Source organism: Mangrovibacter yixingensis, from assembly GCF_020523985.1.
Classification (GTDB): Bacteria; Pseudomonadota; Gammaproteobacteria; order Enterobacterales; family Enterobacteriaceae; genus Mangrovibacter; species Mangrovibacter yixingensis.
Window position 1 is genome coordinate 344784 of record NZ_JAIVKM010000001.1, and the last position, 57671, is coordinate 402454.

The window sequence follows — 57671 nt, forward strand, 5'->3', positions numbered from 1 at the left end:
ATGGAGAAACAGAATGCAGCAGAATAATATTAAAGCCCTGCGGCTTGCTCGTGGCTGGTCACAGGAACAACTTGCGGCATTATCGGCGCTGAGTGTTCGCACTATCCAGCGTATTGAGAGTGGTGAGCAGGCAAGTATTGAAACAATGAGTGCGTTAGCTGCGGTATTTGAGTGCCCGGTTGCTGAGTTAATGAACCCGGCAGATGAACAGCGCGAACCGGCAGAGGATGGAGCGGATCAGCGGGTTATGGCCGCCAATGCCAGGTTGGATGAAGAAAGCAGGTTTCTGCGTTCATTGTGCACCTGGGCGGTTATTTGTGGCGGTTTAGCGGTAATAAACCTGCTGACCAGTCACGACATATTGTGGTTTCTCTGGCCGTTAGGTATTTGGGGCGGATTGTTGATAGTGCGTGGATTCAGGCTATTTGTGCTGCACAATTGGCTGTCTCGCCGCAGGCAAATACGCCTGCAGCAGTTGTTACGTAAATAATATCCCAGTGTCAGGCGGGGATCGCCTGTGCCTCTGCCTGGTGTGCGGGTAGGGTATTATCCGGAACCTTAATTTCAGCACTGATACGCAGCCCGGCTTCGTCGAAGACCATACATTGCCGGGCTTCAAAATACGTTGTTATCTTCTGCCAAGGGCTGAAATGAATATCTGACGGAATAAGTACTTTGAAGTTGTCATGGCCATAACACTGGCCAAACAGCCAGGTATTGTTCCCCAGGCGTTCCACTACTTCGCACTGGAACTGAAGCTGGCAACCCGCCTGTTCACCCACCTGCAAATGCTCAGGGCGAATACCCAATGTGATGTTATCGCCTGGATGTAATTGCTGTGTATGCAATGCGAGTATCAGCGTTTGCTGCCCGGCAATGTCCACCACCAGTTCTCCCTCCTGCCAGTGCTTCACTGTTGCAGGCAGAAAATTCATTTTTGGCGACCCGATAAACCCTGCAACAAACCGGTTAACCGGGTTGTAGTAGAGGTGCATTGGTGAGCCAGTCTGTTCCACCTTGCCATAGTTCATGACCACAATTTTGTCTGCCAGCGTCATGGCCTCTACCTGGTCATGGGTGACATACACCATTGTGGTTTTCATTTCCTGATGCAACCGGGCGATATGCAGACGCATTTCAACCCGCAGTTCAGCATCCAGGTTAGATAAAGGTTCATCGAACATAAACACTTGTGGGTTACGCACAATTGCCCGGCCAATAGCGACACGCTGGCGCTGGCCGCCTGAAAGTTGTTTTGGTTTGCGTTCAAGCAGGTGGGTCAGTTGCAGTGTTTTTGCCACCATCTCTACCTGATGGCGGATCTCTGCTTTGGGAACTTTATTTACCTTCAGTCCATAACCCATATTTTCAGCAACGGTCATGTGAGGATACAGGGCATAGGACTGAAAGACCATTGCCACCCCACGGTGGGCCGGGGCAATATCATTGACAACCGTTGGCCCAATCATTATCTCGCCCTCACTAATATCCTCAAGGCCCGCGATCATGCGCAACAGCGTGGATTTACCACACCCTGACGGGCCGACAAATACCGCAAATTCTCCGTCTTCGATATCAAGTTGAATATTGTGCAGCGTGACGGTTTTGCCAAAGCGCTTGGTGACGTTTCTGAGCTGTATGCTGGACATCCACTTCTCCTGGCTTAATGAATGCAGCTAATGCTGTTTTATGGTTTTAATGTAGTACGTATAACACACCATGAAAGCAAGCAAGAGCAGGGTGGTTTTTTGAGATGCTGAAACTATATATCTCAGTTGTAGCAGGCAGTATGCTGCTGTTTCATTTCTGCAATCATGATCACAGAATAACCACTAAGAGATGGTTCACATTATTTTCAAAGAGTAACGTATAACATCATTGATGGTGAGCAGTATCATCATCAAAAAGAATTTAAATTATGGGAATGACTCAGTTACGAGAAAAAACAAAAAAGTTAGCAGAACATCTTAAATGTAATACCTTCACAAGAGGTCGATAATGAAAATTACGCTATGCTCCGCCCTGTTACTTTCCGCACTGGCAGGCAGCCAGTTCGTTGTATTTGAGGCATCCGCCGCCGCACAGCAGCTTACTGTTTGGGAAGATATTAAGAAATCAGACGGTATCAAAGTCGCTATCAGTGATTTTGAAAAGCAGTATCAGGTGAAAGTGAATGTCCTGGAGATGCCATTTGCTCAGCAACTGGAAAAATTACGCCTCGACGGGCCCGCAGGTATTGGTCCGGATGTCCTGGTCATTCCAAATGATCAGCTCGGTGGTGCGGTGGTGCAGGGGCTTCTGGCACCGCTAACGCTGGATAAATCAATACTTGCGGGTTTTACACCTTCATCGGTAGATGCTTTCCAGATGAATGGCACACAGTATGGTTTACCTAAAGCGGTTGAAACACTGGTACTGATCTATAACAAAGATCTCGTAAAAACCCCATTCAAGACACTGGATGAGTGGTTTAACTTCTCTCGCCAGCAACATGAACAGAACAAGATTGGCCTGCTGGCAAAATTCGATGAGCTCTATTATAGCTGGGGAGCAGTCAGCCCTATGGGCGGGTATATCTTTGGTAAAGACAGCAAGGGTAAGCTCAATCCCCTGGATATTGGGCTGAACACACCAGGTGCTGTGGATGCCGTCACTACGTTAAAAAAATTCTACAGTGAACAGTTATTTCCCAGTGGCATTGTTGGGGAAAACGGCCTCAATGCAATTGATTCCTTATTCACAGAGAAAAAAGCTGCGGCAGTTATTAATGGCCCCTGGGCGTTCCAGCCTTATGAAGCGGCTGGTGTGAATTACGGCGTGGCACCATTACCCCTGCTGGAAAATGGTAAACCGATGAGCGCGTTTCTGGGCGTGAAAGGTTATGTGGTCTCCACCTGGAGCAAAGATAAAACCCTTGCCGATAAATTCATCACCTTTATTAACCAGCCGAAATACGTGAAAACGCGTTATGAAGTGACGAAAGAGATCCCACCATTGCTGGCTGTTATGAATGATCCGGTGATTAAAAATGATGAGCGCGCCAGTGCTGTGGCTGAACAGTCAAAGTTTGCTGTCGCAATGCCGGGCATTCCTGAAATGGGTGAGGTTTGGGGGCCTGCGAATGCGGCACTGCAACTGAGTATGACGGGTAAGCAGTCGCCAAAAGATGCGCTCGATAGCGCAGTTAAACAAATCAAAATGCAAATAGAAGCCATGCAGGCCAGTAACCAGTAATTCCAGGTATTGTTTTGTTACGGGGGAGCGGGGCTTCCCCGTACAGCAGAAGGAGCCAGGTGTGATTATCAGTTCCAGTGAAAGTTTATCCGCATCAACCGGGCCAGGTCGTCATGCGTGGGCAGCGTTGTTGCTGGCCTGCCTGCCTGGATTCGGTCAGTTTTATAACCGCCAGTGGGCAAAAGGGCTTATTTTTCTGGTGCTACTCAGTAGTTTCCTGGGCGTGTTCCATGATTTTTTGGGGGAAGGTCTGTGGGGATTATGGACACTTGGTGAAGAGGTTCCCCGTGATAATTCTGTCTTCTTATTAGCGGAAGGAATATTAAGCCTGTTGATCATTGGCTTCGGGGTGGCGGTTTATCTGCTGTCATTACGTGATGCCTGGGTAAATGGCCGCCGGCGGGATAGCGGTATACCGTTACACAGTGTGCGCCGCCAGTACCAGATCCTGCTCAATGAAGGGTTCCCGTATTTAATGATAACACCAGGTTTTATCCTGTTAGTGTTTGTGGTTATCTTCCCGATTTTATTTGGTTTTGCTATCGCTTTTACCAATTACAACCTGTATCACACCCCACCTGCAAAACTGGTGGACTGGGTGGGAATTAAAAACTTTATCAATATTTTTACCCTGTCAATTTGGCGTAATACTTTTTTTGATGTGTTGCAGTGGACGGTAGTGTGGACCTTGCTGGCAACAACGCTGCAATGCAGCGTGGGTGTCATGCTGGCGATTTTGGTGAATCAAAAAGATCTGCGCTTTAAACCGGTGATTCGGACTATTTTCATTCTTCCGTGGGCTGTGCCCGGGTTTGTCACGATTCTGGTTTTTGCCGGGATGTTTAATGATTCTTTTGGTGTGATTAATAACTCTATTCTGTCTTTTCTGGGGATAAGCCCCAAAGCCTGGATGACAGATCCATTCTGGACTAAAACAGCATTGATCATGATGCAAACCTGGCTTGGCTTTCCATTTGTCTTTGCCATGACAACAGGTGTGCTGCAGGCAATTCCGGATGATTTATATGAAGCCGCCACCATGGATGGAGCCAGTACATTTACCAAATTACGCACCATTACTTTGCCTTTGGTTCTCTATTCCATTGCGCCCATTATTATTACTCAATACACATTTAACTTTAATAATTTCAACATCATTTACTTATTTAACAATGGTGGCCCGGCAGTGGCCGGCTCTAATGCGGGTGGTACAGATATTCTGGTTTCATGGATTTATAAGCTGACGATGTCATCTTCTCAGTACGCGATTGCTGCAACTATCACCATTCTTTTATCGATTTTTGTTGTGGGTGTTGCACTGTGGCAATTCCGTGCCACGAAATCATTCAAAAATGACGAAATGGCGTAAGGGGTATTCAGGGTGAAAACACAAAGTATTAAGCGTGAAAAATGGATACGCCTGTCATTATCCTGGCTGGTTGTAGCGGTGGTTTCGGTGATTATTATTTATCCGTTGATCTGGACTGTGGGGGCATCACTGAATGCCGGAAACAGCCTGCTCAGTACCTCTATTATTCCAGATAACCTTTCTTTTCAGCATTATCAGGACTTGTTTAATGGCCAGGTAAATTACCTGACATGGTACTGGAACTCAATGAAGATAAGCCTGATGACCATGGTGCTGACGTTAATCAGTGTCAGTTTTACGGCGTATGCTTTCTCACGTTTTCGTTTTAAAGGGCGCCAAAACGGGCTGATGCTGTTTTTGTTACTGCAAATGATCCCGCAGTTCTCGGCGTTGATTGCCATCTTCGTACTGTCACAACTGCTGGGGCTGATTAACAGCCACCTGGCGTTAGTACTGATCTACGTTGCTGGCATGATCCCGATGAATACCTGGCTGATGAAAGGTTACCTGGACGCGATACCGAAAGATTTGGATGAATCGGCCCGAATGGATGGTGCCAGTAATTTACGCATTTTCCTGGAAATTATTATGCCGTTATCAAAGCCAATTATTGCGGTGGTCGCGTTGTTCTCTTTTACTGGCCCATTGGGGGATTTTATCCTTTCCAGTACGATTTTACGCACACCGGATAAATACACTTTGCCTATTGGGTTATATAACCTGGTAGCACAAAAAATGGGGGCCAGTTACACCACATATGCGGCAGGAGCTGTGTTGATTGCATTGCCTGTTGCAATATTGTACCTGGCATTACAGAAGTATTTTGTTTCTGGCCTGACTTCAGGGAGTACCAAAGGGTAATTATTATGAAAAAGACCGTGCTTTCTTTTGTTATCTGGGGACTGGCTGCAGCAACCAGTTTACCGCTTTATGCCAGTGAAACCGTGGTGATTAAACCATTACGTAATGAGCCAACTGATTTTATTAAAGGTGCGGATGTTTCTACTTTATATGAAGTGGAGCATCAGGGTGCGAAGTTTTATAACGCACAGCATCAACAACAAGATGCGATGGCGATTTTAAAAGCCAATGGTTTTAACTATATTCGGCTGCGGTTATGGGTGGATCCGAAAGACAGCACTGGCCATCCTTATGGTGGTGGCGACAATGATTTGGCTACCACTCTTGCACTGGCAAAGCGCGCAAAAGCGCTGGGTATGAAGGTGTTGCTGGATTTTCATTATAGTGACTTCTGGACTGATCCGGGAAAACAGTTTAAGCCCAAAGCCTGGCAAGGAATGAACTACGACCAACTGGTTACAACTATTCATGATTATACCCGTGACACCATACAGCAGTTCCGGCAGGCCGGTGCACTACCGGATATGGTGCAAATCGGTAATGAAATTAATAGCGGTATATTGTGGCCGGAAGGCAAGAGTTGGGGAGAGGGTGGCGGCGAATTTGACCGGCTTGCCGGGCTATTAAAAGCAGCAATTAGTGGGATGAAATCCAGCCTCGGGCCGGACGACCATGTCAAAATTATGTTGCACCTGGCAGAAGGCACCAAAAATGACACATTCCGCTGGTGGTTTGATGAAATCATTAAACGAGATGTACCGTTTGATGTCATTGGCTTATCAATGTACACCTACTGGAATGGCCCGATTAGCGCGCTGCAATCCAATATGGATGATATTAGCAAGCGTTACCATAAAGATGTCATTGTAGTGGAAGCTGCATATGCATGGACTCTGGCAAATTGCGATAAAGCCGAGAACAGTTTTCAACAAAAAGAAGAAACGGCCGGAGGCTACCCGGCAACATTGCAGGGCCAGGCAGATTATTTACATGATTTAATGCAAAGTGTGATTGATGTACCGCAACAACGTGGCAAAGGCATATTTTATTGGGAGCCAGCCTGGATAACGCCTCCGGGAAATACATGGGCAACAGAGGCTGGGATGAAATATATCAATGACCACTGGAAATTGGGTAATGCGCGTGAAAACCAGGCGCTATTTAATTGCCAGGGCGAGGTGCTGCCATCAATAAAAGTTTTTAATTAAGTTTTCATTTCATTCTAAGGGTTTTTTATGAATAAGTTTCCACCTTTGAGTTCAAAGGTCGCTACCTTATTGCATGGTGCCGACTATAATCCGGAACAGTGGGATAATTACCCCGATATTCTGGAAAAAGATATTGCCATGATGCAACAGGCAAAGTGCAATATTATGTCGGTGGGTATTTTCAGTTGGGCGAAGCTTGAGCCAAAAGAAGGTGAATACCAGTTTGGCTGGCTGGATAATGTGCTGGATAAACTATATGCCAGTGGTATATCCGTTTTTCTTGCCACCCCCAGTGGTGCCCGGCCTGCCTGGTTATCACAGGCTTACCCTCAGGTATTGCGGGTGGGGCGCGACAGGGTGCCAGCTCTGCATGGTGGCCGCCATAACCACTGCCTGACTTCACCCGTATACCGTGAAAAAGTTCGTCAGTTAAATACCCGTCTGGCTGAGCGGTACAGTCACCACCCGGGCGTTATTGGCTGGCATGTTTCCAATGAATACGGTGGAGAATGCCATTGTCCTGCTTGCCAGGCACGCTTTCGTGAATGGCTGCAACAACGCTATTCGTCACTGGATGAGCTAAACCATGCCTGGTGGAGTACATTCTGGAGTCATACCTATACAGACTGGTCGCAGATCGAGTCTCCCGCACCCCAGGGCGAAGAGTCTGTTCATGGGCTGAACCTTGACTGGCGGCGGTTTACTACAGACCAGGTCGTTGATTTTTGCCGTAATGAAGTGGCACCGCTCAAAGCGGCTAATGCGGCATTGCCAGTCACGACTAACTTCATGGAATATTTCTACGACTACGATTACTGGAAACTGGCGCAGGCCATCGATTTCATTTCCTGGGATAGTTACCCCATGTGGCACCAGGATAAAGATGAGGCCACGCTGGCCTGTTATACCGCGATGTACCATGACCTGATGCGCACATTAAAACAGGGCAAGCCCTTTGTTTTAATGGAGTCAACACCCAGTGTGACTAACTGGCAGCCGACCAGTAAGCTCAAAAAACCGGGTATGCATATCCTTTCTTCACTGCAGGCTGTCGCTCATGGCGCGGATGCGGTGCAATATTTCCAGTGGCGTAAAAGCCGGGGTTCGGTAGAGAAATTCCATGGCGCCGTGGTGGATCACGTAGGGCATATTGATACCCGTGTTGGCCGTGAGGTCTGCAAACTGGGCGATATCCTTCAGCACCTTTCGCCGGTGGTTGGGTGCCGGGTTGAAGCACATGTTGCAATTATTTTCGACTGGGAAAGCCGTTGGGCAATGGATAACGCCCAGGGGCCTCGTAACCTGGGGCTTGAATATGAGAAGACGGTTGCAGAGCATTACCGTCCATTTTGGGAGCAGGGAATCAGTGTTGACGTGATCAATGCTGATGCTAATTTATCCCAGTATCAGTTAGTTATAGCTCCGATGCTCTACATGGTTCGTGATGGGTTTGCCAGCCGAGTGGAAGCCTTTGTTGAACAGGGTGGGCAATTTGTTGCTACGTACTGGAGTGGCATTGTTGACGAAAGTGACTTGTGCCATTTAGGCGGTTTCCCTGGCCCATTACGTAACGTGCTGGGGATTTGGGCTGAGGAGATTGACAGCCTGGCTGAAGGTGAAAGCAACCTGATTCAGGGGCTTGCCGGTAACGAGGCGGGCTTGCAGGGGCCGTATCGTGTTCGGCACTTGTGTGAGCTTATTAATACCGAAAGTGCCAGGCCACTGGCCTGTTATCGGGAAGATTTCTATGCAGGCAGGCCTGCGGTCACTGTGAATGCGTTTGGTCGGGGTAAAGCATGGTATATCGCATCGCGTAATGATCTGGCTTTCCAGCGTGATTTTTTCGGCAATATCATTGCTGAATCAGGCTTATGCGGGCCTCTGCCTGTGCCATTGCCGCCTGGTGTTACCGCACACCAACGCACAGACGGGGAACAGAATTACATCTTCCTGGAAAACTACAGCGACAAACAGCATAACCTCGTCCTGCCACACGGGTATACCGATATGCTGACCGGGTTGCCGGTTTCTGGCCCGGTAAACCTGACAGCATGGGATTGCCGGGTACTCTCCTGCGCATGTTAGTCATTGATTCCCGCTGGCCTTTTGGGGGCGGGAATATGCCCTTCTGATAGTGCCATCCTGCGCCCTGAATAGTGGGCGTGTTTTTATTTCTTTCCTGTAATTATCAGCATAAGGAACAGCCTATGGTAAGCCTGAAATCCTTTCTCCAGTATTTTCGCCATGAAGTGGAGTGTGCAATGAATGACACAGATAAAGCGCAGGCTGAACGTCTGGTCAGTGGCTTTGGTGGCCGGGATAATATCCGCCATATAGATGCCTGCCTGACACGCCTGCGGGTTACCGTGGCGCAGTTATCGCAGGTTGACTCACAGGCTCTGCAGAGCGAAGGCGCACTGGGTGTGATTATTATTGGTCACGAGGTTCATGCTATTTTCGGTACCCAGTCAGACAATTTGCGTCAACTTCTGGAAAAACATTTTTCACAGTTATGATGGTTGTTAAGCAATAATAAAAAAGCTGGTCAGGTACCAGCTTTTTTATTATTTGCCAAAAAAATAAGGCAATCAAAATAATGATTGCCCTAAAAAAACAATATGCAGTGGCTATGATGTCGGAGAAAATAACATCAAAAAAAGAGATATAATGATGATGAATCTGTCAGGTAATGCTTACCACCAGGCTTCCACCTGCACACCATAGTTCCAGGTATCGCTGGCTGTATTGTCGCGGAAGGTATCGCGTTTTTCGCCATCCGTCAGGTATGAAGCAAAAATACGCAACTCCGGGCGCGACATAAATTCAGGGCCATCCGCCAGTGCCAGAGCAATAGTGTATTTCTCGCCGCTTTGCTTGTAATTTGACCCATCGTTATATGTATCTTTTTGGTAAAAGGCACCCGCTTCACCAATCCCACGCACGTAGTTAGTGAATTGATACTGTGCACGGCCAACCAGCGAGACCATCCGGGTTTTATCTGTAGTGGCGGTAATATTGTTGGCTGAACCCCAGGTGAGCACATGGTTTATCGAGAAACGGTCAGTAATCGGAATCAGGCCCGTGTTGATAATACGGTAGCCCGTGGCGCTGCTGGTGTCATTCCACATGTCATACCAGCCACCACCCTGCGAAACCATATTCTGCGCCAGGCCTTTGTTAGCATACTGCACTACCAACTTATTGTATCCGCCGAACATATCCTGGCTGATTTCACCTGTCAGCATGACACCGTTATCTGCATCATATAACCCGCCATAGCTTTTCTGCTTGTTGGTTGGGTTAGGCATGGCGTAATCGATACCGACTTCCACCCAGGAACCCTGCCAAGGCTTTAAACCGGCATAACGTAAATCAAGGTAGTTGATGTTGACGTCATTATCATTGTCCACGCGGTAATCGACATCATTGGCATCACCCCTTATCCATGCAAAGGAAACGGCGCCCGGGCCAACGCTGTAGTTTTCAATCCCGGCACCTGCTCCGGAAATGTTCCAGTATTTTGTATCAATAATATGCAGATCATGACGCTGGTAGTAACGCTTGCCGCCCCAGATAACGGCATCTTTATCGCCAGGTACCAGACCTTTAATTTGCAGGTTTAACTGCCGTAAACCGAACTCTGCATCATCGCCAATTGTGGTTTCATTGTCATCAGAACCATCAGAAACCATGCTGACCATACTGTCCAGGTAGAAGCTGACATCATTTTTTTTATACACTTCGGAACCCAGCTCAATCTCGCCATATGTATCTGTCTCATTACCCAAACGGCCGAGTTTGTTTTTCTGCCATTCCTGCATGCCTCCATCGCTGGAAACGCCTATACCAGAGCGCAAATAGCCGTGAAAATCGATAGCGTTGTCTGCCATCGCCCAGGTTGAAGTCAGCGCTGCTGTCAACGCGACAGTGAGTGTGCGTAGCGTCGTATTCATGATACCCTCTTATTGTTTGTATTACGTTCACATAATCGATGTAATAAAATGCCTAATTATGATTTCTTTCAATTTTGAACAGGCGGTAATGTGATTTGACGCAAATAAAACAACTAGTTTTGTTATCACACGGTGAGGTTGCTCACATGTTTTTGTTATGTGAGCGTCTTACTTTTTTATTCTGTATCGGTGAGGCGGTTTTTCCTCAGGTATTTCAGACGGACGCCTGATACAATTTGATTAGTAGCCTACATGGAAATGGAAAGATGAAGTCTAAAAGTGCGACATTAGAAGATGTTGCCCGGTATGCAGGCGTCTCATACCAGACGGTCTCCCGGGTTTTGAATAAATCAGCCAATGTGTCTGAAACTACGCGCCGTAAAGTGGAGGAAGCTATTGAGGCGCTGCGCTATGTACCTAATCGACTGGCGCAGCAATTGGTGGGGAAACAAAGTAATACGATTGGCCTGGTTACCACTTCACTGGCGTTACACGCCCCTTCGCAGGTGGCTGCAGCAGTGAAACGTTACGCAAATCAGGATGGGTATCAGGTGCTGATTTCCATGATCGATGAGAACGTAGAACAAAGTATCCAGAGTGCTATTAATGAGCTGAAGTCTCAGTGGGTTGATAAAGTGATAATTAACGTGCCTCTGGAAAGCGAGAGTGCAGAAAAAATAGCTATTGAGAACGATGATATTATTTGCCTGTTTCTGGATGTGGACCCATTTAGCTCTGTGTTTAACGTTTCGTTTAATCCAGCAGATGGTACCCGTGCCAGTGTGAAATATCTCTATGAACAGGGGCATCGTGATATTGCGATACTGGCGGGGCCAGCACATTCCGTGTCAGCGCGCTTACGTTTGAAATCCTGGTGCGAGACGCTGGACGGTTATGGACTAAACCCCGTGACAGTTCTGCATGGCGACTGGGATGCCCGTAGCGGGTACGCTGGTGCACTCCAGATGTTGCGTGAAACCCCTTCATTTTCTGCGGTACTGGTCGGTAATGATCAAATGGCGCTGGGTGTACTGAGTGCGTTCCATCAGCATCAACTGAGCATTCCTGGGCAGAAATCGGTGATTGGGTATGATGATACTTGGGAAAGCTCATTCTTTTACCCTGCGTTGACCACAGTTTCTCTGGATTTAGATTTACAGGGTAAAGAAGCGGTGCGGCGTTTACTCAATGCGGGGCAGAAAGAAGACGGGCGTTCATCCTCTGTTCTTCCCGCAAAACTGGTGGTGCGTAACTCCACCGGGCCAAAGCAAGATGATACCCGTGATTTGCAGCAAATTGCCGATACACTGCGCCAGCTTGCACAGCAACTAAGCTCGTAGCGAGCCAGGAGCCCGGAATGGAGTAGTTCAGAGAGGTTACTCTGCCGGGCTACGACGCCTGTTTATCCAGACTATAAATATCGTAAAACGTCAGCATTTTTTTATTGACCAACATTTTTGCTAATAAATCTTTCTGCTGATGGCTGACATGTGAAGATGCCTGGATATCGCTTATCAGTTCTTCGGGAACAGCACGTGTGTTATACCACTCACCGTTATAACACACGCGAAAATCCAGTAGATCTATATCTTGATACCGGTAACGGGGATTAACATCGAAGAAGAAGAAACCATTGAGCAGGACAAAAAGCGCAACATGCAGCCAGACAAAATCCTGAAGTGTCGTGGATTTCACGACAACAACGAGGGTCGCTAACCATCCTGCGTACATGGCAACAAAAAGCCCCGGATAACGGCGAATAAAGCTAATACTAAAACGCGGGCGATTATCACGTTTTTCGCTATGGTTCAGTTGCTCAATGGTATTGCTCAGCAGGCGCTGAATTTCCGTCATACAAGCCTCTACAGAAAAAATTCAGGAATACTCCTGAATTGTAGAGTGGCTGAGCACGGTAACCCAGTAACAGATCCCCTGAAAATTTGCATAACAGTTGCGGGGGCAGGTAGGCAACACACAACAGCCAGTGCTACGTGGGATGTGAGTATAACCATACCGCCGGGAAACCGGTTTTTGAGCGATAACATAGAAGAACCGGGATTATGCTATCTGCAAGTTCTGAATTGTATTTGAATCAGAAAGTCACTTAGCGTACAAACTTCCATACTGAAGATGGGATTTTATCGTACAATTTATTCATCGTCAGTTCTGCAAGACGGTGATCTGCTGCTGAATAAAATACTGCCAGTTCACTATCAGAAAGTTCATATTTATTTTTCTCAATAACTCTCTCGAGGGTATCGATGGTCTGGCAGCGCCTTAAACGCATCAAATAATCAGTTTTGGTCAACGGTTTGGTGATAGACATAACTTTACCTTAAGAAATATTCTTACTAACAGGAATGGCTGACGGGGTTTTCTTTAGTCACCGTTGAAAAACACCGAAACAGGTTAAGGCCTGTTCTGCGCCACTTCTGTAAATCTTTAGCATTAATGCTATAACTGCTGAACAACATAAAAGTGTCGTCCAGATATTCATCTATTTTCTCTATCAAGTCACTATCGTCTTCGTACTTTAATTTGTAATTAAGTGCAAAGGTGGCGATATGCTCAATCAGGTCGTTCATCTGCAGGCTGGCTGGAGATGTAGGATCGTTAACCCAGGTCTGGGTACTGCCCTCGAGACTCGAGAGGCAATCATGATAAAGTGATTCACAGAGGAATTTGAGCTGTGCTATATCATGCCTTTTTGGCGAGTATTCGTCCATATGATACCCCCTTATTATCGAAAATTTTCTGATAAATACAATACTTCGGGGCTTACAAAAGAGAGCAATTGAGTTTTACATCACCTGGTTAACGATTTAACTATAAGTCACACTTAAGTAATTTTCATCTTAATAGTGTGAAAAATTACAAATAATGAGAATGTCCTCGTGTAACACAGCTTTCCCAAAAAACAGATGATTTAAAACACCTTAGCCAAAGTAGGTAGTGCTTGCTTCTTTCATGTTCAATATACAGTCTGAATCTTGAGTAATTATGTTTTTGTTGTGAATTATAAATAATGTCGGAATAATCCTGGTTTTTTACTCACTCAAAATGACTATTGGACGTAACATTATCTTACCTGACTATTTAGTCTAATTTTACCGCAATGGTTACATAAAACATAACCCGTGCCGCGCCCACTATGTCTTACAAACAACAGGCATCAGTAACACAGTGGTAAAGCAAGCAGACTAACGTAATGGCGAACAACTCAAGTAGCTATCTTTGTGCTTACCATGAAGCCCTGGCTTGTTGCTGCATTGCAACATGCAAACCTGGTATTTCTAAATATAGGCGTAAACAACACAATACTACCGGGGAAATATCGCGCAAAAATACCGCTAATTCATTTTCTCAGCAAGCAGCTGACTGTAACATAACAAGTATGTCAGGTGCGACTCATTGATGCATGTTCAGCGATTAATGGTAAAACGCCTACAGTTGTTGGCTGTTATGGGAACGAATCAAAAGCAGGAGCGGAGTAAACAGATGTGCTCAGCGAGCCAGAACGCGAGCTAAAAAATAAAGGCCGCGCAGGGCGGCCTTTGAGTCTGATGATAAACCTCATGTCCGCATAGAACGAGCGGATGTCACCCAATAAAAAACCAGGAAAATCAATTTATTGATTTTCGGCTACTAACTAAAAAGAAGGAAAAACCACGCTTTTTCCTTCTTTTTCATCAATGATAAAGGCCGCGCAGGGCGGCCTTTATAAGGAGTCACATGTTACAACTTAATGGGACTGCGGTGTTTTCTCATGGCTGTGTTCCACATCTTCACCTTTGCGGCTAAAGCGGCGGCGAACCACCACGAAGAACATGGGAACAAAGTAGATAGCCAGCAGCGTGGCAGAAATCATCCCACCAAACACACCGGTACCTACCGCGTTTTGCGCACCGGAACCAGCACCGGAGCTCAGTACCAGAGGCAGAACCCCAAGGATAAATGCCAGCGAGGTCATCAGAATAGGGCGCAGACGCATACGAACAGCATCCAGAGTTGCTTCTACCAGACCTTTGCCTTCTTTTTCCATAAGGTCTTTGGCGAACTCAACAATCAAGATGGCGTTCCTCGCCGATACCCCAATGGTTGTCAGCAAACCGACCTGGAAGTAAACATCGTTATTCAGGCCACGCAGAGAAGCTGCAAGTAACGCACCTACAACCCCCAACGGTACTACCAGCATTACTGAGAACGGTATCGACCAGCTTTCGTACAGAGCGGCAAGGCACAGGAACACCACAATCAGTGAAATGGCGTAAAGTGCCGGAGCCTGGTTACCAGACAGACGTTCCTGGTAAGACATCCCCGTCCAGTCGTAGCCAATACCTGCAGGTAATTTACTTGCCAATTGCTCCATCAGCGCCATAGCTTCACCGGTACTTTTACCCGGTGCTGGCTGCCCTAAAATTTCCATTGAAGGCAAACCATTATAACGTTCCAGGCGAGGAGAACCGTATTCCCAGCGGGCTGTTGCGAATGCAGAGAACGGCACCATTTGGCCATCGCTACCTCGTACATACCAGTAATTCAAATCGCTGGGCAGCATGCGGTATTTGGCATCAGACATCACATACACTTTCTTCACACGCCCGCGGTCGATGAAGTCGTTAACGTAACTTCCCCCCCAGGCCGCACCAAGCGTGGTGTTGATATCACTGATGCTTACCCCAAGCGCCATCGCTTTTTCCTGATCGATGTCGATTTTGTACTGCGGGGTATCTTCCAGGCCGTTAGGGCGCACACCAACCAGCGTATCCGGGTGTTGAGCAATCATGCCAAACAACTGGTTACGCGCCTGCATCAGTTTATCGTGCCCCAGTCCACCCTGGTCAATAAGTTCGAAGTCAAAACCAGTCGCTGTACCCAGTTCCACAATTGCTGGAAGGTTAAACGCGAAAACCATGGCATCTTTGATCTGCGAAAACGCAGCACTGGCTCGTGCGGCAATAGCCGGAACTTTATTCGCTTCACCCGGGCGTTCAGACCAGTCTTTCAGCGAAACAAACGCAATACCGGTATTCTGGCCACGGCCAGCAAAACCAAAACCATTAACCGTGAACACAGAGTTGACGTTGTCTTTCTCTTTGGTCAGGTAATAATTTGTGACTTCATCCAGCACTTTCTGCGTTCGTTCCTGAGTCGCCCCTGCTGGCAATTGCGCCATGGTGAGGAATACCCCCTGATCTTCGTCAGGCAGGAATGAACTGGGCAGGCGCAGGAACAGCCAGGCCATACCAACAACAATAACCAAATACAGTACCAGGTAACGGCCTGTGCTCTGAAGAATATTCGCTACACTATTGGTGTAGTGGTGCGTACTCTTCGTGAACATATTGTTGAACCAGCCAAAGAAACCTTTTGTTGCCCCATGGTCGCCTTTTTTAATCGGCTTGAGCATGGTGGCACACAGTGCTGGAGTAAGGATCATGGCTACCAGAACCGACAGAACCATCGCCGAAACGATTGTTATAGAGAACTGGCGGTAAATGGCCCCGGTGGAGCCACCAAAAAATGCCATAGGAATAAATACAGCGGACAGCACCAACGCAATACCAACCAGCGCGCCCTGTATTTGCTCCATTGAACGTTTTGTTGCTTCTTTTGGTGGCAGCCCTTCTTCCGACATAACACGCTCGACGTTCTCCACCACAACGATGGCGTCATCCACCAATAGCCCTATCGCCAGGACCATGGCGAACATCGTTAGTGTGTTTATCGAGAAGCCGAAAGCGGAAAGGATGGCAAATGTCCCCAGTAAGACGACAGGGACCGCGATGGTAGGAATCAGTGTTGCCCGGAAGTTCTGCAAGAACAGATACATAACCAGGAACACCAGCACAATGGCTTCTACCAGCGTTTTAACCACTTCTTTAATGGAGATTTTTACGAACGGCGTTGTATCGTAGGGATAAACGACTTTCAGCCCATGAGGGAAGAACGGTTGTAGTTTATCGATAGTCGCACGAACGGCAGCAGCAGTATCCAGTGCGTTGGCACCGGTTGCCAGCTTGATCCCAAGGCCTGCGGCCGGTTTGCCGTTATAGCGGGCGATAACATCATAGCTTTCACCACCCAGCTCAACTTTTGCCACATCTTTCAGGCGAACTTGTGAGCCATCCTGATTTACTTTCAGCAAAATATTACCGAATTGTTCAGGAGAGTTAAGACGGGTTTGCGCAATAATAGAGGCGTTAAGTTGTTGGCCTTTAACCGGCGGAGTGCCCCCTAACTGACCTGCGGCTACCTGCGCGTTTTGTGCGGTGATAGCACTGATAACATCCACAGGTGTAAGCTGGAAGTTATTCAGTTTGTTCGGGTCCATCCATATGCGCATTGCATATTGGGCACCAAACAACTGGACATCACCCACGCCAGAAGTACGGCTGACGGGATCTTTGATATTTGAACCTACATAGTCGGCAATATCATCCTGTGTCATTGAGCCGTCAGTGCTGATCATCGCCATTACCATCAAGAAGCTACTGGACGATTTTTCAACACTCACACCTTGCTGCTGAACTTCCTGCGGAAGCAGCGGCATTGCCAATTGCAGTTTGTTCTGAACCTGTACCTGGGCAATATCCGGGTCAGTGTCAGAATCAAATGTCAGGGTGATTTGCACAGTACCAGAGGAATCGCTGGTAGAAGACATATACATCATACCATCGATACCGTTCATATTCTGTTCGATGACCTGAGTAACTGTATCCTGTACCGTTTTAGCATCCGCACCTGGGTAAGTTGCTGTAATCTGAATTGCCGGAGGCGCAATCGTTGGATATTGCGCTATAGGCAGTTTCAGGATAGCAAGTGCCCCTGCGAGCATGATGATAATTGCGATTACCCAGGCAAAAATTGGGCGATCGATAAAAAACTTAGCCATGTCTTAACGGCTCCTGTTTTAGTTAAGACGGATTTATTCTGACGTTTTTTCCTGAGCTTTATCGCTGGCTTTCTCGTCAGTTGTGACTTCTTGCGCAGTCACCGTGGCACCAGGTTTGACTTTCTGCAGCCCTTCGATTATCACGCGATCACCTGCCTGAAGTCCTTTCGTAACGAGCCATTTATCGCCAATAGCCTGGCTTGCAGTTACCTGACGCACTTCCACTTTGTTGTCTTTATCAACAACCATAGCGGTAGCATCACCACGCGGTGTATGCGTTACGCCTTGCTGTGGAACAAGCAGAGCATTTGGACGGACACCTTCTTCCAGACGAGCGCGAACAAACATTCCAGGGAGTAACGTGTGATCAGGATTAGGGAAAATAGCGCGCAAAGTAATCGTGCCTGTTGTTTCGTCGACAGTAACATCAGAGAATTCAAGTGTGCCGCTTCGCGGGTATGTGAAACCTTCTGTTGTGGTAAGGTCGACTTTAGCTTTACCGTTCTCTTGTTTCAGCGTGCCGTCTTCAAGCTCTTGTTTCAGACGCAGAAAATCATTACTGGATTGAGTGACATCAACATAAATAGGGTCAAGTTGCTGCACAGTAGACAATGCGGTGCTTTGCCCACTTTGTACCAGTGCTCCTTCCGTCACAGAGGATTTTCCAATACGCCCACTGATAGGCGAGGTGACTTTTGTATAGGCGAGATTGATGCGCGCAGTTTCAACTGCGGCTTTTGCCGCCAGTACCGAAGCATTAGCCTGTTGTAAGGTTGACTGTGCTGTGTCGTAGTCTTGTTGGCTAATATATTTGGTGCCCAGCAGCGGTTGGTAACGTTTCAACGTCAGTCTGGCAATATTGGCTGCAGCTTCTGCTTTCGCTAAATCACCTTTTGCACTGTCATAAGCGGCTTGATAAGTGGCAGGATCAATCTGGTAAAGCGACTCACCCGCTTTAACGTCACTTCCTTCAACAAAATTACGTTTAAGGATTATCCCGCTTACTTGAGGGCGAACCTCAGCAACCCGGAACGCACTGGTACGGCCTGGGAGTTCAGTCGTAATTTGCAAGGGTTCAGTTTTCAGCGTTACCACACCAACAGCTGGAGCACCTGCTGCTTGTTGCTGGTCCTGTTTATTATCACATCCTGTAAGCGCTAAGCTGCCTGAAAGCATCAGAACCATCGCCAGAGGCGTTAACCCTCTGTTTTTGTTCATAGGTAAACCTCGAGTGTCCGATTTCAAAGTTGATCAATGGAACGCTAACGCTTGTCCATAATCCCATTGCTGCGTTTCTATTTAGAACATGTTATGTTACATACATTCAAAAATGTATGTAAGTCTTACCCCTGTAAATTCACCGACATATGGCACGAAAAACCAAACAGCAAGCGATGGAGACCCGGCAGCAGATTTTGGATGCGGCAATTCGCTTGTTTTCACAGTACGGCGTCTCGGCAACATCCCTTGCTGATATAGCTAAAGAGGCTGGTGTGACCCGGGGTGCAATTTATTGGCATTTCAAAAATAAGGCAGATGTTTTTAATGAAATTTGGGCTTTAACCGATTCAACAATAAACGACTTAGAGATTGAGTATCGGGCAAAATTCCCTGATGATCCACTTTCTGTGATGCGTGAATTATTGGTTTATCTTCTGGAAGCAACAGTCGAAGATGAACGTCGCCGTTCCATGATGGAGATAATCTTTCACAAGTGCGAATTTGTTGGTGAAATGATTTCCGCCCACCAGGCAAAACAAGACATCTATGTTCAGGAATATGAGCGTATCGAAAACGCAATAATCCAGTGTATGAATGCCGGGTTACTTCCCGCAAATTTGCTCTCCAGGCGTGCCGCTATTTTAATGCGTAGTTATATGTGCGGGTTAATGGAAAGCTGGTTGTTTGCCCCGGAAACCTTTGATTTAAAAGCTGAAGCTCGTGTCTATGTTGATGTGTTACTGGAAATGTACCAGCATTGTACAAGTTTACAATCCGGGCTTCATTAATATCAGTATTTCTTCATGTAAACTATCGCAGAATACGCAGCATTGATGACACCAGCATGAAACTGTCTGCACCTGGGTGAAGTTTCAGACTTCACCTGGCTTATCCCTTAAGCATTCACTATTCCACAAACAGAAGGCGTGGTATTCTGCGTGCCTTATCATAGAAACTTGAGTGCGATTCCGCCAGCCGTTTCATCTATTACACATCCAGAAATTATGCAACTTACACGAATTGTCAGAAAAGCAGCCTGTGTTGTTCTTTTGCTTTGTTGCGGCGTTTTTGCCGGCATTGTGCCGTTTGCCAGCGCGCAAACTAACAGTGATGTGCCGACCAAAACCGATGTACAAAATCAGATTAATACACTTAACAAACAAAAGGATTTATCTGCTGAGGAAAAGCTAAGCCTGGCTGACCTGAATAAAACCCTGGATGTCCTGGCGAAAATCGACCAGGTGAAACAGGATGCCGATGCCCTGCGCCAACAAATTGCTCAGGCGCCGGACAAAATGAATAAAGCGGAAGAGTCCCTTGCCGCACTGGCAAATACTTCCAGTGATGAGGATCAGGCAAAGTATTACGCCAAACTCTCTATGCGGTCCCTTGAAAGTAAAATGGGGAGCCTGCTGGATAATTTGCAGTCAGCACAAACGCAGTTATCTAGCATTAACAGCCAGTTAGTTGCATTGCAGACCCAGCCTGAGCGGGTGCAGAACGCTCTGTTTAATGCATCTCAACAGTTACAACAAATTCAGGCCGAGTTAGGCGGTAATAGCCCGGATGGCACACAGCTTCGCCAGACTCAACAAGGGTTATTGCTGGCACAACAGGCATTATTAAATGCGCAAATTGATGAACAGCGTAAAAGTTTGTCTGGCAATACAGTTTTGCAGGATTCATTGCAAAAGCAGCGTGACTACAACACGCAATATATCAATAAGCTTCAGCATGACCTGCAACTGATACAGACCGCCATCAGCCATAAACGTTTATCGCTCACAGAACAAACAGCCCAGGAAGCTGCCACTACAGATGAAGCCAGCGTCATTCAGAATAACCCACTAGTCAAACAAGAACTGGCCATAAACCGCCAACTGAGTGACCGGTTGATTAAAGCGACACAGGAAGGCAACGAACTGGTTCAGCAAAATATTCGGGTGAAAAACTGGCTCGACCGTGCAGTTCAGGCCGAGCACAACCTGAAAGAGCAAATTGCCATGTTGAAGGGGAGTTTGCTGCTCTCACGCATTTTGTATCAGCAGCAACAGTCTTTACCGCGGGCGGATGATCTTGAAGATATGACCAACCAGATTGCCGACCTGCGCCTTGAACAGTTTGATGTTGGCCAGAAACGTGATGCATTGCTGCAAAGCGATAACTACATCGCGACAATTGAAGCGGGCCATAAAGATGAAGTAAGCGATGAAGTTAATGACGCACTAAGCCAGGTGCTCGATTCCCGTAAGGACTTGCTGGACCAGTTAAACAAGCAACTGGGTAACCAGTTGATGATGGCGATTGCGTTGCAAATAAATCAGCAACAATTGATGAGCGTATCTACTCGCTTACAGAAAACGGTAACGCAGCAGATCTTTTGGGTGAACAGTAATAAGCCCATGAACTGGAGTTGGGTGACTGCTTTCCCTGAAGCACTCAAAACGCAACTTGGCCAGTTGAAAATCACTGCAAGCAACTGGAACCTTACCACTGTGCTGGTTGCTTTACTGGCCAGTCTTCCCTGGTTGTTACTGGCAGGAATTATTCGCTGGCGTTTCCGATGGGTGAATAACACTCTGGCGAAACTAAGCGCCAACGTTGGTCAACTGCGTAACGACAGCCAGTTGCATACCCCCAAAGCCATACTGCTTACCTTGTTTAAGGCGCTGCCTTTGTGCCTGGTTATTATTGCCTGCGGCTGGTGCATTCTGTTTTTACAACTCAACATCAGTGAACTGATATGGAGCTTCAGTAAAGAGCTGGCGGTTTATTTGCTGGTCTTTGGCTTGTCCTGGCGCATTCTGGATACAGATGGTGTAGCAGTAAAACACTTTATGATGCCGGTAAACCTGACCAGCCATTATCGCCGCCAGATAATTCGTATCAGCATTGCTTTACTGCCTTTACTGTTCTGGTCTGTGGTGGGCGAATTGTCACCACTGCACCTGATGGATGACGTTCTTGGGCAGTCCATCATTCTGCTTAATTTACTGCTTATTGCCGGGTTGGTATGGCCAATGTGCCGTGACAGCTGGCGCGATAAAGAATCGCACTCAATAAGGTTGATTACTGTATCCATACTGGCTCTGGTACCAATCGGATTACTGGTACTGACAGTGATGGGCTATTTCTATACCACTTTGCGCCTGGCTAACCGCTGGATTGATACCGTCTATCTGGTCATCTTGTGGAACTTACTTTACCAGACAGTGCTGCGTGGGTTGAGCGTGGCTGCGCGGCGTATTGCTTATCGGCGTGCACTGGCCCGTCGACAAAATATGGTGAAAGAAGGGGCGGAAGGTGCAGAGCCTGTTGAAGAGCCGCCATTGGGCCTGGACCAAATTAACCAGCAAACACTGCGTATCACAACATTATTGATGTTTGCGTTGTTTGGGCTGCTCTTTTGGATGATTTGGTCAGACTTAATTACTGTCTTTGCTTACCTGGACAGTATTGTATTGTGGCATTCCAGTGGCACTGAGGCTGGCAGCGCTGTTATCAGGAATGTTACCCTGGGCAGTTTACTGTTTGCGGTTATTGCCACGGTGGTGGCCTGGGCATTAATCCGCAACTTACCAGGCTTGCTGGAAGTATTGGTGTTGTCGCGGCTTAACATGCGCCAGGGTTCTTCCTACGCCATAACCACCATTTTGAATTACATAATAATTGCTGTTGGCACTATGTCAGTCTTTGGTGCGTTGGGCGTTTCCTGGGACAAACTGCAATGGCTGGCAGCAGCGTTGTCGGTTGGTCTGGGTTTTGGTTTACAGGAGATCTTCGGTAACTTTGTATCTGGCCTGATAATCCTGTTCGAGCGCCCGGTCCGCATCGGCGATACTATCACTATCGGATCCTTCTCCGGGTCAGTAAGTAAGATCCGTATTCGTGCCACGACTATTACGGATTTTGATCGTAAAGAAGTGATCATCCCTAATAAAGCGTTTGTCACCGAGCGGCTTATCAACTGGTCACTGTCAGATACAATTACGCGTGTAGTGATAAGTCTTGGCGTAGCTTATGGATCGGATCTGGATAAAGTGAAGGCGGTGTTGCTACAGGCGGCAATGGAGCATCCCAAAGTGATGCGCGATCCTGAACCAGCCGTTTTCTTCACGACATTCGGTGCCAGTACACTGGATCATGAATTGCGTCTGTATGTACGTGAATTGCGTGATCGTAGCTATACCGTGGATGAACTGAACCGGGCGATTGACAGGCTTTGCCGTGAAAATGGAATAGAAATTGCCTTCAACCAGCTAGATGTTCACTTGTATAACAATAATGGCGATACAGTAACGGAAGTCAGCCGTTCATTGGATAACAACGAACCGAAAAACAGTACACCAGGGCCTGTACAAAATAACTGAGTGCTGTCGCGCAGGGGGCTTCACGCTTCCTGCGCTTTGCGTTCAAAATCTTTACGCACCATCTCCAGCGCAGAAAGCACCACTTCTGGTGCAATATTGCTTTCTTCCAGCAGCATAATTAAGTCAACAGCCAGTTTGACATCGTCAGGGGCATTTTCCAGCGACATATTATCTCCCGATGTTAGGGCCGGGTAACCCGGCACAGTTATTTTGTGTGCAATAAACGTTAATGTGCTACCGAATTACGCGGTCCAGCGCATCTTCTAAGCGCTCAAGTGCTGCCCGGCAACGAGCAAGTCTACCTTCCAGCGCTGTTTTTTCTCGTAATAATTGTTGTTGTTCAGTGAGCATAGCCGCATTGGCGAGTTGAGCTTCGCGGGAGAGCAGCATTTCAACCAGGCGCCTTTCATAGTCCTGGTGCTTAAGAAGATTGTTACGCAGTGCTGATGCACCTCGATGCGCGCTATCATACTGGCGTAAAGGCCAGGTGGCGGCTTCTCGCTGCAACGCCGAAATCTGGCCCACTAAGCGTTCGGCAATCCAGGCTGTTTGGACTGCATCACCCTCCTGTGCAACAGTACGCAAACGGCGTAAATTTTCTTGCGCTTCGCCCAGATAATCCCGTATTTGTGTACTCTTGGTTAAGAACAGTTGTTTGTCGAAACGGGCAGATAATGAACGGTGTGCTGCCAGTGGCGACAACTGGTGGGCTAACTCAGCAAATTGGTGTTCAAGCTGGCTTAGCAGCGCGTCCTGTTTCATAAATTCTCCGTGCCCTCTATAAACACAAGGTGCAGAAGGGAAGGTTGAACATGTTGAGGCTTATTTTAATCATGTCCGGCTGGTTATCGGTAGCACTTGCTATATTGGGGGTGGTATTGCCGCTATTACCCACCACGCCTTTTGTGCTGCTGGCTGCCTGGTGTTTTGCTCGCTCCTCTCCCCGTTTTCACCATTGGCTATTATACCGCTCGTGGTTCGGTGGCTATCTACGCCATTGGCAACAATACAGGGCCATGCCACCAGGTGCAAAGCCGCGGGCTATTGCTTTGGTTGCTGTGACGTTTGCGGTTTCATTGTGGGTGGTTAAGCTTTGGTGGGTAAGAGGAATATTAGTGGTGATTATGCTGTTGCTTTTTATTTTTCTCTGCCGTATTCCTGTTGTTGATGAAAAACAACAAAAAAGCTAAACGCCTGTCTCAGGAGTTGCAATTACGCCCCACAGACAGTAAATTCGAGCGTTTTCGAGCACAGGGCGCGCTGGTTATTGTGTAACCAGCCGGGCATATGCCTGTTTGCGCTCTGTGAGTAACACCGTTTTTATCAGGCAACTACCTATGACCGCAACTGCGCAACAGCTTGAATATCTTAAAAACAGCATTAAAAGCATTCAGGATTATCCAAAACCGGGGATTCTGTTCCGTGATGTCACCAGTTTGCTGGAAGATCCGAAAGCTTTTGCCCTCAGCATTGATCTGATTGTTGAGCGTTTCAAACAGGCCGGTATTACCAAGGTTGTTGGTACCGAAGCCCGTGGCTTTTTGTTTGGTGCTCCTGTAGCACTGGGCCTGGGGGTTGGGTTTGTTCCTGTGCGTAAGCCTGGCAAATTGCCACGTAAAACTCTCAGTGAAACCTATGAACTGGAATACGGCACGGACAAGCTGGAAATCCATACTGATGCAATCAAAGCAGGCGACCGGGTGCTGGTGGTTGATGACTTGCTGGCTACTGGCGGTACTATTGATGCCACGGTTAAATTGATTCGCCAGCTTGGCGGAGAAGTAACTGATGCCGCGTTTATCATTAACCTGTTTGATTTGGGTGGCGAACAACGTCTTGCTGATGTTGGTGTGGCCTCCTTTAGCCTGGTGCCTTTCCCGGGGCACTAATTCGTGAGACGGAGCCTCGCTCATTCGGCGGGGCTTATGTTACATTACCCAACCTGAATTCACCTTCCCGCTAAGTCGAGCCTATCTCTGATGAGTTACCAGGTACTGGCGCGTAAATGGCGCCCCCAAACATTTGCAGATGTAGTGGGTCAGGAACATGTCCTGACTGCGCTGGCTAATGGCCTGTCATTGGGCCGTATTCATCATGCCTGGCTATTTTCAGGCACGCGAGGCGTGGGGAAAACCTCTATTGCCCGCTTGCTTGCGAAGGGACTGAATTGCGAAAAAGGTATAACGGCAACACCTTGTGGTGTTTGCCAAAACTGCCGGGAAATAGAGCAGGGGCGTTTTGTCGACCTGATAGAAATAGACGCCGCATCCCGAACTAAAGTTGAAGATACACGTGATTTGCTGGACAACGTTCAGTACGCACCAACTCGCGGTCGCTTCAAAGTCTACCTGATAGACGAAGTGCACATGCTTTCTCGCCACAGTTTTAATGCGTTACTGAAAACGCTGGAAGAGCCACCACCGCACGTTAAGTTTTTGTTGGCCACGACGGACCCACAAAAATTACCAGTCACGATCCTGTCCCGCTGCCTGCAGTTTCACCTTAAGGCGCTGGATGTTGAGCAAATTCGCCACCAACTTGAGCGAATTCTCACCGCAGAGCAGATTGAATTCGAAAACCGTGCATTACAACTGCTTTCACGCGCAGCAGATGGCAGTTTGCGTGATGCTTTGAGCCTGACAGATCAGGCCATTGCCAGTGGTGAAGGTAAAGTAACTACCCTTGCCGTTAGCACTATGCTGGGCACACTGGATGATTTCCAGGCGTTGAATTTACTCGATGCCTTATTACAGGCTGACGGGCAACGGGTGATGACCCAGGTCGCGGAAGCGGGTACGCGCGGAGTGGAGTGGGAAGCATTACTGGTGGATATGCTCAGCCACTTGCATCGCATCGCCATGTTGCAACTCTCTCCCTCTGTACCGCCTTTGGAAAATGATGCTGAAGAGCAACGACTGCGTGAACTGGCGCGCCTGATTCCTCCCGGTGATGTTCAGCTCTTTTATCAAACACTGTTGATAGGGCGCAAAGAACTTCCCTGGGCACCAGACCGTCGCATGGGCGTTGAAATGGCGCTGTTACGGGCTTTAGCATTCCACCCGCAAGCGCCAATTGCACAGCCAGAACCTTCAGGCCAGTCTGGTCAGGGCTTGGGTCATTATCCGCAAGCAGAATCTGTTCAATCCGCTCCACATGCCGGGGCTTCTGTGCCACCAGCACCGTCAGCACCACAGGCACCAGTACAACAGGCACCAGTACAACATGCTCCGGCCCATGGTGAAGGGCAGGTTTCCAGTGCAGTAAGCCAGGTATTACAGGCGCGCAACCAGTTGCAACGCCAGCAGGGAGATAACCCATCAAAAAAGCGTGAACCGGCAGCGTCAGGCAGAGCGCGGCCGGTGAACACCTCAGCGCTTGAGCGGCTGGCTGCAGTGACTGATCGCGTACAGTCTCGGCCTGCAGCAGAGAGTGCAGCAGCAAAACCGGCCAAAAAAGAAGCGTATCGCTGGAAAGCGCAAAGCGCACCAGCCGTTGCGGCTGAACCGGTAGCGACGCCAAAAGCACTTCGCAGCGCCCTGGAGCATGAGAAAACGCCGGAACTGGCTATAAAACTTGCTCAGGAAGCGGTAGAACGTGATGAATGGGCAGCACAAGTGCAACAACTCAATGTGCCAAAATTAGTTCAGCAACTCGCGTTGAATGCATGGCATGAGCAGGAGGGTAACCAGGTGTTATTGCATCTGCGCCCGAGCCAGCGCCACTTGAATTCAGCTTCTGCCCAGCAAAGTCTGCAAGAAGCAATGCGGGTTCTTACTGGTCAACCCATTGAATTGACCATAATAGAAGATGATAATCTCGCGCAACGGACGCCACTGGAGTGGCGCCAGGCCATTTATGAAGAAAAACTGGCCCAGGCGCGCGAGGCGATTCTGGCGGATAATAATATCCAGACACTTCGGCGTTTCTTCGATGCCGATCTTGACGAAGATAGTATCCGCCCCATTTGATGTGCAGGATGCCTGCATAAGTCAACCTTAACTGCCGTAAACCGCCTGGCGGCTTGCGGCCACAGCCTATAGAGAGAAGCGTATGTTCGGTAAAGGTGGTCTGGGCAATCTGATGAAGCAAGCCCAGCAAATGCAGGAAAAAATGCAGCAAGTGCAGGAAGAGATCGCCAGCATGGAAGTGACCGGTGAATCCGGTGCCGGCCTGGTAAAAGTGACCATTAATGGTGCACACAACTGCCGCCGTGTTGAAATCGACCCGAGCCTGTTGGAAGACGACAAAGATATGTTGGAAGACCTGGTTGCAGCAGCATTTAATGATGCGGCTCGTCGGGTAGAAGAAAACCAGAAAGAGAAAATGGCGTCTGTGTCTTCTGGTATGCAACTGCCGCCTGGCTTTAAGATGCCGTTCTGATGCAAACCAGCCCACTGTTGACACAGTTAATGGAGGCACTTCGGTGCCTTCCTGGCGTGGGGCCAAAGTCTGCTCAGCGTATGGCTTATACGCTGTTGCAGCGTGACCGCAGCGGGGGAATGCGCCTGGCGCAGGCGCTGACAAGGGCAATGTCGGAAATTGGTCATTGCGCTGATTGCCGGACCTTTACCGAGCAGGAGGTCTGCCCAATTTGCTCTAACCCTCGTCGCCAGGAAAATGGCCAGATTTGTGTCGTTGAAAGCCCGGCAGATATCTACGCTATTGAACAAACCGGTCAATTTTCTGGTCGCTATTTTGTGCTGATGGGGCATCTGTCTCCGTTGGATGGTATTGGCCCGAATGATATTGGTCTGGACAGGCTGGAAGAGCGCCTGGCGAAAGAAAAGATCTCAGAAGTGATCCTGGCCACGAACCCAACAGTGGAAGGGGAGGCAACGGCCAATTATATTGCTGGCTTGTGTGGGCAATATGGTGTTGAAGCCAGCCGGATTGCCCACGGCGTACCGGTCGGTGGTGAACTGGAAATGGTAGATGGTACAACGCTTTCTCACTCACTGATTGGCCGACAAAAGATTAGCTTTTAACCAAACAGAAGCCCTGTTTCAGGGTTTCTGCTTGAAATCTTATCCCCCTGACCCCATCTCCTCCCTCAACACAAATTGTTTATTTTGTTGCCTGAACTGTTGAGGTATCACAACCATGAAAGGACAAGAGACCCGTGGCTTTCAGTCGGAAGTAAAACAACTTCTGCACCTGATGATCCATTCTCTTTATTCAAATAAAGAAATTTTCCTGCGTGAATTGATCTCCAACGCATCCGATGCCGCAGACAAACTGCGTTTTCGCGCGCTCTCCAAACCGGAACTTTATGAAGGTGATGGCGAACTGCGTGTGCGGGTTTCCTGCGACAAAGAAAAAAGAACCATCACTATTTCAGATAACGGTATTGGTATGAGTCGCGACGAGGTTATCGATCACCTCGGGACTATTGCTAAGTCTGGTACTAAAGCATTTCTGGAATCCATGGGTTCAGACCAGGCTCAGGACAGCCAGCTCATCGGCCAGTTCGGTGTTGGGTTCTACTCCGCTTTTATCGTGGCCGATAACGTGACAGTGCGCACTCGTGCTGCAGGTGCCGGTGCCAGTGAAGGGGTATTCTGGGAATCTGCTGGTGAAGGTGAATACACCGTCGCCGATATTGAAAAAGCCGATCGCGGTACTGAAATCACTTTGCATTTGCGCGAAGGCGAAGATGAGTTTCTGGATAACTGGCGTATTCGTTCTGTTATCAGCAAATATTCCGACCACATCGCGCTGCCAGTTGAAATTGAACAACAGGAAGAAAAAGACGGTGAAACTGTTGTTTCCTGGGAGAAAATCAACAAAGCACAGGCGCTGTGGACGCGTAACCGCGCGGAAATTAAAGACGAAGAATATACTGAGTTTTATAAACACATCGCCCATGATTTCACCGACCCACTGGCCTGGAGCCATAACCGCGTTGAAGGTAAACAGGAATACACCAGCCTGTTATACATCCCTTCACAGGCTCCGTGGGATATGTGGAACCGTGACCACAAACATGGCCTGAAATTGTATGTTCAGCGCGTGTTTATCATGGACGATGCCGAACAGTTCATGCCGAATTATCTGCGCTTTGTGCGCGGCCTGATAGACTCCAGCGACTTACCGCTGAACGTTTCCCGTGAAATCCTTCAGGACAGCGCCATTACCCGCAACCTGCGCAACGCACTGACTAAACGCGTGCTGCAAATGCTGGAAAAAATGGCGAAAAATGAAAGCGACAAATACCAGACATTCTGGGAACAATTTGGCCTGGTACTGAAAGAAGGCCCGGCAGAAGACCAGGCAAACCAGCAATCCATTGCTAAGCTGCTGCGCTTTGCCTCTACGCACAACGACTCTTCTGTACAAAATGTTTCGCTGGAAGACTATGTCAGCCGGATGAAAGAAGGCCAGGACAAAATCTACTACATCACTGCAGACAGCTATGCAGCCGCGAAAAGCAGCCCACATCTGGAACTTTTGCGCAAGAAAGGCATTGAAGTGCTGCTGCTTTCCGACCGCGTTGATGAGTGGATGATGAGCTACCTGACCGAGTTTGATGGCAAATCCTTCCAGTCTGTCGCAAAAGCTGATGAGTCTCTAGATAAACTGGCAGACGAGGTGGATGAACAAACTAAAGAAGCGGAAAAAGCGCTTGAGCCGTTTGTTGATCGCGTAAAAGCTCTGCTGGGTGAACGAGTGAAAGATGTGCGCCTGACTCACCGTTTAACTGATACGCCAGCTATTGTCACAACCGATAACGACGAAATGAGCACCCAGATGGCAAAACTGTTTGCCGCTGCGGGCCAGAAAGTGCCGGAAGTGAAATACATCTTTGAACTCAACCCAGACCATGCACTGGTTAAACGGGCTTCAGATACCGCATCAGAAGACGACTTCAAAGAGTGGGTAGAATTGTTACTCGACCAGGCTATGTTCGCTGAGCGTGGCACACTGGAAGATCCAAACCAGTTTATCCGCCGCATGAACCAGTTACTGGTTTCTTGATATTAATACCGCTCTGCCCTGGCAGGGCGGTATTTCTTCTACAGGCGTTTATGTCAGTGCCATTTTTAAGGTTATTCGCTGGCGGAATCGCTTCCGTAGCGCTGGCTTTCTTGTGGTGATGCAGCCTTAGTGGTATGGTTTTCGCCTCATTTTGATGTATTAAAATCCATTCGTAAGAGGAATTACGCAATGCGTATTATTCTGCTCGGCGCTCCTGGCGCTGGTAAGGGAACTCAGGCTCAATTTATTATGGAGAAATATGGGATCCCGCAAATTTCTACCGGCGACATGTTACGTGCCGCAGTAAAATCAGGCTCAGCTCTTGGTAAACAAGCAAAAGACTTGATGGACGCAGGCAAGCTGGTCACTGATGAACTGGTTATTGCACTGGTTAAAGAACGCATTGCTCAGGACGACTGCCGTAATGGTTTCCTGTTAGATGGTTTCCCGCGCACAATTCCTCAGGCTGACGCCATGAAAGAAGCCGGTATCAACGTTGATTATGTTCTGGAATTCGACGTACCGGACGAACTTATCGTAGACCGTATTATTGGCCGCCGGGTTCATGCTGCTTCTGGCCGCGTTTATCACGTGAAATTCAATCCACCTAAAGTGGAAGGGAAAGATGACGTGACTGGCGAAGATCTGACCATCCGTAAAGATGACCAGGAAGATACGGTACGTAAACGTCTGGTGGAATACCACCAAATGACTGCTCCGCTGATTGGTTACTACAGCAAAGAAGCCGAGTCTGGTAATACCCGTTATGCCAAAGTCGACGGTACCCAGTCTGTGAGCGATGTTCGTGCTGAACTGGAACGCATCCTCGGTTAAGTTTCCCGCTGCCAGCCCGTCCGGGCTGGCACTTTTCCCTCAGTGCTTTATCTGCGAGTTTTACCCTGTTACTGTGATTGGTTTCCAAAACACGGCATTCGGTTACAATTATCAAGCCGTTAGTCGCAAGAGAGATGGGAATGAGTCAGCCAAAAACAGGTATTTTACTGGTGAATTTGGGCACGCCTGATGCCCCGACCCCAGCCGCTGTTAAACGTTATTTACGCCAATTTTTGAGTGACCGTCGGGTAGTGGATACACCGCGCTTGCTGTGGTGGCCCCTGTTGCGTGGCGTGATTTTGCCACTGCGTTCGCCTCGGGTAGCCAGGTTATACCAGTCTGTCTGGATGGAAGAGGGCTCGCCGTTGATGGTTTACAGTAAGCGCCAGGCTCAGGCATTGCAGGCACAATTACCTGATACACCGGTTGCGCTGGGCATGAGCTATGGCCAGCCCGCTATGTCAGATGCGGTTGATAGCCTGCTTGCGCAGGGGGTGGAGCACCTGATTGTACTGCCACTTTACCCACAGTATTCCTGTTCGACTGTTGCCGCCGTCTGGGATGAACTGGCACGTATCCTCGCCACCAAACGGTCAATACCCGCGGTCAGCTTTATTCGTGATTATGCAGATAACTCCCACTATATTTCCGCGTTAGCCGGCAAGGTGAAAAATAGTTTTGCCGAATTTGGGGAGCCGGAGTTGCTGTTATTGTCTTACCACGGGATTCCTGAACGTTATGCCAGCCAGGGCGATACTTACCCACAGCGCTGCCGTGACACCACCAGGGCACTGGTTTCGGCGCTGGGCATAGCGCCAGAAAAAGTCATGATGACCTACCAGTCTCGTTTTGGGCGCGAACCCTGGCTCACTCCGTATACCGATGAAACCCTTAAAGAACTGGGGGGGAAAGGGGTAAAAAACATTCAAATTATGTGCCCAGGTTTTGCAGCTGACTGCCTGGAAACCCTCGAAGAAGTGGCTGTGCAGAACCGAGAGATCTTCCTGGAGGCTGGTGGTGAAAAATACCACTATATTCCGGCACTTAATGATGATGCATCACATATTGAAATGATGTTGGATCTCACCGCACACTATCGGTGATCGCAGAAAACAGGCTGGATGTGCTAAACTTCCGGCTTGTTTTCTCTCCCCGCAAAAACACAATGAAATTTCCTGGTAAACGCAAATCCAAACACTATTTTCCGGTCAGTGCCCGGGACCCGTTGCTGGTGCAAATTAAAACCGAAAGTGAACAAACCAATGCCTGGGTTGTCGGTATTGATCAAACACTGGTCGATATCGAGGCACGAGTAGATGATGACTTTATTGAGCGCTATGGTTTGAGCCTTGGTCACTCACTGGTTATTGATGATGCTAAGGCGGAAGCGTTGTATCAGGAACTTACCCAGAATCAGTTGATCACTCACCAGTTTGCTGGCGGAACAATTGGCAATACCATGCATAATTACTCCGTTCTGGCCGATGACTGCTCAGTTTTGTTGGGCGTGATGTGCAGCAGTATCACGCCCGGTAGTTATGCTTACCGTTATCTTTGTAATACCTCCAGCCGTACTGATCTTAATTACCTGCAAGGTGTGGATGGCGCGATCGGGCGTTGTTTCACATTGATCAATGAAAGTGGTGAGCGTACTTTCGCCATCAGCCCAGGCATGATGAACCACCTGCGCCCGGAAAGTATCCCCGAGGCGGTTATCGCTGGTGCCTCGGCACTGGTGTTGTCTGCTTACCTGGTTCGTTGTGCGCCTGGTGAACCCATGCGCGATGCCACGATGCAGGCCATTACTTATGCTAAAAAGCATAATGTTCCGGTAGTGATTACACTGGGTACCAAATATGTCATTACTGAACAGGCACAGTGGTGGCAGGATTTTCTGCGCGACAATGTCGATATTCTGGCAATGAATGAAGAAGAGGGTGAAGCTCTGACTGGCGAGAGTGACCCCCTGTTGGCGGCAAACCGCGCACTCGACTGGGTGGACCTGGTGTTGTGTACAGCCGGGCCAGTTGGGCTGTTTATGGCAGGTTATACTGAAGATGAAAATAAGCGCAAAACCCAGCACCCACTGTTACCTGGTGCGATAGCTGAATTTAACCAGTATGAGTTTAGCCGGGCAATGCGCCAGAATGACTGTGTCGCGCCAATACGGGTTTTCTCCCATATCGCACCTTATATGGGCGGGCCGGAAAAAATCATGAATACCAATGGTGCTGGTGATGGTGCGCTGGCTGCGCTATTGCATGATATTACTGCCAATAATTACCACCGGCAGCAAGTGCCTAACTCCAGTAAACACAGCCGTGCATGGCTGACTTATTCCTCACTGGCTCAAGTGTGTAAATATGCCAACCGGGTCAGTTACCAGGTTCTTAACCAACATTCTCCGCGCCTGACACGGGGTTTACCTGAACGGGAAGATAGCCTGGAAGAAGCTTACTGGGAACGGTGAATCGTTTTTATCCGTACAGCCTGGCCGTAGCCAGGCATTTATCTGAATGTAACTGTGGTGTTAAATAATAACCACCAGATCAAAAATACGCGCTTAACTCGCTATGAAATAAACAGAGTGTCACTAATTTTTAGTGGTTTAACGCTTTTTTTATAATTAACTGCTTATATATCTATATTATCTGGTTGTTATCATTAAATAGCCTGGCTTAGGCTATTTAATGAATAAAATCTACCTGCCGATTTTTTAATGCTTTTCTCGATTATCAGGCAGGAAAACGGTAAAAATACCAATTAGTGGAAGGTAAGCGCATATTTTATAAACCAGTTCAATGCTGGTATGGTCAGCCACAATACCCAGAATGGCCGCACCCAGCCCGCCCATGCCAAATGCAAACCCGAAAAACAGTCCGGAAACTACACCGATGCGCCCGGGTAACAACTCCTGGGCATACACCAAAATTGCTGAAAACGCTGAAGCCAGAATAAAGCCAATTATCATGACCAGGATACCGGTCCAGAACAAGGAGGCCCAGGGTAACAGTAAGGTGAAAGGTGCCACCCCTAATATTGAACCCCAAATCACATACTTACGGCCAATTTTGTCACCTACCGGACCGCCAATCACAGTACCGGCAGCAACCGCAAACAGGAACGCGAATAAGTGTAACTGAGCGCTTTGTACTGACAGGCCAAATTTATCCATTAGATAAAAAGTGAAGTAGCTACTGATACTGGCAAGGTAAAAGTATTTGGAAAAAATCAGCAGCAACAGAACACAGACTGCCAGTATGACTTTATTGCGTGGCAGGGTGCTGGTGATATGTACCTTAGGGCGCTGTTTGGCTGTACGTTGCTGTTGAGCATACCAACGGCTGATTTGAATCAGTACAATAATTGCCAGTAATGCTGCAAGGACAAACCATGCCACATTGCCTTTACCATAAGGGGCAATCAGGATGGCGGCCAGCAAAGGCCCCAGTGAGCTGCCAAAATTACCGCCAACCTGGAACAGAGATTGCGCCAGCCCATGACGCCCACCAGAAGCCATGCGTGCCACGCGGGACGATTCCGGATGGAAAACAGAAGACCCCGTACCCACCAATACAGCTGCCAGCAATACCGTATAGAAACTGCCAGCAAGTGCCAGTAATACCAGACCACACAGGGTAAAACACATACCAACAGGCAGAGACCAGGGCATCGGGTATTTATCGGTAAGGTAACCCACCACCGGTTGCAATAACGAAGAAGCTAACTGAAAAGCCAGCGTAATCAGGCCAATTTGCACAAAACTGAGTGAGAATTCGTTTTGCAATAACGGATAGATGGCCAGAATTAACGACTGAATCATGTCATTAAGGAGATGAGAAAGGCTGATAGCCCCAAGGATCCCAAATGAAGTACGTGCTTTCGCATTGTTCTGGGGAGTTGCAGGTAACACCTGAGGGTTGTGGCTCATTAGTAACAAAACCATAACAAGTGGGGAGAAAAGAAGCAGAGTGTAGCTGATTTTACCTGATGATGAAATAATTATCAGGCTAACAGCTACCCCTAAAACCTCTAAGATTCAAATCTAATGCAATAACGGCTTAATCGATTTTTGCAATATCAGCAAAGGTTGCACCCAGCAATTTAGCCAGGTCCACTGGCGATAGTTCAATATCCAGACCTCGCTTCCCACCTGAAATATACATTGTTGCAAACGTGCTGGCAGGTGCATCAATCACCGTTGGCAGGCGTTTTTTCTGCCCCAACGGGCTTATTCCGCCAACCAGATACCCGGTGACACGTTGTGCCACCATCGGGTCGGCCATCTCAACTTTTTTGCTACCTAATGCTTTAGCAACTTTTTTCAGATCCAATTGCCCGGAGACCGGGGTTACCGCTACTGCAAGATGCTTCATGTCGCCATTCATCGCAACCAGCAGTGTTTTATAAACCTGGCGAGCATCAAGACCCAGCTTGCGTACCACTTCATCTCCAAAGTTGGTTTCGTTCGGGTCATGTTCATAACTGTGAAGAGTAAAAGCTATCTTGTTTTTTTCGAGTAGTTTAATTGCCGGAGTCATAACGCGGTTTCGTCTGGTTAGTAGTGAACACAGGGATAATAAACACGAGGGCGAGGAAAAAAATAGTACCAGATTGCTAAACAGCCAGAGTCATTATGCGCGTATTGCGAGACACATTTTTGAGGGAACCTGAAGCTCACCAAAATAATGACTATTTGAATTCCTCTTTGACGCGCCAGTACCCTGTTACTGGCCGTTTTTTTTTGCCTGCAACAACTCAGGCAAATTCCCGGTACCGTATAAATGCAACGCACCCACTGCTACAACATAGTGACCAGGGGGCAACTTATGCAGATAATCAAGCCAGGTCATATTACGCTGATTCATTAATACATCATACAATTGTTCGCCAAAGGTGTTTGGCAATGAGGTATCACTGGATTCCGGTGGTGCCTGGAGCCACCAACTAATCATCACTTGCAGTAAATGCGCATTGGTTCGCCAGTGAGTCAGTGTATCCAGTAATAAGGGCAAGCCATCATCTGGCAAAGTATTGAGCAGCGCAATTTGCTGGTCTGAACCTTCCAGCTCTAAAATCTTGCGCCCGCTTTGTTGTGCTGCATTCAATAATTGCCAGTCAATGCCATATTCTGGGCGTAACCCCAGGCGTTGTGCCTGGTGCGCCTGGAGTACCAGAGCAATTTGCCAGAATGGCAGGGCATCGAGCTGGCCCATAGTCACACCCACTTCATTCGCCACATTTTCCACATCGGCTAGTTGTTCGGCACTAAGGCGGCTCTCTAATGGGTCACACCATGGAACATGGCTAAACGGTGAATCACCGGTCAGAATATCGGCTTCGACAATTAACGCGTCACAGCTATTCAACTTATGCAGTAATTTAGCTGGCAGGGGAGCCATATTAGGGGTTCCCATATGGATACTGCCAACCAAATGTAAGTAACGGCCACCGGGCAGCACAACATCAAGCGCAGGCCAGGGGTAACCTTGATTAACCCACTGATTAAATAATGCTTTTAAACGGCTGAAAAATGGCATTAGTTCACATCCCGGTAAAACACCATGCTAACCCGGCAGGTAAAAAAAGCAACACCCCGTTATACGGGGTCAGATTGATGAAAAAGAAGGAAAAAGCATGGTTTTTCCTTCTTTTTAGTTAGCAGCCGAAAATCAATGAATTGATTTTCCTGGTTTTTTTATCGGGTGACACCCTCTCGTTCTGTGCGGACATGAGGTTTGTCATCAGGCTCACTCCGTTATTCGGGGGATGCTTCCCGGCTGTTATTTTCCCATTCATCAATCATCTGCTATCGCGGTTTGTAGCGTAACAACCTGTTCGCATTACTGACCACGGTAATAGAAGAGAGAGCCATTGCTGCCCCGGCAACTACCGGGTTGAGCAGTGTTCCGGTGAGTGGCCAAAGAACACCCGCCGCAATCGGGATACCTAACGCATTGTAGATAAACGCACCCAGCAGGTTTTGCTTCATGTTCTTCAGTGTTGCCCTGGATATCGACATGGCATCAGCCACACCTTGCAGGTCGTGGCGCATTAACGTCATGCCTGCGGTTTCGATGGCGACGTCGCTCCCACTCCCCATAGCAACCCCAACATCTGCCTGTGCCAGTGCAGGTGCATCATTGATACCATCACCAACCATCACTACATGCCGCCCTTGCTGTTGTAATTGGGTAATGGCTTCTGCTTTACCATCAGGCAGCACGCCAGCAATGACTGTATCAATGCCCGCCTGTTTGGCAATGGCACCGGCGGTAATTGGGTTGTCGCCCGTCAGCATCACCAGGTGGTATCCCATCCCATGCAGGCGCTCAAGTGCCGCTTTGCTAGTCTCACGCAGTGGGTCGGCAATGGCAAACAGTGCTACCAGGGTGCCGTCCACTGCCAGTAATACCGGGGTTTCACCCTGGCTTGCAGTGCTATCAAGAGCCTTGCGTGCGGGGCGGGTATCAACACCTGCTTCGTCCATCATCGCCTGGTTACCCAACGAGACTTGCCGCCCTTCAACTTCACCCTGTACACCTTTACCGCCCAGAGTGCGAAAACCACTGGTAGATAACAATATATTGGCTCCGGCTTTATCAACAATCGCTTTTGCCAGTGGGTGGCTGGCACCTTGTTCAAGGCTCGCAGCGAATTGCAACGCTGTTGACTCATCCATCTCACCAAAGGTAGCAACCTGTGTTACCTGAGGTTTGCCTGCCGTCAGGGTACCCGTTTTATCGAATACGATAGTATCGACTTCGCTGGCACGCTGAAGTGCATCAGCATCTTTAACCAGAACACCGAATTCAGCGGCGCGGCCAACACCGGCAATAATCGACATGGGAGTGGCAAGACCCAATGCGCACGGGCAGGCAATAATTAATACAGTGGTGGCAATCACCAGGGTATAAACGATTTGCGGTGCCGGGCCAAAGAAATACCAAATAGCCGCACTGAACAAGGCAATAGCCACTACTGCAGGAACAAATATTGATGCGATTTTATCCGCCATCTGCCCAATTTGCGGTTTACTTGACTGCGCCTGGCGTACCATACGGATAATGCGTGCCAGAGTGGTCTGGTTACCGGTGGCATCGGCACGAAACAACACGCTGCCATCCTGCACCAGTGTTCCGGCATGAACCGCTTCACCTGTGCTTTTATGTTGAGGTACGGGCTCACCCGTTAGCATGGCTTCGTCCAGCCAGGCTTCTCCCTGGGTTATTTCTCCGTCAACCGGCACCCGGTCACCTGTTGTCAGGCGTAACGTCATGCCTTTGGTGACCTGGGCAAGTGGAACGGTTTGCTCACCGTTTTTTGAAACAACTCGCGCGGTGGGCGGGGTTAAATCCAGCAGCCTTTCAAGCGCGTGAGAAGAGCGCTGACGGGCACGTTGTTCCAGCATATGCCCCAGGTTAATTAACCCGATAATCATAGTGCTGGCTTCATAATAAAGGTGGCGTGCCTGGTCTGGAAACGCATGAGGCCATAGGTTGACGTTTATTGAGTAAAGCCAGGCGACGCCTGTACCCAACGCCACCAGGGTGTCCATTGTTGCTGTTTTGTTCAGCAGGCTTTTCCAGGCGCTACGGTAGAAGTGGCCACCAGCAATGACCATGACTGCCAGTGTCAGCCAGCCAATCAACAACCATTGCTGGCGGTTTGCATCCGTGACAACCATATGGTCGCCAACCATGCCCCATACCATTACTGGAATACCAACAATCAAGGCGAGGATAGCCTGCCAACGGAAACGTGACATAGCATGCTGCGCTGTTTGCTGTTGGCGTTCACGGCGCTGCTGGTCATCTTCTATGGCTTCAGCATCATATCCTGCTTGCTGTACAGCCTGAATGAGTGAACTGGCAGATGCATCGCCCAGAACCAACGCACTGCGCTCTGCCAGATTGACCCGCGCCAGGGTGACTCCGGGCACATGCGCCAGCGCATTTTGCACCCGGGAAACACAACTGGCACAGCTCATACCACTTATCAACAAATGCTGGCTGTCGTCAGTGATATTGTCTGCCGGAAGTTCAGTATCTGCCGCTGCCAGTACTTCCGGCTGAGTGTCTGACTCTGCCAGCGGCTCAGATTTTGGGTGGCTGGCCAGTTGTGCTTCATACCCGGCTTCTTTCACGGTCGCAATTAACTGTTCTGCAGTTGCGCTACCGTTGATTTCTGCCTGGTTAAGTGTGACTTCCGCGCTTTCAACATCGCTGCGTTTTTCCAGACTTTCTTTGACACGTTTGACACAGTGGCCGCAAGACAGGCCATCCAGTGCGAGAGTAATATGAGACATATAACCACTCCTGTTTGTAATTGCCCCCATTCACGCCAATTTTTGGCAGAACGAAGCACTAAGTTATCTTACGCAAATCATCAGCATGATATTGCGTTATGATTAAGGTTAAACCTTCCATTAAGGGGAAGGTCAAGGAGACGATGTGAATATTAGCGATGTGGCGAAAAAAACCGGATTAACCAGCAAAGCAATTCGTTTCTATGAAGAAAAAGGGTTGGTAACGCCACCACTGCGTGGTGAAAATGGCTACCGAAGCTATAACCTTAAGCACCTGGAAGAACTGACATTATTGCGCCAGGCTCGTCAGGTGGGATTTACTCTGGAAGAGTGCCGTGAACTGGTGCATTTATTTAATGATCCCGCACGGCACAGTGCGGATGTTAAAGCGAGAACGCTACAAAAAATTGACGAGATTGATTTGCATATTCGGGAATTGCTGGAGATGAAGACGCGCTTGCAGGCGCTGGCGGAAAGCTGCCCTGGCGATGACAGTGCCGATTGCCCAATTATGGATAATCTTGCCGGGTGTTGTCACCACAGTACCCTTGCACAGCGCTAACCGGCTGCACAAGGGAATACTGACATCAGGTGTTTATTCCGTAGCGGGGCTGGATGCTTCAATACGTAAAGTAATACCTTCAACACGCACGACGCGCACACGTGTTCCTGCGGGCAAATCAGTATCGGCCTTCACTGGCCAAACACTATCGCCAAGCCGTACCTGGCCATGCCCATTGACCAGGTTACTTTCCAGCACGAAAACCTGGCCTGCCAACTGGTTGCCCCGTTGGTTGAGTTGTGGGCCTGACTGGTCGCTGTTTTTCTGGCTCAGCCAACGCCACCATAAAAAAGCACACAGCACAGTCAACACGGCAAAACTGGTGCCCTGCCAGGCCCAGCCAACAGGCAGGAGCCAGGCAATCAGACCTGTGACCAGTGCTGCAATACCACTCCACAGCAGGTAACCACTGGCACCGAGCATTTCAGCGGCCAATAACAGGCCGCCCAGACTCAACCAGAATGCATGCGGATGTGCAGCAATCAGTGGAATCATTTTATTTTCCGTTGTACCTGACTGTCTTTAATTAACTCACTGATACCTGCAATAGAACCCATCAGGCTGCTGGCATCCAGCGGCATCAGCACGACTTTACTGTTTTCAGCAGAACCTATCTGCTGCAACGCATCAGTATATTTCTGGGCCACAAAATAGTTCACAGCCTGAATATCGCCAGCGGCAATGGCTTCAGAAACCATACGGGTTGCCTGTGCTTCTGCTTCAGCAGAACGCTCACGAGCTTCTGCCTGCAAAAACGCAGACTGCCTGTCACCTTCGGCTTTCAGGATCTGAGACTGTTTTTCCCCTTCAGCTTTGAGAATTTCAGCCTGACGAACCCCTTCGGCTTCCAGAATATAAGCACGCTTAGTACGTTCAGCTTTCATTTGCGCGTTCATGGAAGCAATCAGTTCAGCTGGTGGGCGAACATCGCGAATTTCAATACGCGTTACTTTCACGCCCCACGGGTTGGTTGCTTCATCAACAATGTGCAACAGACGGGTATTGATACTGTCACGCTGCGAGAGCATTTCATCAAGCTCCATTGAACCCAGCACAGTACGAATATTTGTCATGGTGAGATTCATGATAGACAGATCAAGGTTGCTGACTTCATAGGCAGCACGCGCCGGATCAATCACCTGAATAAAGCAAACAGCGTCTATTGTGACGTTGGCGTTATCTTTAGAGATAACTTCCTGAGAAGGGATATCCAGTACCTGTTCCATCATATTGATCTTACGGCCAATACGATCCATAAACGGCACAACCAGGTTCAGGCCAGGCATCAGCGTTTTGGTATAACGGCCAAAACGTTCAACTGTCCATTGAAAACCCTGCGGGACAATTTTCACCCCGGCAGAAACGATCACCAGTGCAACAACAATAAGAACCGGGATCACAATTAGCATAAAAAACCTCCTGTTTAATAGTGGGAGTAAGTCTACCCTAAAAAATAAACAGGAGGTGCTACTATATTCGAGGGTTTACACTACGTAATCTCGAATAATCAATAGAGTAGCGAGTAAAGCTGGCGGCGATATTGTGAAGCCAGGGGATTCCCGGTACCCAGGGCTGCGAGGATCTCTTGCATCACTTTACGGGTTTCGCCATTCGCTGCACTCAAGTCCTGTTTCAGGTGGCCAAACAACAGCGCCAGAGCTTCTTCATTACGCCCAACCTGGTGTAGCTGCAAAGCCAGGCGGGTTGCGAGTTCGGCATCCTGTGGGTTTTCTGTAACTTGTTGCTGTAGTAACTGAATTTCTGGGGTGTCAGCTGCTTTTTTCAGCAGATCAATCTGCGCCTGTAACCCCTGATAGCGGGTGTCTTGATCCTGTAATGGAATGGTTGCCAGTACAGTTTCTGCATCATCAGAACGGTTAAGCGCAATATAGTTTTCGGCCAGCAATAAGCCGATTTCACTGTTCTGTTCAGATAGCTTCCAGGCATCAGCCAGCAGCGGCAGGGCTTCAGCATGTTTGCCTTCCTGCATTAATGCCATGGCTTCCTGAGCTTTCACTTCTTCTTCGCGCGGCAATACTTTATCCAGCAGAGCACGTACAGCTTCTTCAGGCTGTGGCCCCTGGAAACCATCAACAGGCTGGCCGTTCTGGAACAAGTACACGGTTGGGATAGCGCGCAACCCAAACTGCGATGCAACCATCTGCTGGCTATCGCAATCTACAGTGGCAAGAATAAACTGGCCGTTATACTTCGCAGCCAGCCCTTTCAGCACCGGTGTCATTTCCTGGCACTGTTGGCTACGGTCAGACCAGAAGTAAAACAATACTGGCGTAGTAACCGATTGTTCCAGTGTGGTATGTAAATTCGCTTCAGTAATCTCAACAATATTCTGTACGGACATGCTTTTTTCTCAGTCAGGACTTTCTAATGTACATGGGGGTGAGACGCTGAGCTTCAACTCAGGTACGCAAAATTTTATCCATAATCCGGCCAGGCAACAGTCTTTTCAGGAAACCAACCACCCAAGTGACCAATGTTACCGGGTAGCGCAATCGCGGCCTGGTGCTGTCAAAAGCATGGCACACTTTTGCTGCAACAGCCTCTGGCCCCAACGTAAAGCGTGCGGCAATTCCCGGATTCTGAACCGGTTTATCTGCCTGGGTCTGGTTGACGTTATCGGTAAACCGGGTATGAATGGGGCCGGGTTCTATCAGGCTTACCTGAATCCCGGAGTAGCGCAACTCCATACGTAGCGCGTCAGACCAGGCTTCCAGAGCGTATTTACTGGCCGCATAAGCGCCACGGCCTGGTGTGGAAATCAACCCCATTACCGAACTGGTCATCACAATTCGCCCTTCACCTTGTGATTTCATAGCAGGTAACAACAGCATTGTGAGTTGATGCACACCAAAAAAGTTAGTGGAAAACTGTTTTTCCATTTGTGAGCGGCTAATGGTTTCTAATGGGCCATAAAGCCCGAACCCGGCATTGTTAAATAACCCATAGAGCTGGTTACCTGTCAGGCGAATAACTTCTTGTGCAGCCTGCCTGACGCTGTCTTCGTCATCAACATCAAGTTGAATGCCAGTAAAACCCAGCGACGACATACGTTCGACATCTTCTGATTTACGGCAACCAGCAAGAACATGATAACCGCGTTGTTTCAGCGCATGAGCACAGGCCAGGCCAATTCCACTGGAACTACCTGTAATGAATACTGATTTTTGCATAACTTTACCCGTTAAAAGCGCTGATTGTTTATGACTCATGTTTAACTAACAAAGGTGCCAGTTTTTCTGCCATCCAGTTGGCAATGAATGGCTGGGCATCCGGGTTAGGGTGAATACCATCATCCTGCATCCATTGTGGCTTAAGGTAGACTTCTTCCATAAAGAAAGGCAGCAATGGAATAGCGTATTTTTCCGCCAGTTGTGGGTAGATGGCCTGAAAAGCTTCGGTATAGCGGCGGCCATAATTAGGTGGCAAACGTATCTGCATTAGCACTGGTTGCGCATTAGCTGCGTTAACTTGTGTAATGATTTTGCCCAAGGTTTCACTAATGGTTTGTGGGGCAAAACCACGCAACCCGTCATTACCGCCAAGCTCTATCAGTACCCAGCGTGGGTGGTGTTGCTCCAGTAAACTGGGTAAGCGAGCCAGGCCCTGAGCAGCGGTGTCCCCGCTTATACTGGCATTAACAACATCTATCTGCTTTGCCTGCCATTTTTCATTAAGTTTTGCCGGCCAGGCACTGTTTGCCGACATTCTGTAACCAGCACTCAGACTGTCACCCAGAATCAACAGCGTGTCCGCAGCCATGGCTCGGAACGTTAACAGGAACAACAACAGGAAGGGCACATGCCAGCGGAAAATAGTGTTGAAGTACATCGTCTTTATAAGTCCGTCGGTCAGGGTGAACATGAACTCAACATCCTCACCGGAGTTGAGCTGATTGTCAAACCAGCGGAAAGTATCGCCCTGATTGGTGAGTCGGGGTCAGGAAAGTCAACTCTGCTGGCAATTTTGGCCGGTCTGGATGATGGCACTGATGGCGAGGTCTGGTTATTGGGTAAACCATTGCATCAAATGGATGAAGAGGCGCGAGCAGCGCTGCGCGCCGCCAACGTCGGGTTTGTCTTCCAGTCATTTATGTTAGTTCCCACCCTGACGGCATTAGAGAATGTCCAGTTGCCTGCTCTTCTGCGTGGCGACAACCCCGCGCAAAGTCTTTCCCAGGCCTGTGCGCTGCTAACTGAGTTAGGTCTTGAAAAACGCCAGCATCATCTTCCTGCACAGCTTTCTGGGGGCGAACAACAGCGCGTTGCACTGGCAAGGGCGTTTATTGGTAAACCTGCCGTGTTATTTGCTGATGAGCCCACCGGTAACCTTGATCGCAAAACCGGGGATCACATTGCTGATCAGTTGTTCGCTTTAAACCGGGAAAGTGGCGCAACACTTCTGCTGGTTACCCATGATTTGCAACTTGCCGCACGGTGTGACAGGCGGTTACGGCTACAGGATGGCAAATTGCAGGAGGAGTTATGATTGCGCGATGGTTCTGGCGTGAATGGCGCACGCCATCACTGTTAATTGTCTGGGTTGCTCTAAGCCTTGCCGTTGCCTGTGTTTTCGCACTAAGTAGTATTGGCGAACGAATGGAAAAAGGCCTGAGTGCGCAGAGTCGGGATTTCCTGGCGGGCGACCGGGCATTACGCAGTTCGCATCCCATACCAAATGCCTGGCTGGAACGGGCACAGAAGGAAGGTGTTCAAGTCAGTACCCAGTTGTTGTTCTCGACGATGGCTTTTGCGGGTAACACGCCACAACTGGCTGATGTAAAAGCTGTTGATGGGCATTATCCATTATATGGTTCACTTGATACTCGCCCCGAAGGCCTCACCCCAGCACCGGGAACGGTTTTACTCGCCCCCCGTCTTATGGCATTACTCGGCCTGAAAATGGGCGATGAGCTTGATGTGGGAGATGCCGCTTTGCGGGTTGCTGGCGAAGTTATTCAGGAGCCTGATGCCGGGTTTAATCCCTTCCAGCTTGCACCACGCCTGATGATGAATCTTGCCGATGTCCCTAAGACAGGTGCTGTTCAGCCTGGCAGCCGGGTGCGTTGGTTGTATAAATTTGCCGGTACAACAGCGCAAATTACCCGCTTCGAGAATGCGCTACTGCCACAATTAACTGCTGAATACCGTTGGTACAGCCCGGAGCAAGAAGATAGTGCTCTTGGCAAATCCCTTGAACGCTCACGCCAGTTTTTGCTTTTGTCTGCATTATTGACGTTATTGCTGGCGATTGCCGCTGTTACTGTGGCAATGAATCATTATTGCCGGTCGCGTTACGATCTGATTGCTGTGCTGAAAACACTGGGAGCAGGGCGTAAGGCCTTGCGCCGCCTGATTATTGGTCAGTGGTCATTATTATTGCTGGTCTCTGCCGGTACGGGTCTGCTGGCGGGCAAATTGTGTGAATCCATATTGCTGGCATTACTGCGCCCGGTGTTACCGGCAACCTTGCCTGAGCCTGGTGTGATGCCACTTATCTGGGCGTTGGGCGGTATGGTGGTGATAGCTTTTTTGGTTGGGGCGCGTCCGTACCATATCCTGCTGGCAACCCAGCCCGTGCGCGTACTGCGGCGTGATGCTATAGCTCGCCGTTGGCCACTTATCATTTACTTACCTGTTATGGCACTGGTAGTGGTTGCGTTGTTGGCATTATTAGTGGGCAACAATATGTTGCTGTGGTCGGTTCTGGCGGGAAGCTGCATAGTCGCGTTGTTGTGCGGTTTGGCTGGTTGGTTCGCTCTGTGGGTATTAAAACGTTTCACTACCCGGGTATTATCGCTGCGCCTGGCAGTGAATCGCCTGCTGCGTCAGCCGCTGACCACATTGAGCCAAATTGCCGCTTTCTCCTTGTCATTTATGCTGTTGGCACTGTTGCTGGTATTGCGTGGTGACTTACTGGACCGTTGGCAGCAACAATTACCTCCCCAAAGCCCTAATTATTTCCTGATAAATATCGCGCCAGAGCAGTTGGGCGAAATGAAAAGTTTCCTGGCGGAACATCTGGTTATTCCTGACCAGTTCTATCCTATCGTTCGGGCGCGTTTAACCGGAATTAATGGCAACCCCACCGATGGCAATAAAGATGAAGCTCTCAACCGTGAGCTTAACCTGACATGGCAGCGTAAAAAACCTGCGCACAATCCGATTGTTGCCGGAACCTGGCCGCCTGCGCAAGGGGAGGTGTCAGTTGATGAAGGCCTGGCTAAACGGCTGAATTTGAAAATGGGCGATAAACTGACATTTACCGGTGACACAGAAACCTTTACCGCAACGTTATCAAGCTTACGTAAAGTGGACTGGGAAAGCCTGCGGCCAAATTTTTACTTCATTTTCCCGGAAGGCGCACTCAACAACCAGCCACAAACCTGGCTAACCAGTTTCCGTTGGGATCAGGGGGAAGCTTTACTGACACAGCTGAACCGGGAATTCCCAACCGTTAGCCTGCTGGATATTCGTGCCATTTTGAGCCAGGTAGGAACCGTATTACAGCAAGTAAGCCGGGCACTGGAAGTGATGGTGGTACTGGTAACACTGTGCAGTGTATTGCTGCTCCTGGCTCAGGTGCAGGTTGGCATGCGCCAGCGCCACCAGGAATTGTTGGTCTACCGGACGCTGGGCGCAGGGAAAAAATTGTTGCGTCAGTCGTTGTGGTGGGAGTTTATTACCCTGGGTGTGGTTGCGGGTATTGTTGCTGCTGGCGGTGCCGAAAGTGCGTTGGCTTTGTTACAAACCCAGGTATTTGATTTTCCCTGGTCACCGGACTGGCGTTTATGGCTAGCTTTGCCAATATGTGGTGCTTTGGTTCTGGCGTTATTTGGCGGTTGGCTGGGTGTCCGTTTAGTAAAAGGGAAAGCGCTATATCGTCAGGTTCAAGAGTAAATAAAAAGAGAAAATATTGTGAAAGAAAAGCACTGTTTTATTTAGTGCTTTTCTTTTTTGTGATGCATATTAATAAATGACAATACAGGTTCGCACAAAACGATAATACTTATTATGTTTTATCATTTTTATGAAATAAACAATCATAATATTATCATTTTTAATCGCACGGATTGATAATTTTAATAAATAAAACTTCATAAATAACAGGTAATCTTCTCCTTGCTAAAGTGGTTTTAGCACCTATTGGTAAGGAATAAAAATGAACAAAAAAATAACAGTGCTGGCGCAGGCAGTCAGCACCGCAGTGGTATTGGCTGCAATTGCAGTTCCTGCTCATGCAGAAATTACGTTGTTAAAACAGGATCCTACTGCTGGAGATCCATTAAGCCGGTTAAATTTCACTGTGGGTGGGAGTATTCGTCCTCAGTTTAATAATATGACAGGTGATGGTGATAAAGGTTCTTACAAACGTAATGGTTTTGACGGCGGTACACGTTTTCGTTTTGCGGCTGACTATTATTTGTTCGATGACGTTAGCTGGATAAGTTATTACGAACTGGGCGTTAATATTCCGGCGGTATTTAACTGGGATGACCATTATGCCAAAGGCGCAAATAATACTAACCGCCGCATGCTATATACCGGTCTGAAAAGTGATACCTGGGGTACGCTGACTTACGGTAAACAAAACAGTGTTTATTATGATGTAGTTGGTGCAAAAACCGATCTCTGGGATTATGACATGATTGCCCAAGCGCCAGGTAACGGTATCAATGGCGACTATGACGGTTCTTACCGCTCACGAGGTATGCTGAAATATAAAAAAGCAGTGGGTGATGTTGACCTGTATGGTGCCTGGTTATTTAACGATGACGAATATTTGCCTGGCGATGGCCTGCGCTACAAACGTAAAGGCGGCGGCTCGTTGGGGGTGGATTATCACATCACCAAAGACCTCACTTGGGGTACAGCCTGGAACATGACCCGTGCTGAAATGCGTGACCCTTCTAACGGTGACAGCAAAACCCAGAACCAGAATATTTTAGGTACAGCATTGAGCTGGAAACCGGATAACTGGACGTTCTCCTTCGGTGGTGGCTGGTATCAGAACTTCCTGGTCTCCAAGAAAAGCACTGTTAATGACTACTTTGCTGGTGACGCCTGGGGTATTGAATACTTTGCCGGGTACAAATTCCCGATTGGTCAGTATGGCCTGCAGTCTGTTCAGCCTTACTTTATGGGCGACCGCCTGGAATACGTCAACGACAGAAATTACCAACGTATTGATAATGGCCTTGGGGTTAGCTTCCAACTGGATTACGGCTTCCGGGTTGATTACGAACACGTATTTACCTCCAGCACCGATAAAACGCTGGGAGATATGAACCTGGTACGTCTGCGTTACGACTTCTGATAAAAAAAAGACAAGCGCGTTATGCGCTTGTCTTTACTCTGCAGACCCCAGCTACTTCCTGCTCACCGCCAACAGGTAAACTGACGGCTGTGCACTGAACCCGCTTTAACGGTTACTGCAACTGCAATTGTGCCCAGGCAATGCCGCTGGCGTACTCTTCTGGTAATAACGGGATCAACGCTTCCAGTGAGGCTGAAAGATGCCCTTTATCGGTATCTGACAGATTCAAGTGGCCCACTTTACGGCCTGGGCGCACTTCTTTTTCGTACCAGTGCAGGTGAACCAGTGGTAATTTGAGCCACTCCCAACTGCGTGGTGTGCCAATCAGGTTAATCATTACTGAAGGCGCGCTGACCACCGGGCGCGGCAATGGTAAATCCAGTATTGCACGCAGGTGCAGCTCAAACTGGCTGATGGAAGCGCCATTTTGTGTCCAGTGACCACTATTGTGAACGCGAGGAGCCAGTTCGTTAATCAGCAACCCGGCTGGCGTTACAAAACACTCCATTGCCATCACGCCGACATAACCCAGTTCATCCATAATGGCAGACAACATGGACTCAGCCTGGTTCTGCTGCTCAGCACTGGCGGAAGGGAACGCCACACTGGCACGCAGGATCCCGTCCTGATGCAGGTTGTGGGTGAGAGGGTAGAACACCTTTGTGCCATCTTTAGCGCGAGCGCCAACCAGTGACACCTCGCCAGAGAACTTAATGCCTTTCTCAACAATACACTCGCCGTAGCACTCAGCAGGCAGGTTGTCTGTTTCACCTGGGCGCAAACGCCACTGGCCACGCCCGTCATAGCCGCCCACGCGGCGTTTAACTATCGCCAGTTCACCCGCAAGGGCAAATACGGCAGGCCACTCTTGTTCAGAGGCGAGTAATTGCCAGGGCGCGGTGGGTAATTGCAATTTATCGAACAATTGCTTTTGTGTCAGGCGGTCGGCAATTACCGGAAAAACATCCCGGTTAACAAATGCCGGGTGATTAGCCAGCTCACGCGTTAACGGGGTTTCCGGCCAGCGCTCAATTTCAGCGGTAATGACACTGTGCTGCCATGGTACTGCTTGCGGGTCTGCGTCTAAACCTACTGGCCAGACAGTAACACCAAGGGGTTCCCCAGCCTGGCGCAGCATGCGCCCTAGCTGGCCGTTACCCAGTACGCAAACTTGCATTATTCAGCCTCCCGCGGGTCCGGGTTATTCAGCACTTCTTCAGTCTGTGTTTTGCGCCAGTTTTCCAGGCGGGCATGCAGAGCGGTATCATGCTGGGCCAGAATTTGTGCTGCCAGCAACGCAGCATTTGCAGCGCCAGCTTTGCCAATTGCCAGCGTACCTACCGGGATCCCTTTTGGCATTTGGACAATGGAGTACAGGCTGTCCACACCGCTCAGTGCCGCGCTTTGTACAGGCACGCCCAACACCGGCACCAGAGTTTTGGCGGCAATCATGCCAGGCAAGTGCGCTGCACCGCCAGCACCGGCGATAATAACCTGAAAACCATTATCCTGTGCCTGTTCGGCAAAACTGAACAGCTTATCGGGAGTACGGTGGGCGGAGACAATTTCCACATGGTGAGGAACGTCCAGAGCAGTCAGGACTTCAGCGGCAAACTGCATGGTAGCCCAGTCACTTTTGGACCCCATCACAATGGCGATACGCGCCGGGTTTTGGGTGGAAGACATGCGTCTCAAAACTCCTGTGAATAAACAAAAACAACGACAGACTGTTGCGGAGAAGGGCTCAGAGAATAGCACGTAAAACGGGCAAGGAAAACGGTTGCGTGGTGATGAAATAGGCATTCAACCGTAACGAAATGGGTTAAAACGGAAAGTTGATCAGTACCATCTCTTCTGCGCTAACACGAATCATTGAGCCTTCTGTATGCCAGGCCCCTAAAACGGCACGTAATGCGGGTTGACCGTTGGCTTCAAGCGCATGAATAGCCGGGCGATGCGTATGCCCGTGCACCAGCCATTGTGCCTGATGGCGGGTGAACGCTTCCTGTACTGCCTGTGGGTTAACATCCATAATCGCCAGCGACTTGTGTTGGTTCGCCTGCTGGCTGTTGGCGCGCATTTTCCGGGCGATACGGCGGCGAATAAATAGCGGCAGAGTAAGAAACAGGCGCTGGATCCAGGGCTTATGAACTTTGTGGCGGAAATCCTGATACGCTTTGTCATCAGTACACAATGTATCGCCGTGCATGATAACCACCGGGCGGCCATACAATGACAGGCACTGTTCCTGGGGCAGCAATGTCATACCGCTACGCCGGGCAAACGCTTTACCCAACAAGAAATCACGGTTGCCGTGAATAAAATAGACGGGTACACCCTGATTAACCAGGATGCGAATGGCATCGGCTATTTGCTGGTGAAGGGGCTCCGGGTCATCGTCACCAATCCAGGCTTCAAATAAATCCCCAAGAATATATAGCGCGTCGGCTTGTGGGGCTGTTTGTGCCAGAAAACGCAGAAAACCGGCGGTTATCGCCGGTTCTTCTGTGCACAGATGCAAATCTGCGATAAAGAGTGTTGCCACGATTACTCGCTGACAGTCACGCTTTCAATTACTACGTCGTCTTTCGGAACGTCCTGGTGCATACCACTGCGGCCGGTAGAAACCGCTTTGATTTTATCAACCACATCCATGCCTTCCACTACTTCAGCAAACACGCAGTAGCCCCAGCCTTGCAGACTTTCGCTGCTAAAGTTCAGGAAGTCATTATCAACAACGTTGATAAAGAATTGCGCTGTAGCAGAGTGCGGAGCCTGAGTACGTGCCATTGCCAGCGTGCCACGGGTGTTTTTCAGGCCGTTATTGGCTTCGTTCTGGATGGTGTCTTTGGTGTCTTTTTGTTTCATGCCCGGTTCAAAACCGCCGCCCTGAATCATAAAGCCATTGATAACACGGTGGAAAATGGTGTTGTTGTAGAACCCTTCGCGACAGTAGTCCAGGAAGTTTTTAACTGTTACCGGAGCTTTATCGTCGAAAGTTTTGATAACGATATCGCCATGATTGGTATGAAAAGTAACCATGCTGTGCATCCTATTCTGCCATGTAGTGCTTAAGCCTGCGCTGCAGGCCACAATAGCCCGTTGTTATAGCACACTCATCAGGTTCGATCACCTTGCAATGCGTGCTGCTGTAGAAAGGAAATTTGGGGTAATATAGATTATTGCTTTCTTACCACACACATACATGGAATCGCTGATGTTAAAGATTTTCAATACTCTGAGCCGTCAAAAAGAAGAATTTAAGCCTATTCATGCCGGAAAAGTTGGCATGTACGTGTGTGGGATAACCGTTTACGACCTGTGTCATATCGGCCATGGGCGTACATTTGTGGCATTTGACGTTGTGGTTCGTTACCTGCGCTCCCAAGGTTTTGATGTTAACTTTGTGCGTAACATTACCGATATTGACGACAAAATCATCAAACGTGCTGCAGAAAACGGCGAGAGCTTTACTGCGCTGGTAGATCGGATGATAACCGAGATGCATGCCGATTTTGATGCACTGAATATCCAGCGCCCAAGCAGTGAGCCACGCGCAACACACCATATTCACGAAATCATCGATATCGTCGAAAAACTGATTCAGCGTGGGCATGCCTACGTTGCCGAAAATGGCGATGTTATGTTCTCCGTTCTGACTGACGACTCTTACGGGCAGTTATCCCGCCAGGATCTGGAACAGCTCCAGGCTGGTGCGCGGGTTGATGTTGCAGATGCAAAACGTAATCCCATGGACTTTGTGCTGTGGAAAATGTCCAAACCGGGGGAACCGAGCTGGTCATCGCCATGGGGAGAAGGGCGTCCAGGCTGGCATATCGAGTGTTCTGCCATGAACTGCAAGCACCTGGGCAGCCATTTTGATATTCATGGCGGGGGTTCCGACCTGATGTTCCCGCACCATGAAAACGAAATAGCTCAGTCTACTTGTGCCCACGACGGTGCCTATGTGAATTACTGGATGCATTCCGGGATGGTTATGGTAGACCGTGAGAAAATGTCCAAATCCCTGGGCAATTTCTTCACTGTGCGTGATGTGCTGAAATATTACGACGCAGAAACCGTGCGCTATTTCCTGATGTCTGGCCATTATCGCAGCCAGTTGAACTACAGCGAAGAGAACCTGAAACAGGCACGTGCTTCCCTTGAGCGTTTATACACAGCACTGCGCGGCACGGATAAGTCCGTTGAAGCCGCTGGTGGTGAGGCATTTAAAGCCCGTTTCTGCGAAGCAATGGATGACGACTTCAATACACCTGAAGCTTATTCTGTGTTATTTGACATGGCCCGTGAAGTTAACCGCCTGAAAAGTGAAGATATGGCCGCAGCTAATGGCCTGGCCTCAGCATTACGCGGTATCGCCGCTATTCTGGGTATTCTGGAGCAAGACCCGGAAACCTTCTTACAAGGTGGGGCGCAGGCAGATGACAGCGAAGTGGCTGAAATTGAAGCACTGATTCAGCAACGCCTTGATGCCCGTAAAGCAAAAGACTGGGCAGCCGCCGATGCAGCACGCGACCGTTTAAATGAAATGGGGATTGTGCTGGAAGATGGCCCGCAGGGAACCACCTGGCGCAGAAAATAACAGTTTGTTTTCAGCAATTAAAAAAGCGGCGTTATGCCGCTTTTTTGTCTCTGCGATTTGCCAACTGGGTTACTTATACAACCGCTGGCAACTGCATTCAGGCCTCTACAGTAACGCTGTAACCTGCAAAAGTGACGGTCTGCCCGGCAACGATTTTACAGCGTTTACGGGTTTCTGTTGCACCATCCACCTGGACCTGCCCGTCGGCAATAACATTTTTTGCCTGAGCACCACTGTCAGTCCAGCCTTCCAGTTTTAACAAGTCACACAGTTCTACATGCGGGTGTTTACCCAGAAAAAATGTTGCCATTATTGAGCCTCTCCATCGTGGTACTCTTCACAGGCCTGGAGCGTGTTCTGGATAAGTGTCGCGACAGTCATTGGGCCCACACCACCAGGCACTGGCGTAATGTAAGCGGCACGGGCTGCTGCATCTTCAAATACCACGTCGCCCACCACTTTGCCGCTTTCCAGACGGTTGATACCCACATCAACCACAATCGCGCCTTCTTTAATCCATTCACCAGGGATAAAACCCGGTTTACCAACGGCAACAACCAACAGATCCGCGTTTTCTACGTGGTGACGCAAATTTTTTGTGAAGCGGTGAGTCACTGTGGTGGTACACCCAGCCAGCAATAACTCCATGCTCATAGGGCGGCCAACAATATTAGAGGCACCAATCACCACTGCATTCAGCCCATAGGTGTCAATATTGTAACGTTCAAGCAGTGTAACTATCCCGCGAGGAGTGCAAGGGCGCAGGCGGGGCGCACGTTGACACAGGCGGCCTACGTTATAAGGGTGGAAGCCATCCACGTCTTTATCGGGCGAGATGCGTTCCAGCACTTTGACATTATCAATACCCGCTGGTAGCGGAAGCTGAACCAGAATTCCGTCAATCTCCGGGTCTGCATTCAGTTTATCAATAAGGCTGAGCAATTCCGCTTCAGTGGTCGTTTCCGGCAGATCCCATGCGCGGGAAATAAAACCGACTTCTTCACAGGCTTTGCGTTTGCTACCAACATAAATTTGCGATGCCGGATTTTCACCGACCAGCACAACAGCAAGGCCGGGTGCACGTTTACCTGCCGCCAGGCGAGCCTGTACTTTTTCCGCGACTTCGCGCCGTACCTGCTGCGCAATCGTTTTACCATCAATAATTGTTGCTGCCATCAGCGTGAAAATTCCATCTGTAATAAGAAAGGGAAGGGAATGTGTATATTTTGTCAGAAGCGAAGCTTGCTGTCAGTCACCAGTGCAGATTTCCTTTTGTTGGCAGGTGTAAATCAGGGAATTCCGCACGAGCAATAACCCCAATCAGTAATTTCTGAGTGCAGTTTTACCCCAGAAAACAAGGCGAGATCAGGAAGTTGAATTTTTTTCAATTACAGGCAGGGCTGGTTTATGCCATTTTATTTGTCCGACTATTTCCGAATCTTACAGAATGCGTCACATCGAATGGCGCGTCAGGAACACACACATTTCATCCAGGGGAGAATATTTATGAAACTGCGCCTCACGTTTAGCGCATTGACCAGTGCCTTGTTATTGGCCGGTAGTATTCAGGCCGCACAGGCAAACAGTGACCCGCACACCATTGTATTTGGTGTTGCGCCTGGCCCTTATGGCGACATGGTGAAAGAAGCTATTGCCCCGTCACTGAAAGAAAAAGGCTACAAAGTTGTCGTACGTGAATTCAGTGATTATGTGCAACCCAACATGGCGCTGGCAAACGGCAGTATCGACGCCAACTTATTCCAGCACACCCTCTATTTTAATAAATTCAAAGAAGATAAAGGGCTGAAACTCACCAAGTTAATTTCGGTGCCTACTGCAGGTATGGGGCTGTACTCACATAAAATCACCAGCCTTGATCAACTGAAAAAAGGCGACATCATCACGCTGTCGAATGACCCGACAAACCTGGCGCGCGGCCTGCGGTTCTTAGCCTCATTAGGCCTGGTGACCATTAAACCCAATATCGACCCAACCAAAGCATCTGAGCGCGATATCGCTGAAAACCCGAAAGGCCTGGTCTTCAAGCCTCTGGAAGCCGCACAACTTCCGCGTACGCTTGACAGCGTAACCGGCGCGCTGGTTAACGGTAACTTTGCCATCGCTGCAGGGTTGAAATTGTCATCAGCAATGAAGCAAGAACACCTGGATGACAACCTGAAAAATATCATTGCAGTACGCAGTGATGATGCGGATAAACCCTTTGCTAAAGATATTGTTGCGGTGGTGAAGTCACCCGCTTATCGGGCTGTAATTGATGACCCGAAAAACAATTTCGTCAGCTTCCAAAAACCAGAATGGATGGCATCAGCCACACAAGCACAGCAGCAATAATTCAAAATTTGATTAACCATGGCAGGCAATGACCTGCCTTTGGTGTTTCTGAGGTACCAAATGATCGAGCTTGAAAATGTCTGCGTAGATTTTGATGCGGGACAGGGTCGCCACACGCGAGCAGTCGAAGGCGTGAGCCTGAAAATTGCTGCCGGTGAAATCTTTGGCATTGTGGGTACCAGTGGTGCGGGGAAAAGCACCTTACTGCGTACACTGAATGCTCTGCAACAACCCAGTGAAGGGCGGGTTACAGTCAACGGCGTTACGCTCTCGACACTCAGTGGCGTGCCATTGCGTAAAGCACGCCAGCGAATTGGCATGATTTTTCAGCATTTCAACTTAATGCATACGCGCACTGTGGCGCAGAATGTCGCGTTCAGCCTGAAAGCTGCTGGCTGGGCCCGGGCCGACATCGCGCCCAGAGTGGCCGAAATTCTGCAGCTGGTTGGCCTTGCCGACAAAGCTAACCGTTTTCCAGTACAACTCAGTGGCGGGCAAAAGCAGCGGGTGGGTATCGCACGGGCAATCGCCAATCACCCGGATGTCTTGCTGTGTGATGAGCCAACATCGGCGCTGGATCTGGAAACTTCGGCCAATATCCTTGAATTATTGCGCCAAATTAACGCACAACTTGGCATAACCATTGTGCTTATCACCCATGAAATGAACGTCATCAAATCGATTTGCGACCGCGTGGCTGTTATGTCTGCCGGGAAAGTCGTGGAATTGGGGGATGTGTTTGATATTTTTGCCCGCCCACAACATGAATTCACCCGCCAGTTGGTGGCGCACACGCTGAACCTGGCTCTGCCTGAACGCCTGCAGCAACACTTGCAGGGCACTCTGCTTAAAATTCAGTTTATTGGCGACAGCGCTGAGCAACCTGTGTTGTCCGAAGTGGCGGTGCAGTTCGGTGTGGCGGTGAATATTCTGCACGGCAAAATTGATTATATTGGCGAGCGTGCTCTGGGTGTGCTGGTGGTACAAATTACGGCCCCAACCCCACAGGCGGTAGACAATGCAGTTGCTCAGATTCAGGCGCGGACTGCGCAAGTGGAGGTGATCCGTGGATGATTTACTGGCTGATTTAACACTGGCGTTTGGCGAAACCTTCCAAATGCTGGGCATTTCCACGGTGCTGGCGATTTTAGGCGGCCTGCCCCTTGGGTTTCTGATTTTTGTTACCGACAGGCATCTGTTCTGGCAAAACAGGGCGGTTTACCTGGTGACATCTGTACTGGTTAATATTATTCGTTCCGTTCCCTTTGTTATTTTACTGGTGCTGTTATTGCCACTCACCCAGTTCTTGTTGGGAAATACCATTGGCCCCATCGCGGCCTCAGTACCGCTTTCTGTCGCTGCCATTGCGTTTTATGCACGCCTGGTAGACAGCGCGTTGCGTGAGGTGGATAAAGGGATTATTGAAGCGGCTGAAGCTTTCGGTGCCAGCCCGTTACGCATTATTTGCACCGTCCTGCTACCTGAAGCCAGTGCCGGGTTATTGCGCGGCCTGACAATTACTCTGGTCAGCCTGATTGGTTATTCTGCGATGGCCGGTATTGTTGGCGGTGGTGGGGTGGGCGACCTTGCTATCCGTTACGGCTACTACCGCTATGAAACCCAGGTTATGGTGGTGACGGTAGTCGCGCTGATTGTGCTGGTCCAGGTTGTTCAGGTTCTGGGCGACTGGCTTGCCAGGCGTGCTGATAAACGCGATCGCCACTAATTATGCGCCAGCCTGGCGTGAGTAACGCCAGGCTTATCAATAGCCAGCAGCGATGTTTTTGCAAAGTGGCTAACCGCTGTGGCTCGCAGTTTGTGATGTGTTTGCAAGTAATATGCTCATTTAGCCAGCACCCGGAACAAAAGCCATTGACTCACAAGGCCCTGACCGTATAATTCCTCGCGTTTCCAGGTGTCTACGCCGGAGATACTTGCAGTAATGCGCCCTTAGCTCAGTTGGATAGAGCAACGGCCTTCTAAGCCGTGGGTCACAGGTTCGAATCCTGTAGGGCGTACCACTTTCATTTCAACACACAGGTACTAAAACGTATTGGATGCCTGCAAGGTAATTGCGGCCATTATTAACGTGGAGACACCGTTACCTGCCCGTTTATCGAGGCGATTGAGACGCGTTGCCCGGCAGAAAATTGTGTTGGTCCCTGTCGTTGAACTACGATAATGTTTCCTCCACTATCTAAACTTATCTTGAGTTCAACCCCTTGGACGCGGTTCATTCTTGACTGAACAGCCTGACCCGTGAGTCCCCCGGCTACAGCACCTGTCGCCGTCGTCAAACGACGTCCAGATCCTCCGCCAACGGTATTCCCGGCTATGCCACCCAATACACCACCTGCGACTGCACCCACCGCATTATTATCGTCACCAGCCTGAATTTGCACTGGGCGAACAGAAACCAACGTTCCGAATTGCACCTGCTGTATTCTCCCGGCAGAAGAGGCTGAATGGACATCGCCAGACAGGCTACTGGTACTAGTGCAGCCAACGAGAGCAAACGTAATTAGTGTGAAAATAATTCTCAGGTTCATATATTCACCTTAATTCAAAATGTTATTTAAACTTTGCCGCTAC

52 protein-coding genes, 1 tRNA gene and 1 other annotated feature are annotated in these 57671 nt (G+C 48.9%); of the genes, 28 read left to right on the forward strand and 25 right to left on the reverse strand.

The annotated features are described in order from the left end of the window. The first annotated feature begins 13 nt into the window (after window positions 1–13). Complete coding sequence (locus LC084_RS01640; protein WP_226568782.1) at window positions 14–490, forward strand: helix-turn-helix domain-containing protein; 477 nt, start codon at window positions 14–16, stop codon at window positions 488–490. Window positions 491–500: 10 nt separating this feature from the next. On the opposite strand, the gene LC084_RS01645 is transcribed toward LC084_RS01640, so the two are convergent. Beyond that, complete coding sequence (locus LC084_RS01645) at window positions 501–1649, reverse strand: ABC transporter ATP-binding protein (protein ID WP_226568783.1); 1149 nt, start codon at window positions 1647–1649, stop codon at window positions 501–503. A gap of 349 nt (window positions 1650–1998) precedes the next feature. Here LC084_RS01645 and LC084_RS01650 point away from each other — a divergent pair, with 349 nt between their 5' ends. The 6 genes from LC084_RS01650 to LC084_RS01675 all read left to right on the forward strand — a co-directional run bounded on the left by LC084_RS01650 (window position 1999) and on the right by LC084_RS01675 (window position 9188). Next, window positions 1999–3234: an extracellular solute-binding protein gene (locus LC084_RS01650; protein ID WP_226568785.1), complete on the forward strand. Its 1236-nt coding sequence runs from the start codon at window positions 1999–2001 to the stop codon at window positions 3232–3234. 61 nt (window positions 3235–3295) lie between these two features. Continuing rightward, window positions 3296–4603, forward strand: coding sequence for a carbohydrate ABC transporter permease (locus LC084_RS01655; protein WP_226568786.1), 1308 nt, complete (start codon window positions 3296–3298; stop codon window positions 4601–4603). Between the two features lie 12 nt (window positions 4604–4615). After that, complete coding sequence (locus LC084_RS01660; protein ID WP_226568788.1) at window positions 4616–5464, forward strand: sugar ABC transporter permease; 849 nt, start codon at window positions 4616–4618, stop codon at window positions 5462–5464. A gap of 5 nt (window positions 5465–5469) precedes the next feature. Continuing rightward, complete coding sequence (locus LC084_RS01665) at window positions 5470–6672, forward strand: glycoside hydrolase family 53 protein (protein WP_226568790.1); 1203 nt, start codon at window positions 5470–5472, stop codon at window positions 6670–6672. 27 nt (window positions 6673–6699) lie between these two features. Beyond that, a complete protein-coding gene (locus LC084_RS01670) occupies window positions 6700–8757 on the forward strand; it encodes a beta-galactosidase (RefSeq protein WP_226568792.1) in 2058 nt (685 codons plus the stop codon). A 122-nt stretch (window positions 8758–8879) separates the two neighbouring features. Beyond that, a complete protein-coding gene (locus LC084_RS01675) occupies window positions 8880–9188 on the forward strand; it encodes a glucose PTS transporter subunit EIIB (protein ID WP_226568793.1) in 309 nt (102 codons plus the stop codon). Window positions 9189–9365: 177 nt separating this feature from the next. On the opposite strand, the gene LC084_RS01680 is transcribed toward LC084_RS01675, so the two are convergent. Further along, window positions 9366–10625 (reverse strand): maltoporin, encoded by a 1260-nt coding sequence (locus LC084_RS01680; RefSeq protein WP_226568795.1) that lies wholly within the window; start codon window positions 10623–10625, stop codon window positions 9366–9368. A gap of 266 nt (window positions 10626–10891) precedes the next feature. Between LC084_RS01680 and LC084_RS01685 the strand changes: the two genes are divergently transcribed. Next, window positions 10892–11965 carry a LacI family DNA-binding transcriptional regulator gene (locus tag LC084_RS01685; protein ID WP_226568797.1) on the forward strand — a complete coding sequence of 358 codons (1074 nt, stop codon included), beginning with the start codon at window positions 10892–10894 and terminating at the stop codon, window positions 11963–11965. 49 nt (window positions 11966–12014) lie between these two features. On the opposite strand, the gene LC084_RS01690 is transcribed toward LC084_RS01685, so the two are convergent. The 5 genes from LC084_RS01690 to LC084_RS01710 form a co-directional block, all read right to left on the reverse strand. Then, entirely contained in the window at window positions 12015–12479 is a 465-nt protein-coding gene (locus tag LC084_RS01690; protein ID WP_226568799.1) for a YlaC family protein, read from the reverse strand. A 250-nt stretch (window positions 12480–12729) separates the two neighbouring features. Further along, on the reverse strand, window positions 12730–12951 hold the full coding sequence (locus tag LC084_RS01695) for an HHA domain-containing protein (protein ID WP_036110043.1): 222 nt from the start codon (window positions 12949–12951) through the stop codon (window positions 12730–12732). A 25-nt stretch (window positions 12952–12976) separates the two neighbouring features. Then, window positions 12977–13351, reverse strand: a complete 375-nt coding sequence (tomB, locus tag LC084_RS01700; RefSeq protein ID WP_226568801.1) for an Hha toxicity modulator TomB — start codon at window positions 13349–13351, stop codon at window positions 12977–12979. A 1016-nt stretch (window positions 13352–14367) separates the two neighbouring features. Next, window positions 14368–17520 carry a multidrug efflux RND transporter permease subunit AcrB gene (gene acrB / locus LC084_RS01705; protein WP_226568803.1) on the reverse strand — a complete coding sequence of 1051 codons (3153 nt, stop codon included), beginning with the start codon at window positions 17518–17520 and terminating at the stop codon, window positions 14368–14370. Between the two features lie 33 nt (window positions 17521–17553). Continuing rightward, window positions 17554–18738 carry an efflux RND transporter periplasmic adaptor subunit gene (locus LC084_RS01710; RefSeq protein ID WP_226568804.1) on the reverse strand — a complete coding sequence of 395 codons (1185 nt, stop codon included), beginning with the start codon at window positions 18736–18738 and terminating at the stop codon, window positions 17554–17556. 149 nt (window positions 18739–18887) lie between these two features. On the opposite strand from LC084_RS01710, the gene acrR reads away from it, so the two are divergent. Both acrR and mscK read left to right on the forward strand, forming a co-directional pair. Beyond that, on the forward strand, window positions 18888–19529 hold the full coding sequence (acrR, locus tag LC084_RS01715; protein ID WP_226568806.1) for a multidrug efflux transporter transcriptional repressor AcrR: 642 nt from the start codon (window positions 18888–18890) through the stop codon (window positions 19527–19529). Between the two features lie 216 nt (window positions 19530–19745). Continuing rightward, window positions 19746–23111 (forward strand): mechanosensitive channel MscK, encoded by a 3366-nt coding sequence (mscK, locus tag LC084_RS01720; protein ID WP_226568808.1) that lies wholly within the window; start codon window positions 19746–19748, stop codon window positions 23109–23111. 20 nt (window positions 23112–23131) lie between these two features. On the opposite strand, the gene rsmS is transcribed toward mscK, so the two are convergent. Further along, a complete protein-coding gene (rsmS, locus tag LC084_RS01725; RefSeq protein WP_226568810.1) occupies window positions 23132–23278 on the reverse strand; it encodes a pleiotropic regulatory protein RsmS in 147 nt (48 codons plus the stop codon). Between the two features lie 67 nt (window positions 23279–23345). After that, window positions 23346–23873 carry a primosomal replication protein PriC gene (gene priC, locus LC084_RS01730; protein WP_226568812.1) on the reverse strand — a complete coding sequence of 176 codons (528 nt, stop codon included), beginning with the start codon at window positions 23871–23873 and terminating at the stop codon, window positions 23346–23348. Between the two features lie 50 nt (window positions 23874–23923). Here priC and LC084_RS01735 point away from each other — a divergent pair, with 50 nt between their 5' ends. The 9 genes from LC084_RS01735 to LC084_RS01775 all read left to right on the forward strand — a co-directional run bounded on the left by LC084_RS01735 (window position 23924) and on the right by LC084_RS01775 (window position 33390). Next, window positions 23924–24301: a DUF454 family protein gene (locus tag LC084_RS01735; RefSeq protein WP_226568814.1), complete on the forward strand. Its 378-nt coding sequence runs from the start codon at window positions 23924–23926 to the stop codon at window positions 24299–24301. 147 nt (window positions 24302–24448) lie between these two features. Then, complete coding sequence (gene apt / locus LC084_RS01740; RefSeq protein ID WP_226568816.1) at window positions 24449–25000, forward strand: adenine phosphoribosyltransferase; 552 nt, start codon at window positions 24449–24451, stop codon at window positions 24998–25000. 90 nt (window positions 25001–25090) lie between these two features. Next, window positions 25091–27079 carry a DNA polymerase III subunit gamma/tau gene (gene dnaX / locus LC084_RS01745; protein ID WP_226568818.1) on the forward strand — a complete coding sequence of 663 codons (1989 nt, stop codon included), beginning with the start codon at window positions 25091–25093 and terminating at the stop codon, window positions 27077–27079. Next, window positions 26412–26476, forward strand: a sequence feature (DnaX frameshifting element). It overlaps the preceding gene by 65 nt. A gap of 82 nt (window positions 27080–27161) precedes the next feature. Next, entirely contained in the window at window positions 27162–27491 is a 330-nt protein-coding gene (locus LC084_RS01750; protein ID WP_226568819.1) for a YbaB/EbfC family nucleoid-associated protein, read from the forward strand. Then, window positions 27491–28096: a recombination mediator RecR gene (recR, locus tag LC084_RS01755; protein WP_226568821.1), complete on the forward strand. Its 606-nt coding sequence runs from the start codon at window positions 27491–27493 to the stop codon at window positions 28094–28096. The genes LC084_RS01750 and recR overlap by 1 nt, the downstream gene beginning before the upstream one ends. A gap of 115 nt (window positions 28097–28211) precedes the next feature. Further along, the gene (htpG, locus tag LC084_RS01760; protein WP_226568823.1) at window positions 28212–30086 is read left to right on the forward strand and encodes a molecular chaperone HtpG; all 1875 of its coding nucleotides are present in this window, start codon (window positions 28212–28214) and stop codon (window positions 30084–30086) included. 189 nt (window positions 30087–30275) lie between these two features. After that, window positions 30276–30920, forward strand: a complete 645-nt coding sequence (adk, locus tag LC084_RS01765; RefSeq protein ID WP_226568825.1) for an adenylate kinase — start codon at window positions 30276–30278, stop codon at window positions 30918–30920. A 140-nt stretch (window positions 30921–31060) separates the two neighbouring features. Then, entirely contained in the window at window positions 31061–32023 is a 963-nt protein-coding gene (gene hemH, locus LC084_RS01770; protein WP_226568827.1) for a ferrochelatase, read from the forward strand. A 62-nt stretch (window positions 32024–32085) separates the two neighbouring features. Next, complete coding sequence (locus tag LC084_RS01775) at window positions 32086–33390, forward strand: inosine/guanosine kinase (RefSeq protein WP_226568829.1); 1305 nt, start codon at window positions 32086–32088, stop codon at window positions 33388–33390. A gap of 246 nt (window positions 33391–33636) precedes the next feature. Here the strand turns inward: LC084_RS01775 and LC084_RS01780 are convergent, their stop codons facing one another. From LC084_RS01780 to copA, 4 genes are all read right to left on the reverse strand, one after another. Further along, window positions 33637–34866: an MFS transporter gene (locus LC084_RS01780; protein ID WP_404808299.1), complete on the reverse strand. Its 1230-nt coding sequence runs from the start codon at window positions 34864–34866 to the stop codon at window positions 33637–33639. Window positions 34867–34981: 115 nt separating this feature from the next. Then, on the reverse strand, window positions 34982–35461 hold the full coding sequence (ybaK, locus tag LC084_RS01785; RefSeq protein ID WP_226568832.1) for a Cys-tRNA(Pro)/Cys-tRNA(Cys) deacylase YbaK: 480 nt from the start codon (window positions 35459–35461) through the stop codon (window positions 34982–34984). A gap of 186 nt (window positions 35462–35647) precedes the next feature. Next, on the reverse strand, window positions 35648–36460 hold the full coding sequence (locus LC084_RS01790; protein ID WP_226568834.1) for a TraB/GumN family protein: 813 nt from the start codon (window positions 36458–36460) through the stop codon (window positions 35648–35650). Window positions 36461–36729: 269 nt separating this feature from the next. Further along, the gene (copA, locus tag LC084_RS01795) at window positions 36730–39228 is read right to left on the reverse strand and encodes a copper-exporting P-type ATPase CopA (protein ID WP_226568836.1); all 2499 of its coding nucleotides are present in this window, start codon (window positions 39226–39228) and stop codon (window positions 36730–36732) included. A gap of 145 nt (window positions 39229–39373) precedes the next feature. Here copA and cueR point away from each other — a divergent pair, with 145 nt between their 5' ends. Next, window positions 39374–39790 (forward strand): Cu(I)-responsive transcriptional regulator, encoded by a 417-nt coding sequence (gene cueR, locus LC084_RS01800; RefSeq protein WP_226568838.1) that lies wholly within the window; start codon window positions 39374–39376, stop codon window positions 39788–39790. 33 nt (window positions 39791–39823) lie between these two features. Here cueR and LC084_RS01805 read toward each other — a convergent pair whose 3' ends face one another. The 5 genes from LC084_RS01805 to tesA all read right to left on the reverse strand — a co-directional run bounded on the left by LC084_RS01805 (window position 39824) and on the right by tesA (window position 43639). Next, the gene (locus LC084_RS01805) at window positions 39824–40285 is read right to left on the reverse strand and encodes an NfeD family protein (protein WP_226568840.1); all 462 of its coding nucleotides are present in this window, start codon (window positions 40283–40285) and stop codon (window positions 39824–39826) included. After that, window positions 40282–41199 carry an SPFH domain-containing protein gene (locus tag LC084_RS01810; RefSeq protein WP_036109966.1) on the reverse strand — a complete coding sequence of 306 codons (918 nt, stop codon included), beginning with the start codon at window positions 41197–41199 and terminating at the stop codon, window positions 40282–40284. The genes LC084_RS01805 and LC084_RS01810 overlap by 4 nt, the downstream gene beginning before the upstream one ends. Before the next feature lie 98 nt (window positions 41200–41297). Beyond that, on the reverse strand, window positions 41298–42152 hold the full coding sequence (locus tag LC084_RS01815) for a co-chaperone YbbN (RefSeq protein WP_226568841.1): 855 nt from the start codon (window positions 42150–42152) through the stop codon (window positions 41298–41300). Between the two features lie 58 nt (window positions 42153–42210). Next, window positions 42211–43020 (reverse strand): SDR family oxidoreductase, encoded by an 810-nt coding sequence (locus tag LC084_RS01820; RefSeq protein WP_226568843.1) that lies wholly within the window; start codon window positions 43018–43020, stop codon window positions 42211–42213. Further along, complete coding sequence (tesA, locus tag LC084_RS01825; RefSeq protein ID WP_226568845.1) at window positions 43010–43639, reverse strand: multifunctional acyl-CoA thioesterase I/protease I/lysophospholipase L1; 630 nt, start codon at window positions 43637–43639, stop codon at window positions 43010–43012. The genes LC084_RS01820 and tesA overlap by 11 nt, the downstream gene beginning before the upstream one ends. Between tesA and ybbA the strand changes: the two genes are divergently transcribed. From ybbA to LC084_RS01840, 3 genes are all read left to right on the forward strand, one after another. Then, complete coding sequence (gene ybbA / locus LC084_RS01830; protein WP_226568847.1) at window positions 43610–44296, forward strand: putative ABC transporter ATP-binding protein YbbA; 687 nt, start codon at window positions 43610–43612, stop codon at window positions 44294–44296. The genes tesA and ybbA overlap by 30 nt on opposite strands. Beyond that, the gene (gene ybbP / locus LC084_RS01835; RefSeq protein WP_226568850.1) at window positions 44293–46707 is read left to right on the forward strand and encodes a putative ABC transporter permease subunit YbbP; all 2415 of its coding nucleotides are present in this window, start codon (window positions 44293–44295) and stop codon (window positions 46705–46707) included. Before ybbA ends, ybbP begins: the two co-directional genes overlap by 4 nt. A gap of 262 nt (window positions 46708–46969) precedes the next feature. Then, on the forward strand, window positions 46970–48124 hold the full coding sequence (locus LC084_RS01840) for a porin (RefSeq protein ID WP_226568852.1): 1155 nt from the start codon (window positions 46970–46972) through the stop codon (window positions 48122–48124). 112 nt (window positions 48125–48236) lie between these two features. Here the strand turns inward: LC084_RS01840 and purK are convergent, their stop codons facing one another. From purK to ppiB, 4 genes are all read right to left on the reverse strand, one after another. Then, on the reverse strand, window positions 48237–49304 hold the full coding sequence (gene purK, locus LC084_RS01845; protein ID WP_226571106.1) for a 5-(carboxyamino)imidazole ribonucleotide synthase: 1068 nt from the start codon (window positions 49302–49304) through the stop codon (window positions 48237–48239). Continuing rightward, window positions 49301–49810, reverse strand: a complete 510-nt coding sequence (gene purE / locus LC084_RS01850; RefSeq protein ID WP_226568854.1) for a 5-(carboxyamino)imidazole ribonucleotide mutase — start codon at window positions 49808–49810, stop codon at window positions 49301–49303. The genes purK and purE overlap by 4 nt, the downstream gene beginning before the upstream one ends. A gap of 136 nt (window positions 49811–49946) precedes the next feature. Continuing rightward, window positions 49947–50669, reverse strand: a complete 723-nt coding sequence (gene lpxH / locus LC084_RS01855) for a UDP-2,3-diacylglucosamine diphosphatase (protein WP_226568856.1) — start codon at window positions 50667–50669, stop codon at window positions 49947–49949. 2 nt (window positions 50670–50671) lie between these two features. Continuing rightward, entirely contained in the window at window positions 50672–51166 is a 495-nt protein-coding gene (gene ppiB / locus LC084_RS01860) for a peptidylprolyl isomerase B (RefSeq protein ID WP_036110784.1), read from the reverse strand. 175 nt (window positions 51167–51341) lie between these two features. Between ppiB and cysS the strand changes: the two genes are divergently transcribed. After that, window positions 51342–52727, forward strand: coding sequence for a cysteine--tRNA ligase (gene cysS, locus LC084_RS01865; protein ID WP_226568858.1), 1386 nt, complete (start codon window positions 51342–51344; stop codon window positions 52725–52727). A gap of 97 nt (window positions 52728–52824) precedes the next feature. On the opposite strand, the gene ybcJ is transcribed toward cysS, so the two are convergent. Together ybcJ and folD are read right to left on the reverse strand one after the other, a co-directional pair. Further along, on the reverse strand, window positions 52825–53037 hold the full coding sequence (ybcJ, locus tag LC084_RS01870; RefSeq protein WP_226568859.1) for a ribosome-associated protein YbcJ: 213 nt from the start codon (window positions 53035–53037) through the stop codon (window positions 52825–52827). Continuing rightward, complete coding sequence (gene folD / locus LC084_RS01875) at window positions 53037–53903, reverse strand: bifunctional methylenetetrahydrofolate dehydrogenase/methenyltetrahydrofolate cyclohydrolase FolD (RefSeq protein WP_226568861.1); 867 nt, start codon at window positions 53901–53903, stop codon at window positions 53037–53039. The genes ybcJ and folD overlap by 1 nt, the downstream gene beginning before the upstream one ends. A 330-nt stretch (window positions 53904–54233) precedes the next feature. Between folD and LC084_RS01880 the strand changes: the two genes are divergently transcribed. The 4 genes from LC084_RS01880 (at window position 54234) to LC084_RS01895 (ending at window position 57100) form a co-directional block, all read left to right on the forward strand. Continuing rightward, window positions 54234–55079, forward strand: coding sequence for a MetQ/NlpA family ABC transporter substrate-binding protein (locus LC084_RS01880; protein WP_226568863.1), 846 nt, complete (start codon window positions 54234–54236; stop codon window positions 55077–55079). A 60-nt stretch (window positions 55080–55139) separates the two neighbouring features. Then, window positions 55140–56153: a virulence-associated ABC transporter ATP-binding protein SfbB gene (sfbB, locus tag LC084_RS01885; RefSeq protein ID WP_226568865.1), complete on the forward strand. Its 1014-nt coding sequence runs from the start codon at window positions 55140–55142 to the stop codon at window positions 56151–56153. After that, the gene (locus LC084_RS01890) at window positions 56146–56805 is read left to right on the forward strand and encodes a methionine ABC transporter permease (protein ID WP_226568867.1); all 660 of its coding nucleotides are present in this window, start codon (window positions 56146–56148) and stop codon (window positions 56803–56805) included. The genes sfbB and LC084_RS01890 overlap by 8 nt, the downstream gene beginning before the upstream one ends. Window positions 56806–57023: 218 nt before the next feature. Further along, window positions 57024–57100: transfer RNA gene (locus tag LC084_RS01895), tRNA-Arg, on the forward strand. 63 nt (window positions 57101–57163) lie between these two features. Here the strand turns inward: LC084_RS01895 and LC084_RS01900 are convergent. Further along, window positions 57164–57628 carry an outer membrane lipoprotein gene (locus LC084_RS01900; protein WP_226568869.1) on the reverse strand — a complete coding sequence of 155 codons (465 nt, stop codon included), beginning with the start codon at window positions 57626–57628 and terminating at the stop codon, window positions 57164–57166. Window positions 57629–57671: the final 43 nt, after the last annotated feature.

What these genes read in the sequence shown, in the direction of transcription:
- LC084_RS01640 (WP_226568782.1), top strand. Translation starts at nt 14, where the DNA reads ATGCAGCAGAATAATATTAAAGCCCTGCGGCTTGCTCGTGGCTGGTCA.
- LC084_RS01645 (WP_226568783.1), bottom strand. Translation starts at nt 1,649, where the DNA reads ATGTCCAGCATACAGCTCAGAAACGTCACCAAGCGCTTTGGCAAAACC.
- LC084_RS01650 (WP_226568785.1), top strand. Translation starts at nt 1,999, where the DNA reads ATGAAAATTACGCTATGCTCCGCCCTGTTACTTTCCGCACTGGCAGGC.
- LC084_RS01665 (WP_226568790.1), top strand. Translation starts at nt 5,470, where the DNA reads ATGAAAAAGACCGTGCTTTCTTTTGTTATCTGGGGACTGGCTGCAGCA.
- LC084_RS01670 (WP_226568792.1), top strand. Translation starts at nt 6,700, where the DNA reads ATGAATAAGTTTCCACCTTTGAGTTCAAAGGTCGCTACCTTATTGCAT.
- LC084_RS01675 (WP_226568793.1), top strand. Translation starts at nt 8,880, where the DNA reads ATGGTAAGCCTGAAATCCTTTCTCCAGTATTTTCGCCATGAAGTGGAG.
- LC084_RS01680 (WP_226568795.1), bottom strand. Translation starts at nt 10,625, where the DNA reads ATGAATACGACGCTACGCACACTCACTGTCGCGTTGACAGCAGCGCTG.
- LC084_RS01685 (WP_226568797.1), top strand. Translation starts at nt 10,892, where the DNA reads ATGAAGTCTAAAAGTGCGACATTAGAAGATGTTGCCCGGTATGCAGGC.
- LC084_RS01690 (WP_226568799.1), bottom strand. Translation starts at nt 12,479, where the DNA reads ATGACGGAAATTCAGCGCCTGCTGAGCAATACCATTGAGCAACTGAAC.
- LC084_RS01695 (WP_036110043.1), bottom strand. Translation starts at nt 12,951, where the DNA reads ATGTCTATCACCAAACCGTTGACCAAAACTGATTATTTGATGCGTTTA.
- tomB (WP_226568801.1), bottom strand. Translation starts at nt 13,351, where the DNA reads ATGGACGAATACTCGCCAAAAAGGCATGATATAGCACAGCTCAAATTC.
- acrB (WP_226568803.1), bottom strand. Translation starts at nt 17,520, where the DNA reads ATGGCTAAGTTTTTTATCGATCGCCCAATTTTTGCCTGGGTAATCGCA.
- LC084_RS01710 (WP_226568804.1), bottom strand. Translation starts at nt 18,738, where the DNA reads ATGAACAAAAACAGAGGGTTAACGCCTCTGGCGATGGTTCTGATGCTT.
- acrR (WP_226568806.1), top strand. Translation starts at nt 18,888, where the DNA reads ATGGCACGAAAAACCAAACAGCAAGCGATGGAGACCCGGCAGCAGATT.
- mscK (WP_226568808.1), top strand. Translation starts at nt 19,746, where the DNA reads ATGCAACTTACACGAATTGTCAGAAAAGCAGCCTGTGTTGTTCTTTTG.
- rsmS (WP_226568810.1), bottom strand. Translation starts at nt 23,278, where the DNA reads ATGTCGCTGGAAAATGCCCCTGACGATGTCAAACTGGCTGTTGACTTA.
- priC (WP_226568812.1), bottom strand. Translation starts at nt 23,873, where the DNA reads ATGAAACAGGACGCGCTGCTAAGCCAGCTTGAACACCAATTTGCTGAG.
- LC084_RS01735 (WP_226568814.1), top strand. Translation starts at nt 23,924, where the DNA reads ATGTTGAGGCTTATTTTAATCATGTCCGGCTGGTTATCGGTAGCACTT.
- apt (WP_226568816.1), top strand. Translation starts at nt 24,449, where the DNA reads ATGACCGCAACTGCGCAACAGCTTGAATATCTTAAAAACAGCATTAAA.
- dnaX (WP_226568818.1), top strand. Translation starts at nt 25,091, where the DNA reads ATGAGTTACCAGGTACTGGCGCGTAAATGGCGCCCCCAAACATTTGCA.
- LC084_RS01750 (WP_226568819.1), top strand. Translation starts at nt 27,162, where the DNA reads ATGTTCGGTAAAGGTGGTCTGGGCAATCTGATGAAGCAAGCCCAGCAA.
- recR (WP_226568821.1), top strand. Translation starts at nt 27,491, where the DNA reads ATGCAAACCAGCCCACTGTTGACACAGTTAATGGAGGCACTTCGGTGC.
- htpG (WP_226568823.1), top strand. Translation starts at nt 28,212, where the DNA reads ATGAAAGGACAAGAGACCCGTGGCTTTCAGTCGGAAGTAAAACAACTT.
- adk (WP_226568825.1), top strand. Translation starts at nt 30,276, where the DNA reads ATGCGTATTATTCTGCTCGGCGCTCCTGGCGCTGGTAAGGGAACTCAG.
- hemH (WP_226568827.1), top strand. Translation starts at nt 31,061, where the DNA reads ATGAGTCAGCCAAAAACAGGTATTTTACTGGTGAATTTGGGCACGCCT.
- LC084_RS01775 (WP_226568829.1), top strand. Translation starts at nt 32,086, where the DNA reads ATGAAATTTCCTGGTAAACGCAAATCCAAACACTATTTTCCGGTCAGT.
- LC084_RS01780 (WP_404808299.1), bottom strand. Translation starts at nt 34,866, where the DNA reads ATGGTTTTGTTACTAATGAGCCACAACCCTCAGGTGTTACCTGCAACT.
- ybaK (WP_226568832.1), bottom strand. Translation starts at nt 35,461, where the DNA reads ATGACTCCGGCAATTAAACTACTCGAAAAAAACAAGATAGCTTTTACT.
- LC084_RS01790 (WP_226568834.1), bottom strand. Translation starts at nt 36,460, where the DNA reads ATGCCATTTTTCAGCCGTTTAAAAGCATTATTTAATCAGTGGGTTAAT.
- copA (WP_226568836.1), bottom strand. Translation starts at nt 39,228, where the DNA reads ATGTCTCATATTACTCTCGCACTGGATGGCCTGTCTTGCGGCCACTGT.
- LC084_RS01805 (WP_226568840.1), bottom strand. Translation starts at nt 40,285, where the DNA reads ATGATTCCACTGATTGCTGCACATCCGCATGCATTCTGGTTGAGTCTG.
- LC084_RS01810 (WP_036109966.1), bottom strand. Translation starts at nt 41,199, where the DNA reads ATGCTAATTGTGATCCCGGTTCTTATTGTTGTTGCACTGGTGATCGTT.
- LC084_RS01815 (WP_226568841.1), bottom strand. Translation starts at nt 42,152, where the DNA reads ATGTCCGTACAGAATATTGTTGAGATTACTGAAGCGAATTTACATACC.
- LC084_RS01820 (WP_226568843.1), bottom strand. Translation starts at nt 43,020, where the DNA reads ATGAGTCATAAACAATCAGCGCTTTTAACGGGTAAAGTTATGCAAAAA.
- ybbA (WP_226568847.1), top strand. Translation starts at nt 43,610, where the DNA reads ATGCCAGCGGAAAATAGTGTTGAAGTACATCGTCTTTATAAGTCCGTC.
- tesA (WP_226568845.1), bottom strand. Translation starts at nt 43,639, where the DNA reads ATGTACTTCAACACTATTTTCCGCTGGCATGTGCCCTTCCTGTTGTTG.
- ybbP (WP_226568850.1), top strand. Translation starts at nt 44,293, where the DNA reads ATGATTGCGCGATGGTTCTGGCGTGAATGGCGCACGCCATCACTGTTA.
- LC084_RS01840 (WP_226568852.1), top strand. Translation starts at nt 46,970, where the DNA reads ATGAACAAAAAAATAACAGTGCTGGCGCAGGCAGTCAGCACCGCAGTG.
- purE (WP_226568854.1), bottom strand. Translation starts at nt 49,810, where the DNA reads ATGTCTTCCACCCAAAACCCGGCGCGTATCGCCATTGTGATGGGGTCC.
- ppiB (WP_036110784.1), bottom strand. Translation starts at nt 51,166, where the DNA reads ATGGTTACTTTTCATACCAATCATGGCGATATCGTTATCAAAACTTTC.
- cysS (WP_226568858.1), top strand. Translation starts at nt 51,342, where the DNA reads ATGTTAAAGATTTTCAATACTCTGAGCCGTCAAAAAGAAGAATTTAAG.
- ybcJ (WP_226568859.1), bottom strand. Translation starts at nt 53,037, where the DNA reads ATGGCAACATTTTTTCTGGGTAAACACCCGCATGTAGAACTGTGTGAC.
- folD (WP_226568861.1), bottom strand. Translation starts at nt 53,903, where the DNA reads ATGGCAGCAACAATTATTGATGGTAAAACGATTGCGCAGCAGGTACGG.
- LC084_RS01880 (WP_226568863.1), top strand. Translation starts at nt 54,234, where the DNA reads ATGAAACTGCGCCTCACGTTTAGCGCATTGACCAGTGCCTTGTTATTG.
- sfbB (WP_226568865.1), top strand. Translation starts at nt 55,140, where the DNA reads ATGATCGAGCTTGAAAATGTCTGCGTAGATTTTGATGCGGGACAGGGT.
- LC084_RS01900 (WP_226568869.1), bottom strand. Translation starts at nt 57,628, where the DNA reads ATGAACCTGAGAATTATTTTCACACTAATTACGTTTGCTCTCGTTGGC.